This window comes from Pseudoduganella plicata (assembly GCF_004421005.1).
Classification (GTDB): Bacteria; Pseudomonadota; Gammaproteobacteria; order Burkholderiales; family Burkholderiaceae_D; genus Rugamonas; species Rugamonas plicata.
On record NZ_CP038026.1, the window covers coordinates 807,403 to 865,073 of the forward strand.

The following is a 57,671-nucleotide window of genomic DNA, read 5'->3' on the forward strand; positions in this document are numbered from 1 at the left end:
TACCCGTTCTTATGCGTGCTTATACGCGTTCTCGTACCGGTGTCGCGAGCCCGCCTGCCGGCCGCTTGAGCCATTTTTCTGCTGAGGGAGTTTAATGGCCGTACCGCCCAGTCGCCTGATATCGCACAAGCGCGTTCCAGCTTTAATTTCGTCAATTTCTGCCCGGTACTTTAAGTGGTTCAGTTGCAACTCTGCTGTGTGACGGGCCGGAACGCAAAGTTGGCGAGGTTGCCCGATCCTTGTAATCCCTCTCTTACAACGCAACGGGATGCGTGCTGCTACTCATCCTCGCCGCGCCCCACCATACTCGTTGCATGGATGACAACGCCATCACGCGGTGTCCCGTCATTGACAGCCCAACAAAGAGAAACGCCTGAGAGACACCGATGCAAACGACCGCCTACGCCCAGTGCACCGCCCCCGCCGCCCAAGCAGCCGAGATCGGCACCGACAAAGCCAAGCCCGTCTACAACCGGCTCGCGATGATGGAAGACCCGGCCCTCGCAGCCGGCTACCTGGAGGCGCGCCTGGTCGAGGCGGCCACGCTGCCCGCCGACCTGCCGGAATCGCTGGACGAGATGGCGGGCTGGATTGCCCGCCATACCGATGCAGTCGGCACTGCCTACCGCGACTACCTGGCAGGCCGCAAGGCCGGTGCGCCGCGCCGCTACTTCCACACGAAATCGCAGGCGCTGTATTTCCTCAAGGCAGTCGCCCCCACCAAACTGGTGGACGGCGCGTGGCTGTACGGTGTTCTGCAGCGCTGGGACGACGAGGATTTCCGCCCGCTGATCCGGATCTATCTGGAAGAGCTGGGCAATGGCGTGCCGGACAAGAATCACGTGCTCATCTATCGCAAGCTGCTGGCCCAGCACGGCTGCGAACAGTGGCAGGACCTGCCCGACACGCACTTCCTGCAGGGCGCGATTCAGCTGGCGCTGGCGCAGGGCGCCGAGAGCTTCCTGCCGGAGCTGATCGGCTACAACCTGGGCTACGAACAGCTGCCCCTGCACCTGCTGATCACCTCGTACGAGCTGAACGAACTGGGCATCGACCCGTATTACTTCACCCTGCACGTCACGGTCGACAACGCCGCCACCGGCCACGCCCATACGGCCCTGGAAGGGCTGAAGCAGATCATGCCGCGCGTCGGCGACGCCAGCGACTTCCTGCGCCGCGTGGCAGCCGGCTTCCGCCTCAATGACCTGGGCGTCGGGACGGTCGATGCAATCGCCTCGTTCGACCTGGAGGCCGAAACGGTCGCCATGCTGGCCGCCAAGAGCACGGTCGGCAAGAACATGCACTCCGATTACTGCCGCGTTGCGGGCCGCACCGTCAACGACTGGCTGTCGGACGCCACGCAGATTCCCCTGTTCCTGGAAAAGCTGGAAGCGCAGGGCTGGATTCGCCGCGGCGAGCCAGCCGAGAACAGCCGTTTCTGGAAACTGATCCAGGGCGAACGCGCCGAAATGTTCGGCGTCTTCAGCCCCTACGAGCAGCAGTTGCTGCAGGACTGGATCGCCACGCCGCGCGCCGGCACCGACCAGGCCGCGACGGACAGCCCCACGGAGGCACCGCGCGTGCTGAGCCACCGCGCCATGCTGCGCAGCATGGAGACACTCAATTCCGGCACCAGCCCTCGCAGCAGCGCGCCGCGTGGCCTGATCCGCCACCGTTTCCCTGACGACGAGCACGCATGGGAATCCATCGGCTGCGAATTGCGGCTGCTGGAGGCACGCCTGGCCGCCACCTCCAGCAAGGAGGAAGCGATGGACCTGCTGGTGGGCCTGATGTCGCCGGAGCGCCACCACACGTCTTCCGGCCTGATGGCGACCCGGGTCTTCAGCCGGCTGTACGGCTGAACCGGGGCGGCGGCGCCCCCTTGGCCGCGTTGTTTCCCGCATCGTTCCATTTGCCGCGCACGGCGCGGCTCCCGCCGGCAGTCGCCGGCTTTTTCAATCGAGGCCACCCATGATGAATGTCACCACCAGCACCGCCGACGCCGCCGTGCCGCACGCCCCATCCACCAGACCGGAGGATGGCGCGCCCGCGCGCCCGGATGCTGCCACGGCGGCGCTGCTGGAGCTGGGCCGCGCGCTGCAGGCGGCCGGCTACCGCTTCACGACCGTGACCCCCGCCACGCACAACCGCGTGCGCGCTCGCGCCGAGCATGTCTGGGCCCGCGACCTGTGCGACGTGTTCGGCTGGAGCCGGCCGTTTCACAGCGACGCCGTGCCGCCCGACATCCTGCGCCTGATGCAGGCCGCCGGCATCGCCCAGCCGCATCGGGACGGCTGGCGCTGCACGTTGCGCGTCTCGGAGCTGGGCGGCCAGCTGTACTTTCACTCGGCCTACCCACCGCCGACGCCGACGCGGTGTTCTTCGGACCCGATACCTACCGCTTCGGCCGCGCCCTGCAGCGTGAGCTGGCCGACATGAAGGCGCTCGGCCGCACCGTGCAACGCGCCGCCGACGTGGGCGCGGGCGGCGGTCCCGGCGCGGCCACCGTCGCGCTGGCTTGCCCGGACGCGCAGGTCTATGCGTTGGACATCAACGACAAGGCCCTGCGCCTGTGCGGCGTCAACATGCAACTCGCGGGCGCAACGAACGTCGACGTGCGCCGCAGCGACCTGCTCAACGACATCGATGGCGAACTGGACCTGATCGTCTCGAACCCGCCCTACCTGCTCGATCCGTCGGAACGGGCTTACCGCCACGGCGGCGGCGAACTGGGCGCGGGTTTGTCGCTGTCCCTCGTCGGGCAGGCCGTCACGCGCCTGGCACCCGGCGGCACGCTGCTGCTCTACACCGGCGTCGCCATGCGCCACAACAGCGACCCGTTCCTGGCAGCAGTCACGCCGTTGCTGGACGGGCTCACCTGGACGTACGAGGAGATCGACCCGGACGTGTTCGGCGAAGAGCTCGACACGCCAGCCTACCAGGACACCGACCGTATCGCCGCCGTCTGGCTCAAGGCCACCCGGCCGCGCCACTGATCAAACCATTCAAGAGACATCATGCAATCCAAGCAAACTTTCGAGCCGATGGTGCTCACCCATGGCGGCGCGGGCGGCAGCCGCGACCAGGACGACGGCTGCCAGCTGGCCGCCCGTAGCGCCATCGACCGCCTGCATGGTGGCGGCTCCGCGCTCGACGCGGCCGTCGCCGCCGTCGTCGCGCTGGAAAACGATGGCCGCTACAATGCCGGCAGCGGCTCCGTGCTGTGCCTGGACGGCCACACCATCGAGATGGACGCTTCCGTCATGGATTCGACGGGCGCGCTGGGCGCGGTCGCCTGCATCCGGCGCGTAAGAAACCCGGTGCTGGTGGCGCAGTCCGTGACGCGCACGCCGCACTGGCTGCTGGCCGGCGAAGGCGCCGAGCGCTTTGCCCGCGTTGCCGGCTTCGACAGCTGGCACGAGATCAGCGAACGCCAGCGCGCGAAACACGAGAAGTTGCTGCGCACGCTGGCCGGCGCCGAACAGGCCACGCCCGGCGTGCCGAACCGCGCGTTTGCCGAGCACTGGAACTACGACACGCCACCGGCCTTCCAGCCCTGCGACACCGTCGGCGCCGTCGTGCGCGATGCGAACGGCCGCTTTGCCGTGGCCTGCTCGACGGGTGGCTCGGCGCCGTCGCTGCTGGGCCGAGTGGGCGACACGCCCGTCATCGGCAGCGGCTTCTATGCCGCCGATGACGGAGCCGTTGCCGTCACCGGTATTGGCGAGCATATCGTCAGGAAGCTGCTGGCCTACACCGTCTACGGCTGGATCGCCGGCGGCATGCCGGCGCAGGAGGCAGCCGATAAAGGCGTGGCCCTGTTCCCGGACGACATCGACGTCGGCGTCATCGCCCTCGGCCGGGAGGACGCCGGCATGGCCAGCAACCGCGAAATGCCCTGCGCGCAGGTGGCCGCATGACGGACGAGGACATGAACGCAGCCGTCGACCGCAGCCAGCACGGCCACCTGGTCATCGTCGGCGGCCATGAGGACCGCGAGAACAGCAAGGAAATCCTCAGCCGCTTCGTCGAACTGTCCGGTGGCGGCAAGGCCACCATTGCCGTCATCACGGCGGCCAGCAAGGTGCCCGACGAGATGTGGAAACGCTACAACGCAGTCTTCACGGAACTGGGCGCGCGCCAGGTGATCCGCATCGACCTGCCCGACCGCGCCGCCGCCAACGATCCGGCGCTGGCCGGGCGTGTGCGCAATGCCGACGGCATCTTCATGACGGGTGGCGACCAGAAGCGCCTGCTGGCCATGATCGGCGGCACCCTGATGGACGAGGCGATGCACGGCGCGCTGAAACAGCGGGGCGCCTGCATCGGCGGCACCAGCGCGGGCGCTTCCGCCATGTGCGGCCATATGCTGGCCGACGGCAAGGCCGACCTGCTGCCCGAGAAGGGTTCCGTCAGCCTGGGCGCCGGACTCGGGTTCGTCCAGCGCGTCGTCATCGACCAGCACTTTTCCGAACGCCACCGGCTGGCGCGCCTGCTGACCATCGTGGCGCAGAACCCGTACCTGCTGGGCGTCGGCATCGACGAGGACACGGCGCTTGTCGTGGAACGCGGGGTCGGCATCGAGGTGATCGGCGCCGGCAGCGTCACCGTCGTCGACGGCCGGGCCATGATCTCGAATGTGGCCGACATCCCGTCCGGCGGCACGCCGCAGCTGATCGACGTGCGCCTGCACCTCCTGCCGGCCGGTAGCAGCTTCGCCCTGCCGGAAGAGGTGGGGCATCCCAACCAGCTGCGGCCGGACACCACGCGCCGCACGCCCGACCCCCTGACCGACTTCGTGCGCAACGTTACAAAAAGGAATCCCGTATCATGAAAATCGTCGAACAGCGGCTGTTGCGCGGCCCGAACCTGTATGCCGCCAGGCCATGCCTGCTGACGGTGATCGACCTGGAAGACCTGTACCAGGTGTCGTCGCGCGATATCGAAGGCTTCACCGCGCGGCTGCTGACCGCCATCCCCAGCCTGATGTCGCACCGCTGCTCGCCCGGTCACTTCGGCGGCTTCGTCGAACGGCTCAAGGACGGCACGTACATGGGCCACATCATCGAACACGTGACGCTGGAGCTGCAGTGCCTCGTCGGCACGCCGTCCGGCTTCGGGCGCACCCGCCGCGTGCGCGGCGAGCCGGGACGGTTCCGCGTCGTCTGCGCATTCAAAGACGAACACGTGGTGACGGAGGCCTTCGACCTTGCCCTCGAACTGGTGGAGGCACTCGCCCATGGCCGCGACTACGACCTGGCGGAGCCGCTGGCCGCGCTGCGCCGCACGGCGGAACGCCATGCCGTGGGCACCAGCACCGCGGCCGTGCTGAAGGCGGCGCGGCGGCGCCGCATTCCGTACTTCCGCGTGACGGAGACGGGTAACCTGTTCCAGCTGGGCTGGGGCAGCCGGCAAAAGCGGCTGCAGGCCACGATGACGGGCGACGCCAGCAACATCGCCTGCCGCATCGCCAGCGACAAGGGGCTGACCAAGGCACTGCTGAAGGAAGCGGGCGTGCTCGTTCCGGACGGGACGGTCGTCACCACGGTCGAGGAAGCGCAGCGCGCGGCACGCCGGCTGCGCGGCCCGGCGACGGTCAAACCGCTGGACGCCAACCAGGGCAAGGGCGTGACGACGCGCTGCACGACGCCGGAGGAAGTGGCGGAGGCGTTCGAGGGCGCCCGCCGCCACAGCCGCAACATCATCGTCGAACGTTTCATCGAAGGTCAGGACTACCGCGTGCTGGTGGCCGGCAACAAGGTAGCGGCGGCATCGCTGCGCCGCCCGCCGACTGTGATCGGCGACGGCCACCGTACCGTACGCGAACTGGTCAACGTGGAAAACCAGAACCCGGCGCGGGGCAAGGGACACGCCAACATCATGACGCAGATCGCGCTGGACGAGCACGCCGCAACGCAGCTGCGCAAGCAGGGCTACACGTTCGACAGCGTGCCATCGGTCGGCGTGCCGGTCACCTTGCGCAGCAACGCCAACCTGTCCACGGGCGGCACGGCCGAAGACGTGACGGACCTGCTGCCGGAGGAAACGCGCGACACCTGCGTGCGCGCGGCGCGCAAGATCGGCCTGGACGTCGCGGGCATCGACCTGGTCTGCCGTGACATTTCGCAGCCGCTGGAAAACCAGATGGGCGCCATCATCGAAGTCAACGCCGCGCCGGGCATCCGCATGCACCAGTATCCGGCCAGCGGCATGCCGCGCGACGCCGGCGACGCCATCGTCGACGCGATGTACGGCGACCGCGACGGCCGCATCCCCGTCATCGCCATCACGGGCACGAACGGCAAGACGACCACGGCGCTGATGACGGGCCACTGCGTGCGCCTGGCCGGCTTCCGCACGGGCGTCACGACCACGGAAGGCATCTACCTGGACGGCAAGCGCATCGTCAAGGGCGACTGCAGCGGCTACTGGTCGGCGCGCACCGTGCTGACGTCGCCGGACGTCGATTTCGCCGTGCTGGAAACGGCGCGCGGCGGCATCCTCAAGCGCGGCCTGGCGTTCGACCGCTGCGACGTGGCCGTGATGCTCAATATCAGCGCGGATCACCTGGGGATGGAAGGCGTCAACACGGTGGAAGACCTGGCGCGCGTGAAAGGCGTGGTGGCCCGCTCGGCCGCCCGCTGCGTCGTGCTGAACGCGGAGGACCGCCACTGCGTGCGCATGGCCGGCCGGCTGCGCGAAAACGTCGAAGTGCTGTACTTCGCCCTGGATCCGGACAACCCGGTGCTGCTGCGCCATCTGGACAACGGCGGCCGCGCCGCCTATCTGCAGGACGGCATGCTGGTGCTGGCCGACGGCAACCGCCACTTCGCGCTGCTGCCGGCTGCAGGCATGCCCTCCACGCTCGGCGGGCACGCCCGCTACAACATCGCCAACGGCCTGGCCGCGGCGGCCGCGCTGATGGCGTCCGGCTTTACCAGCGACGAAATCGCCGCCGGCCTGTCCACGTTCGTCTCGGACGGCCGCAGCAATCCGCTGCGCACCAACGTGTTCGACGTACAGGGCGTAACGGTCGTGGTGGACTATGCCCACAACCCGGCGGCCTACGCGGCGCTGGGTCAGATGGCGCGCGGCATCAGCGCTGGCCGCGTCATCGGCGTCATCACGACGCCCGGCGACCGCCGCGACGTGGACTTGCAGGCGGTGGGCCACACCTGCGCGCTCGGCTTCGACGAGATCGTTGTCTATGAGTCGCAGAACCGCGGCCGGCTGGAAGGCGCCGCCGCCCAGCTGATGCTCGATGGCGCAATTGCCAGCGGCGCCCAGCGCGATCTGGTGCACGTGCGGCTGAACGGACGCGAGGCACTGCGCCACGGCCTGACCTTGTGCGCACCCGGTGACGTGCTGATCTTCGCCTGCGGCTCCTCGCTCAACGAAGTGGTGGAAGCGCTGCGCGAGTCGGACCCCGTCAGCGCCCAGCGCATCGCCGAGCAGGTGGCGTTGCAGGCGGCGTGAGGCGCTGGTAACGCCGGCCTCTCCCGGAGGCGGGCGTTACCGCCGGCTATGCATTGACGGGCAACCGCACCGTCACGGTAGTCCCCAACCCTTCGCCCGGGCTGTCGATGGCGATGCTGCCGCCGTGCAGGTCGACCAGCCGCCGCACCAGGGTCAAGCCGATACCCAGCCCGCCGCGGGCACGCTGCAATGTCTGCTCGCCCTGCACGAATACATTGAACACCTGCGGCAGCAGGGCCGGGGCGATGCCCTCGCCTTCGTCGCTGACGATCAGTTGCACGGCGCCGTCGCGCAGGCCGACGGCGATGCGCACCACGCCGCCATTGGGACTGTACTTGATGGCGTTGTCGAGGATATTGTCGACAATCTGCGCCAGCCGGGTGGCGTCGCCCAGCACAGGCGCGGGCGCCAGCGCGGTGACAAGCCGGCAGTTGCCGGTCGCGCCGGCAGTGCGCAGCGTTTCCGCGCAGGCAGCGACGACGACGGCCAGGTCGACCGGGTCGTGCCGCAGCGACAGCTTGCCCATCAGGGCCCGGTTTACTTCCAGCAGGTCGTCGACGAGGGCACGCAGGTGCGCGCTCTGGCGCCGCAGTACGTCGCGGGCCCGCTCCGCGTGGGCGGGGGCGGCATCCAGCACGGCAATGGCACTGCTCATCGCGGACAGCGGATTGCGCAGCTCGTGCCCAAGCATGGCCAGGAATTCGTCCTTGGCCGCATTCTGCCGCTCCGCCTCGGCGCGGGCGGTGCGCTCCAGTGCCAGTGCCGCGTTGCGCTCCTCCTCGGCCAGCGCACGCGAGCGCATTTCCTGCTCCAGCCGCTCGCCGGCCTCGCGCAGCGCCACGTTGAGTTCCTCCATCTCGCGGATCGCCGACGGGCGCAGCGGCGCGGCGCGCCCCTCGCCCAGCGCCCGTGCGGCAACCGAGGCGCGGGCGACAAAGCGCAGCAGCCGGCGGCCGGACAGGATGGCCAGCGCCAGCGCCGCCACGATGGCCAGCGACAGGCCCACCAGCGTCACCCGGACGCTCTGCCAGACAGTCGCCTCGACCTCATCGACAGGAGCGCTGACGACCACCGTCCAGCCGGACAGCGGCGAGCGCACGAAGTAGTCGTAGGCGTCGAAACCATCCGCCGTGACGTGGCGGAACGCGCCGCTGACGCCGGAGCGGCGCGCCGCTTCGACGACGGGGTTGGCGCTGCGCCCGGCGAATTCGTCGGCGCGGTGGCTGCGGGCGATGATCTTGCCGTCCGCATCGATGACGCTGCTGCGCCAGCTGGAGGGAATGGCGCGCCCGGCAATGGCGCGGGCGAAGTACGAGGGCGAAAACACCTGCGCCAGCACGCGTTGCGAGCCGTCCGGCAGCGTGAACGGGTGATCGACCATGACCACCGTCATGTCCAGCGAACGCACCGAGCGGATGCCCGAGATGCGGTCGGCGCCGTCGCGCAGGACGGCTCGCAGCACGTCCATGTCCGGCCGCGCCGCCCCCGCCTGGCCATAGGGCAGCCGGGTGTTGAACAGCTGCCGCCCGCTGGCGTCGTAGAGGATCATCCAGGCGCCCGGCCCCGCGTTGGCGGCGGCCGCCTCGGCGTGGAAGCGGCGCAAATCGCCCGCCGCCAGCGCGTGCGACTTTCCCAGCACCTGCATCACGGAGCGGGCGCGGTCGATGTCGGCGTCGATGACGACGCTGCTGGTGCGTGCCGCTTCCTCGATGCCGCGCCGCGCCGTCTCGCGCTGGGCGGACAGCAGCATGTCGAACGCAAACGCCGAGAACAGCGCGATGGGCGCGACGATCGACAACGCCAGCAGCAGGTAATGAGTGCGAAGTTTCAGGGTGACGGCAGGAACAGGTGGCAAGAGGCGATCAAGTCAAGCGCGCCGGGGCGCGATGACGGCTGGCTATTGTACAGCAGCGCCGGCAACATCCATTTCCATGCGCAACAGTGTCGGGGTCTGGCCTGTCCAGCGCTTGAACGAACGCCGGAAGTTGGCGCCGTCATGAAACCCGAGATATTGGGCGACGGCGTCGTTGCCGGCCCGGCGGGTGTGGAACAGCCACAGGGCGACGTGGGTGCGCACCTGGTCCAGCTCCGCCTGGAAGTGGGTGCCATGGCGCTGGAGCTGGCGTTTCAGCGTGGCGGGACTGACGCCGAAGTCGGCTGCCGTCCGTTCCAGCGTCGGTCCCGCGCGCACCCGCTCCAGCAGATAATCGTACAGGACCGCCAGCAGGCCGGCCGGTTGCGCCGCTTCTTCCGCCACCTGCCGCAACGCGAGCGCGGCGGCCAGTGAGCTGCCGCGTGGCCAGGGCACATCGAGCCAGCGGCCGTCGATCAGCATCGCATCCACGTGGCAGCCGAAACGCAGCGCGCCGCCCAGGTGAACCTCGTGCTGTTCGACGTGGCGCGGTGCGCCGCGGTTGAACGTGAACCGCCACGGCAGCCGCGTGCCGCCCAGCCAGCGGCACAGCGCCACCACCGCCGTCATGTGCATCTCGACCAGCGCGGGCCGCAGGCTGTGCGCGCCGAAACTGTCCGTCCACACCAGCCCCGCGCCCTCATCCCACAGGTGCAGGCGCGGTTGCAGCAGGGGCGTCAGGCGCGCGTGGCCGGCGCAGATTGTCGTGAGCGCGTGGCGCAGGCTGGGCGCCTGCAACAGCGCGTGGCTGAGGGCGCCGTCGTGGCCCGGCAGCAGTTGCTGGCCAAGCATGAAGCTTGTGTCGGGGCTGTCCAGCGCGCGCAGCGCATTGGTCAGCAGGCGCAGGTACTGTTCCGCCGTCAGCAGGGATGCGGCAGGCAATCCGTTCGCGGCCGGCGCGGCGATGCCGGTGCCGCGCAGCAGCGCGCCGTCGTCGGCATCGCGGCTGCGTGCATAGTCGAGAACCTGGGCCGGCTGCAAGTGCGCCGGGATAGAGGCATCGGTGGCAAGCCGGCAGGCGATCACGCCGGCGCCATGTCGACGCGCCGCGCCAGTTGCGCCAGCACGGCATCGACCGGATCGTCGGCCGCCACTGCGTCACTGGTGTCTGCGCAGGCATGGCGCAACGTCAGTGCGACGCGTTCGGCGCCGGCATGATGGCGCATGCGTTCCACCATCGCGCACAGGTGCAACGCCACCGCGCCAGCCGCGGCGCCGTCCAGCCCCGGCATCAGAACGGCAAAACGGTCGCCCGCATAGCGGCACAGCAGGTCCTCGTTGCGCAGGTTGAGCAGCAGCATATGGCTGACGGCCTGCAGCACGCGGTCCCCTTCCGCACGGCCGTGGTCGCGATTGATGCGGTGGAAGCCATCGATATCGAGCAGCACCAGCGCGCAATGACCGCCTGGGCGCAGCGCCTGTTCGCGGCGCAGCTGTTCGCGCAGGTAGGCCGCGTCGGCCAGCTGCGTCAGGCGGTCGAAGGCGCGGTGCTCGCGGAACAGCCGTTCGCGCTTTTGCAGGTGTTCCGTGAGGCGCACCTGTTCCTGGCGCCAGTAGTACAGCCCCGCCGTCAGAACCGCCATCCCCGCCGGCACCAGCGCTTCGAGGCAGTTGTCCCACACGGCCGCCTTGTCGACGCGGTAGAACTCGTCCAGGCAGTCGGCCCAGGAGCCCAGCATGATGGCGGCCAGCCCACCGGCCAGCAATCGGGTGACGCGCCCGCCCGGGCGGCTGGTCAGCACGATGCCGAACCACACCAGCGCCATCAGCGCCGTGCCGCCTTCGCTGACGATGTCCATCGGCCGCCAGGTTGCCAGCGGCTTCGGCATGCCGACGGCGGCGTACAGCGCGACGCAGGTGGCCAGGGCAGTGGTGGTGGCAAGAATGGCGTTGCGGTGGGACATGGCAGCCGGCGTGGTGAAATCGGCAAGCGTAGCGGTTCTCGATGACAGGCCGATGACATGGGGCGCAGTGCAAACGGCTCACGAGGTCACGCGAATGCGCCCCGCCGCCGCGCGCTTTCACGACGCCTCGCCCGGCCAAGGCCGGGTCATTTCAGCTCAAATCGATTCGCAGCCACGCCGGGTACGGGCCACGGCCGGTTTCGTGTCATCGATCCGTCATCTGGCGTCCCTAGAATCCGCCCCACTTCAACCACCAGCGAACATCATGCGACACATCGCCACCCACGTTCCGACCCTGCGCCTGACCGCCCTCGCCGCCGCCGTGCTGGCCGCCACGGCCGCGCACGCCGCGCCGGACGTCCCGGCCGCGAACCCCGAAGCCGCGCCCCTGGCGGCGGCCGTCGTCATTTCCGGCCAGCGCGCGAGCCTGGCGCGCGCCATCGCGGCGCAGGAGAAGGCGGACAATATCGTGAGCGTCGTCAGCAGCGACGATATCGGCGGCCTGCCGGACAAGAACGCCGCCGAGGCGCTGGCCCGGCTGCCCGGTGTGGCCGTGCAGCGCGACCAGGGCGAAGGCCGCTACGTTACCGTGCGCGGCCTGGGACCGGACCTGAATGCCGTCACGATCAATGGCGCGCTGGTGCCGTCGCCCGAGGCGGGCCGCCGCGCCGTGGCGCTGGACGTGCTGCCGGCGGGCCTGATCCGCACGCTGGAGGTGTCGAAGACGCTGACGCCGGACCAGGATGCCAGCTCCCTGGGCGGCACCGTGGAAGTGAAGACACTGTCCGCGTTCGATCTGCCCGGCCCGCTGCTGTCGGTCAGCGCGGGCGCCAGCGTTGATACCAATACCGACCAGACCAGCCCTTCGGCCAGCCTGCTGTGGGCGCAGCGCTTCGCCGACAGCAAGGTCGGGGTGGCGGGCGGCCTGTCCGGCGAAAAGCGCAAGTTCGGCTCGGACAACGTGGAAACGGGCGGCGCCTGGAGCGACGCCGGCCTGGGCGGATTCGAGCTGCGCGACTACCTGCCCAACCGGGAGCGCTATGCCGCCGCGCTGAACCTGGACTACCGCCCTGCGGCCGGGAGCAGCTTCGCGCTGCGCGGCTTCGCCAGCCGCTTCTCGGACGACGAGGTGCGCGACCGGCTCACCGTCAGCAATCCCAAGCGCGGGGCACTGCAGGAGGGGGTCACCGACACCGCACGCCTGGAGCGCCGGCTGCGCCAGCGCAAATACACGCAGGAGATCCGCTCGCTGGTCGCCAGCACGGACCAGCAGTGGGACACGTGGACCATGCACGCCGAGGCAGCCGCCAGCCGCGCCAACGAGGACACGCCGGAATCGATCAACGACGCCCGCTTCCGCGGCACGGCCAGCTTCGCCGGCGTGGGCTACGCGAACGGCTCCGTGCCGTCGCTGATCGCGCCCGCTGCCGCCTTCGATCCGGCCAGCTATGGCCTGAACGGCATCACGCTGCAGCAGCGCTACTCCGTCGACAGGGAGAAGCATGCGCGCCTCGACGTCACCCGAAAGTTCGAGGCGGCCGGCTGGCAGGCAGCGTTCAAGACCGGCGTCAAGAGCAGCCGGCGCGACAAGGACAACGACACCAACCAGTGGGGCTACAACAGCAGCAAGGCATCCAGCGGCAATTACTGGGGTGCCGGTTCCACCAATATGACGGCATTCACGGCGGGCCACGCGCTGGACTACCAGCTTGGCAACATCGGCATGGCGCTCGATCCGGCCGCCGTCCGGGCCCGGATCGCCGCCCTGCCGCGCGCCGGTGCGCAACTGGCCGCCGAATCCGCACTGGACGACTATGCGATGCACGAGGACATCGACGCGCTGTACGGCCAGCTGTCGCTGGCGCGCGGCCCCTGGTCCGTGCTGGCCGGCGTGCGTGCCGAGCGCACCCGCTTCAGCGCGCACGGCCGCCAGGTCGAAGACGACGACATCACGGCACGCCGCGGCAGCCGCTCGTACACCAACTGGCTGCCCACCCTGCAGGGCCGCTACGAACTCGATGACAAGACCAGCGTGCGCGCAGCGTGGAGCAACAGCGTCGTGCGCGCCAACTTCAGCCAGCTGGCACCCGGCGTGAGCCTGGACAGCGCAACGGAAGCCACCATCGGCAACCCCGACCTGGCGCCGCTGCGCTCGCACAACCTGGATCTGGGCATCGAGCGTATCCTCGGCACCGACGGCACGGTGTCCGCCTACGTGTTCCACAAGGCGATCCGTGACTTCACCTACGGGACCAACCTGGCCGGTTCCGGCGCCTGGGCGGGCTATACGACTGCCACGTCGTATGCCAACGGCGACAAGGCGTCCGTGCGCGGCATCGAACTGGCCTACCAGCAGCCGCTGCGCATGCTGCCGGCGCCGTTCAACGGCCTGCTGGTCGGCGTCAACGGGTCCGTCACCGATGCGAAAGCCGATATCGACAGTTACGCCGACGGCGTGCGCCGCGGCCGCGAGATCCGGATGCCGGGCCAGTCGGACCGCGTGCTGAATCTGGTGGTCGGCTACGAGAAAGGCCCGCTGTCCACGCGCCTGGCACTGAACTACAAGTCGCCATACTTGCTGGAGCTGGGCGAGGACGTGCTGGATGCCTCGCAGGACCGCATGGTCGACACGCAGAAGCAGCTGGACTTCTCGCTGGCGTGGCAGCTGAACAAACGGGTGCAGCTGTCGTTCGAGGCGGCCAACCTGAATAACGAAAAATACTACGTCTACCAGGGCGTCAAAGGACACAACGTGCAGTATGAACAATATGGCCGCACCTTCAAAATCGGCCTGAAAGCGGGCCTGTTCTGATGAAGGCACTCGTTACCCTGCTGGCACTGGCCGGCATCGCGGCCCATGCTGGCCCAGCGGCTGCCGCTACGCCGCCCGCCACCGCACACGACCTGGCGGCACTGCCGGATGGCGGCTGGCTGGCCCTGGAGCGCCAGTCCCTCAAGCTGATCGACGGCGCGGGCCGCGAGCGCGCCAGCCTGCCGGTACGCGGTCGTCAGCTCGACACGCGCGTGGACGACAGCGGCATGCTCGCCGTCGTGGTGGACGCCAACCTGGAAAGAGTCCAGCCCCTGCTGGTGCGGGACGGCCGCCTGACCCAGCTGCCGCCCGTGCCCGCACCGGCCTTCGGCATCGAAGCGGCCTGCCTGTACCGCGACGCACAGCGGCTCGATTACGTCTTCCTGGTCGGGAAGGACGGCCAGGCCGAGCAGTGGCTGCTGCAGGCGGACGGCCATCGCCAGGTGCGCCGGCTGGCATTGCCCCCGCACGTCGGGCACTGCCGCGTGGACGACGCCAGCGCCACGCTTTTCGTGGCCGAGGAGGACTTCGGGCTGTGGGCCTATAACGCCGATGCCGAAGGCCCGGGCGCGCGCCAGGCGCTGGCGTTGACGGCGCCGCTCGGGACGATGAAGACCAGTCCCGGCGCGCTGGCACTCGTGCCGGGCGGCGTCGCCGTTCTCGACGGCGAGGCGATCCTGACGTGGCACCGCGACGGCAAACGCTGGAAGATGGCGCCACGACAGGCCGCCGGCAAAGCCGTCAAGGCGCTGGCGACGGACGGCCGCACGCTGCTCGCGCACACCAAAGCCGGCTGGCGCGCGGTCGGACTGGTACCACGGGCAGCCGCCGCCGAACCTGTGCTTCCGATCGTACTGCCACGCGCCCAGACGGAGCCCGTGGCCCGCGCCGGCGATGCGGCCGACGATCCCGCCATCTGGCGCAATCCGCGCGATCCGGCCGGCGCCCGCATCCTCGGCACGAACAAGAAACAGGGCCTGCTGGTCTACGATATCGCTGGCCGCCAGCTGCAACTGCTGGAATCGGGGCGCCTGAACAACGTCGATGTGCGCCAGGACGTGACGTTCGGGGCCGACCGGTTCGATATCGCCGTGGCCACGCAGCGCGACGAGAACAGCATCGTGCTGTTCTCGATAGACGCCACGGGCAAGGTCAGCGAGGCGGCGCGGCTGCCGACGACGCTGGACGAGATCTACGGTGCCTGCCTGTACCAGCCGCGAAGCGGCGGGCTGCAGGCGTTCGTCAACGACAAGGACGGGCGCTACCTGCACTATCGGCTGGAGCGCGCCGGCGGAAAATTCGCGGCCACCTTGCTGCGCACCTTCCGCACCGCCTCGCAACCGGAAGGCTGCGTTGCCGACGATGCCGCCGGCACGTTGTTCGTCGGCGAGGAAAAGCGCGGCGTGTGGGTGACGCCGGCCGACGCGCAGCGCGCCGCGCCGCTCACGATGGCGCTGCCCGTGGGTGCCCTGCTGACGGCGGACGTCGAGGGCATGGGCCTGTATCGCGGCCCGAATGCGAGTTATCTGGTCGTCTCCAGCCAGGGCAGCAACAGCTACGTCGTACTCGATGCGCAGGCGCCGTACACGGTACGCGGCGCGTTCCGCATCGGCATCAATGTGGCCGGCGGCATCGATGGCGCTTCCGAGACCGACGGGCTGGAAGTGACGTCCGCCGACCTGGGCGGGCCATATGGCAAGGGCATGCTGGTGGTGCAGGACGGCTACAAGCGCCTCCCGGACGGAGCGCAGAACTTCAAGTACGTGGCGTGGGCCGATATCGCGGCGGCATTGAAGCTACCCTGACCCTGTCCCGGTTTGGCCTCGCCATGCGTCCTCGGCCGTTATGCGGGCCGGATGGTATCCTCCCGCTTTTGAACCACAGGGAGGCGTATCGTGTCGATCGCGGAAAAATTATTCAGGCTGAAGGAAGCCGGCACGGACGTGCGCACGGAGGTCATTGCGGGCGTTACGACGTTCCTGACGATGGCCTATATCATCTTCGTCAACCCCACCATCCTCGCGGACGCGGGCATGCCGAAAGACGCCGTGTTCGTCGCCACCTGCCTGGCCGCCGCGCTGGGCACCGCGATCATGGGCCTGTATGCGAACTACCCGATCGGCATGGCCCCCGGCATGGGCCTGAATGCGTATTTTGCCTACGCCGTCGTGGGCGGCATGGGCGTGCCATGGCCCGTGGCCCTGGGCGCCGTCTTTATTTCCGGCTGCCTGTTCGTGCTGGTCAGCGTGTTCGGGCTGCGCGAAATGATCGTCAACGGCATTCCCCGCTCGTTGCGCACGGCGATCACCGTGGGCCTGGGCCTCTTTCTGGCGCTGATCGCGCTCAAAAGCGCCGGCATCGTCGCGGCCAATCCCTCCACCATGGTCGCCGTCGGCGACCTGCACCAGCCGGGCGCCATCCTGGCCATCGTCGGCTTCCTGCTGGTGGTGACGCTGGACAGGATGAAGGTACGCGGCGCGATCCTGATCGGCATCGTGGCCGTCACGGTCCTGAGCTTCTTCTTCGGCGGTAACACGTTCCAGGGCATTGTGTCGATGCCGCCGTCGCTGGCGCCCACGCTCGGCAAGCTGGAGATCGGCAGCGCCATGGCCACCGGCATCGTCAATATCGTGCTGGTGTTCTTCCTGGTCGAACTGTTCGACGCCACCGGCACCCTCATGGGCGTGGCCGGTCGCGCCGGCCTGCTCGTCGAAGGCAAGATGGAGCGGCTCAACCGTGCGCTGCTGGCCGACAGCACGGCCATCGTGGCCGGCGCGGCGCTGGGCACGTCCAGCACGACGGCCTATGTGGAAAGCGCCGCCGGCGTGCAGGCGGGCGGACGCACAGGGCTGACGGCGCTTGTCGTCGCGCTGCTGTTTCTCGCCTGCCTGTTCATCGCGCCGCTGGCCGGCGTCGTTCCCGCGTACGCCACGGCGCCCGCACTCCTGTTCGTCGCCTGCCTGATGCTGCGCGATCTGGCCGACGTGGAGTGGAATGAAACGACGGAAAGTGTCCCGGCCGCCGTGACCGCGCTGATGATACCGTTCACGTATTCGATCGCCCACGGCGTCGCCTTCGGCTTCATCACCTATGCCGCACTGAAGCTCCTGACAGGCCGCGCGCGCGAAGCGAAACCGATCGTCTGGCTCATCGCCGGCATCTTCCTTTTCAAATACATCTACCTGGGCGTCTGAATCGGGCCTTGCAGGGTTAAGAAAAGAGCAAGTTTCTGTCAGTGAGTCGCTTTCCACTTCGTAGTAATAGTCCTACATAAAGGTAACTGCAGGTTATGCGCCCCCAATGGGGGCCCTGCTACGCCCGGGATGGCAACCGGAAGTTACGAACTGATGAGCCGAAAACGCGTGTTGTTGCCGCGCGGAATTGACAAAGCCTCGGTCGATTCATTGATAGGATTTCTACTCGCGACACTCTAGAGCGATTGGAATTCGTCACATGCATATCCTGGTACCCGTCAACCGCAGCACTACGCAGCCTTTCCGGAACGCACTTCCGGCCGGGCCGCAGGCGGCGACGGGTTCCACGCACGACGCGCAGGCCATCGCCACGATGGAGGTGCAATGATGGCCGTTCTCTCTCCGGACGAATTCTTCCGCGGCCCGCCCGAGGTCCACGTGGGGGCACCGGGCCGGGTCAACCTGCTGGGCGAGCATACCGACTATAACGACGGCTTCATGCTGCCCGTGGCGACACCGCAGCGCACCGACGTGATGGCCGCGCGCAGCGACGATGGCAGCTTCCACCTGTATTCGGCCACGCTGGACGAGGCCGTCGACTTCGCCCCGCACGACAGCACGCCGCACGGCTTCGGGCGGTACATGGAGGGCTGCATCCGCCTGCTGCAGGCGCGCGGCGTCGATGTGCCGCCGTTGCGCATGTACGTGCGCTCCGACCTGGCGCTGGGCACGGGCCTGTCGTCCAGCGCCGCGCTGGAAGTGGCGACCTTGCGTGCCATTCGCGCGCTGCTGCAGACGGAACTCGATGGCGTCACGCTGGCGCAGATCGCGCAGCAGGCGGAAATCCGCTATGCCGGTGTCAACTGCGGCATCATGGATCAGATGGCATCGAGCCTGGCCGACGAGGAACACATGCTGTTCCTCGATGCGCGCACGCTGGATCACCGCGTGCTGCCGCTGCCGGCCGGGGCGGAACTGATCGTGATCAATTCCGGCGTGCCGCGCCAGCTGGCCGAAAGCAAGTACAACGAACGCCGCGGCGAGTGCGAGGCCGCGTCGAAGCTGCTGGGCGTGCAGGCGCTGCGCGATGTGCGTGACGTGGCCGACGTCGAATCCCTGCCATCGCCGCTGAAGGAGCGCGCGCGTCACGTCGTCAGCGAAAACCTGCGCGTGCTGGAGGCATGCGAGGCCGACGCCTCGCGCTTCGGGCAGCTGATGAACCTGTCCCATTACAGCCTGCGCGACGACTACGCCGTCTCGATCGGCGCTCTGGACGAGCTCACGCAGGCGCTGCGCACCGATCCCGACGTGTACGGCGCGCGGCTGACCGGTGCCGGTTTCGGCGGTGCGTGCGTCGCGCTGTGCCGCGCCGGGGCGGCGCAGGCGGCCGGCGAACGCGTCGTGCACGCCATGCGTGCGGCCGGCGGGGCCGCCGCGGGCGCCACGCTGCTGATCCCCGCGCCGACCGAATGACATTTTTACAGAGCCTCCCAAAAAAACGACACCCATGAGGACACAATGAGCGATTTTGAATATCCAAGACCACAGCTCGTACGCGACAACTGGCAGAACCTGAACGGCAAGTGGCAGTTCGCCTTTGACGACGCGCGCGAGTATTGCCGGCCCGACGAAGGCATCGAATGGACGCACGAGATCAACGTGCCGTACGCGCCCGAGACGAAGCTGTCCGGCATCCACGATACCGGCTTCCACAACGTGGTCTGGTACAGGCTGGCATTCGACCTGGAACGCCGCCCGGGGCGCACGATCCTGCACTTCGGCGCCGTCGACTATCACGCCAAGGTATGGGTCAACGACCGCTTGGTGACAACGCACGAAGGCGGGCACACGTCGTTCTGGGCCGATATCACGGACGCGCTGGTGGACGGCGCGCGCCAGGTCATCGTGCTGCGCGCGGAAGACGATCCGCACGACCTGCAGAAGCCGCGCGGCAAGCAGGACTGGCAGCTCGAACCGCACTCGATCTGGTATCCGCGCACGACGGGCATCTGGCAGACCGTGTGGGTCGAACAGGTACCGGACACCTACATCAAGGGAGTGCGCTGGACGCCGCACTACGACGGCTTTGAAATCGGCTGCGAAATCCTGGCCGCCGGCGCGCGCCGCGAAGGGCTGTCGGTGGAAGTCAAGCTGTGGCATGGCGAAGTCCTGCTGGCCGACGACGACTACAAGCTGATGGGCCAGGAGGCCAACCGCAAGATCGCTATTTCCGACCCCGGCATCGACGATTCGCGCAACGATCTGCTGTGGAGCCCGGAGCGACCGACGCTGCTCGATGTGGAACTGACCCTGCGGTGCGACGGAAAAGTTCTGGAAACGGTACGATCTTACACAGCGCTGCGTTCAGTGGCCATCAACCGGGACCGCTTCATGCTGAATGGCCGTCCCTATCCGCTGAAGCTGGTGCTGGATCAGGGTTACTGGCCGGACAGCGGCATCACGGCGCCAAACGACGCCGCGCTGAAGCGCGATGTGGAGCTGGCGAAGGCAATGGGGTTCAACGGCGTGCGCAAGCACCAGAAGATCGAAGACCCGCGCTACCTGTACTGGGCCGACAAGCTGGGCCTGATGGTCTGGGAGGAAATGCCGTCCGCCTATTCGTTCAGCCCGCGTTCGATGACGCGCCTGATCAAGGAGTGGCAGGAAGCGATCGAACGGGATTACAGCCATCCGTGCGTGATCGTCTGGGTCCCGTTCAACGAGTCGTGGGGCGTGCCGAATCTGACGTCCATGCAGGCGCACCGCAACGCCGTCGAAGCGCTGTATCACATGACGCGGATGATGGACTCGACCCGGCCGGTGATCGGTAACGATGGCTGGGAAGCGTCGGCGACCGACATCCTGGGCATTCACGACTACGACAGCGATCCGCAGAAGATCAAGGCGCGCTACGAAGTGACCGATCCGGCCCGCACCTTGTTCGATCAGCGCCGCCCGGGCGGCCGGATCCTGACGCTGGACGGCTTCCCGCACCGCGGCCAGCCGATCGTGCTGACGGAGTTCGGCGGCATCGCCTTCGACACGTCGCTGGCGGAAGACGACGGCAGCACGTGGGGCTACTCGCGCGCCAATACGGCGGAAAGCTTCCACCAGCATTACACGGAGCTGTTGAAAGTCGTCAACGAGACGCAAATGTTTTCCGGCTTCTGCTACACGCAGTTCGCCGATACGTATCAGGAAGCGAACGGCCTGCTCAATGCCGACCGGACGCCGAAGATTCCGCTGGAGCAGATCAGCGCGGCCACGCGTAACGTGCGATTGGTCGTACCGGACCCTCCGGAACCTGCTTGAGCGCCGCAAGGCCCCCGGGCAACCGGGGCGCGCCGCGACGGCGCGGACTTTTGAATTACCACAACTAACGACCCGTTTTGGGGCAAGGGAGAAATTATGTCGACCATTATCGTGTTCTGTCACCTCCGCTGGGACTTCGTCTTTCAGCGTCCCCAGCACCTGCTGACACGCCTGGCTAAACATTACAAGATCGTGCTTGTGGAAGAGCCCATTTATCATGACGGCGAAAGTTTCATGCACAACCGCGAAGTCGCGCCGAACGTGACCGTGTGCCAGCCGCATACCTCCGTACAACAGCCCGGCTTCCATGACGACCAGATTCCGCTGCTGCAGCCGATGGTCGACAAGCTCGTGCCGGAAGGCGAGGATCCGATCGTCTGGTTCTACACGCCGATGGCCCTGCCGCTGCTGCCGCAGCTGCACGCATCCGTCGTCGTCTACGACTGCATGGATGAACTGTCCGCCTTCAAGAACCCGCCGCGCCAGTTGCTGCAGCGCGAGACCGCACTGCTCAATATTGCCGACCTGGTGTTCACCGGCGGCCCCAGCCTGTACGAAGCCAAGCGCACCCGGCATGCGAACGCGCACTGCTTCTCGTCGAGCGTCGATGCGCAACACTTCGCACAGGCGCTGGACCGCGCCGCCAGCCACCCGGACCAGGCAGCGATCCCGCATCCGCGCCTCGGCTTCTACGGCGTCATCGACGAGCGCCTGGATACGGACCTGGTGGCGGCCGTGGCCGACGCCAACCCGGACTGGCAGGTCGTGCTGGTCGGCCCGGTCGTCAAGATCGACCCGGCCAACCTGCCGCAGCGCCCCAACCTGCACTACCTGGGCCAACGCAGCTACGACGAGCTGCCGAAGTTCCTGGCCGGCTGGGATGTCTGCCTGATGCCGTTCGCGCTGAACGATGCCACCAAGTTCATCAGCCCGACCAAGGTGCTGGAATACATGGCCGCCGAACTGCCGATCGTCTCGACGGCGATCCGCGACGTGGAGCAACCGTACAGCCATGTCGTCGCCATCGGCCACTCGCCCGAGGAATTCGTCGCCCACTGCAAGGCCGCCCTGGAGCAGAGCGCCGAGCAGAAAGCGCAGCAGGTCGAGAAAATGCGCCAGGTCGTCGCCAAGACGTCGTGGGAAAATACGGCCAGCCGCATGCGCGAACTGATCGACGGCACGACGCCGGCGCGCAAGTTCACGCGGCTGACGGCGTCCGAGTCGGCCGCCGAGGCGCAGGTCACCAAGCCCGCCACCGGCGCGGCCAACGTCAATCCGCTGCGGACCCCTTCGTATGCACCGAAGGGCGGCGGCGCGATGACCGCGAGCGCGGCCGCGAAGGCTGTCAAGATCGAGTTGTAAGGCAGTCTGCAGCTTGGAAAAAACGGCAGCCGCGGCTGCCGTTTTTTGTGCTCTTTCGAGTCGCGACGGAGATGCGTCGGATTCTGTAAGCAGCGGCGTTGTCGGCTCAGGCCTTCTGGCGGAACTGCCACGGCAGCGCGTTGTGAATGGCCGTCGCGGCAATGGCCGCCTGGCCGATCGCGACGCTGATCTGGTTCAGTCCCACCACCACGTCGCCAACGGCAAACAAACCCGGCACGGACGTGCGCTGATGATCGTCGACGATCAGCTTCTCGCAGTCGCCGCACGCGGCGCCGATATTCATGGCCAGCCCGGAGCGGGCCTTCTCGCCCAGCATGGGATAGAACACATCGAAGCGGTAGTCCTCGCCGTCGTCCGTGTGCAGCACGGGCGCCATATCGTCCGTCAACGTCACGCCCTTCAATGGCGACGGGATGTAACGCACGCCGGCGTCCTGCAGCTGCGCCGCCTCCTCCGGCGACAGCGGCGCCTGCGGCTCCCGTTCGAACAGCGTCACGTCGCACGAGAACGTGCGCATGAACAGCGCGTGCCCCGTGCGGTTGTGCGGTTGCGAGACGACGGCCACTTTCTTGTCGAGGATATCGAAGCCGTCGCAGACGGGGCACAGCCGCACCGCTCCGGCGGCGACGGCTTCGTGCCAGTCTTCCACCGGCAGGCCGGCATCGGCGACGCCCGTGGCCAGCAGCACGACGGGCGTGTGAATCTCGCCGTCCGCATGGGTGGCGACAAAGATGTCGCCATCCTTGCGCAGGTCCCTGATCTCCAGATCGTCCACAGCGCCGCCATAGCACGTCAGCTGCTCGTGCAGGCGCCCCAGCAGCTCGCTGCCCCGCACCCCACCCGGGAAGCCGGGATAGTTGTGGCTGACCGGGATCAATGACAGGCGGCTGTTGCCCTTGTCCGCGACAACGACGTCACGGCGGAAGCGGCGCAGGTAGATCGCGGCGGTCAGGCCGCCCGGGCCGCCGCCGACGATCAGCACCTCACAGCGACGAACCGCGGTCACCGGCCGGTCGGCGCTCCGGACGCCGCCCCCGTTGCCGTGCCGCCGGCCGACACGCCGGGCGTGCCGGCGGCGGTGCCGCTGGCCGCTGGCGACAGCGTGTTGTTGGGGCCCGTGCCGCCCCAGGTGCCATTGTTCAGGGGTGCCGACGAACCCGTCGCAGTCGACAGCGAGCTGCCGCTGGCGTTCGTCACGCTGGTCGTGCCGAGACCGATGGCCGGTGCGCGATTATCGATCGTGCCCAGCGGCGCGGTGACGCCTGGCGTGCCGATCTCGGCGCCGGTGCGGCCCAGGGCGCCCGGCTGGGTCGCGGCCAGCGGCGCCGGCGTGCGGGCCGTGCCGACGCCATTCACGGTCGTGCTGCCCGGCAATGCGCCGCTGACACCCGTATTTACCCCGGTGGTGACGCCGGCGCCGACGCCGGTATTCACCTGGCTGCCGAGTTGCGAGTTCACCTGCGTATTCACCTGCGAGTTAAGCTGGCCGTTTTGCGGCTGGCTCAGCTGGGCCTGTGCCGACGTTGCCGCCAGCGCGGCAGCCAGCGTAATGGCGATCTGTATTCTCATGACAATCTCCTTGCAAATTGAACGTGCCTCGATTCTGTCATGCCCGCGCCGCCACGGCCGTAGGAGCATACCCCACGTTGCAGTCGGAACGCGTCGCACCGGCATGCCCGCCGGGTCCGTGCCCGGGTTCCTGGCGCACGTCCGATGTCAATTCGCGGATCTTCACGATGCCGATGACATTGCACAGCCGAACGCGGCACAGCTGCAGCGGCTCAGGCTCGCCTGCCTGCACGCGCAGGTGCACGTCGACACCGTGCCGGCCGGGCGCCATCGTCAGGCTGTGCAGGCCAAGCCCGCCACGGCGCACCACCGCCAGCACATTTTCCAGGGTGGCCGTGGCCGCGTCCCGCTCCACCCGCAGGCGGAAAGTTTTCGTATGCAGTTCCATCGCAAAATGATAGCCCGGCCGGCGTGGAATAGGCGCCCTCATTTCGTGTCCTGAACGTCCTTTAGGAGAACCTTCTACCTGCCTTGCTATACTTTCCGGTACGATCATCTCCAAAGGAAGCAAACCGTGGAACAACTGGACGACACAGACCGCCGCATCCTGCGCGCGCTGCGCCGCGACGGGCGCCTGTCGAATACCAAGCTGGCGCAAGCCGTCGGGCTTTCGACCACGCCCTGCTGGAATCGGGTGCGCGCGCTGGAGGACGGCGGCGTCATCGAAGGCTACACCGCGCTGCTGAACCAGCAGGCGCTGGGCCTGCCGGACACCGTCATCATTGAAGTAACCCTGGACCGCCACGACGACGATATGCTGGAGAAGTTCGGCCACGCACTTGCCGAGCTGCCGGAAGTGATGGAAGCCTACCTGCTGACGGGCGAATACGACTACCTGATCAAGGTGGCCGTGGCCGGCACGGCGGGCTATGAAGAATTCCTGCGCCGTAAGCTGTACAAGCTGCCGGGCATCCGCCACAGCCGCTCCACGTTCGTGCTGCGCTGCCTGAAGCGGGCCCATTCCGTCGAGCCGTAGGCGCCATCGTGCATTCCCGCACAGACCTGCGGCGAGAGAAAGCAGATGATGGCGCCGTTGCAATATTGCGAGGAATTTATGATCACGACTATCCGGAGCGCCGTCATGGCGGCGCTGTTCGTCGCCACGTCCGCCTCGGCACTGGACAGCAAGGAACCGCCCAAGGCCGAACCGCGCATGCAGAAAGTGCTGGAGGCGTACGCCGCGCTGGACGCGAAGCCGGTGCAGACGCTCGCGCCGCCTGAGGCACGCAGGCAGCCTGGAACGGGCGAGGCCGTCGCGAAGGTGCTGAAAGATGATGGCAAGGCGGCGCCGTCCCCTGCCGCGCTGACGGTGCGCCATCTCAGCGCGCGCGGTCCGGGCGGGGACGTGCCGCTGCACGTCTACACGCCTTCCGGGAAAGGGCCCTTCCCCGTCATCGTCTACTTTCACGGTGGCGGCTTCGTGCTGGGCGACACGAAGGCGTATGAACCGTCGATCCGCGCGCTGGCGCAGGGAGCCAATGCCGTCGTCGTGTCGGTCGACTACCGGCTGGCACCGGAACATCGGTTCCCCGCCGCGCCGGAGGATGCGTTCGCGGCATGGCAGTGGGCGTTGGCGCACACGCAGGAACTGAACGGCGATCCGGCGCGCGTGGCGGTCGCAGGCGAGAGTGCCGGCGGTACGCTGGCGGCCGTGGTGGCGCTGATGGCGCGCGACCGGCAGGTGACGGCGCCGTCGCGGCAGGTGCTGATCTACCCCGTCCTGAACGACGACATGAGCACGCCGTCGTACCAGCGCAATGCCAGCGCGCAGCCGCTCGACAAGCCGGCGATGCAGTGGTTCCTGCACCAGTATGCGCCACGACCGGAAGACCGCGCCAGCCCGATCGCGCTGCCGATGAAGGCGAACACGCTGAAGGGTCTGGCGCCGGCCACGATCGTCGCGGCGGAAATCGACCCGCTGGCCAGCGAGGCGCGCGCGTATGCCGACCGGCTCAAGGCGGACGGCGTGGCCGTGCAGTACCGCGAGTTCGACGGTGTCACGCACGGGTTTTTCGGCATGCATGCGGCACTGCCGAAGGCCGAGGATGCGCAGAAGTTCGTGGCCGAGGATCTGAAAAAGGCGTTCGGCGGCAAGCCGTAACGCTTGCCGGCGTGGCAACCGGATCGTGGCGCGGCGAGGCCGGACCCGGTGCCGCGGCAGGCAATGCGTGCAGCGCCGGCGGCGTGAAGCGGTTCGGATCCTCCGGCCGAGCGCCGTTCAAGCAACGATCATGCCGAGGCGGTCGCGGCACGCCGCGCCTTGCCGCCGCTCTTCGCTGCGCCGTCCTTTGCCCGCCGCGCCGTCGTGCGCGCGGGCTTCGGCGCAGCTTTGCCCTTGGCGGCAATCAGTTGCTCTTCCCGTTCCAGCCGCTGCTGCAGCAGCGCCATCACGGCCGCCTCTTCCGGCTGCAGGGCATGCAGGTCCTCGGACAGTTCCTGTTCCGCGCGCGTGCGCAGCGCGGCCACTTCGGTGCCGTCCATGTACGCTTCCAGCACGGCCGGGTGCACATAGCACTTGCGGCAGACGGACGGCGTATTGCCCAGCTTTTTCGCCACCGATTCGATGGCGCGCACGACGTTTTTCTTGGCCTGCGTCTCGGAGTCGAACTTCTCGAATTCCTGCAGTGCCAGCGCGGCCAGCACGGTGCCGGACCAGGTGCGGAAGTCCTTGGCCGTATAGTCCTCGCCCGTGATCGTGCGCAGGTAGTCGTTGACGTCGGCCGAGTCGATCGCATGGGTGTTGCCGTCGTCGTCGATGTACTGGAACAGCTCCTGGCCGGGCAGGTCGCGGGCGCGGGCGATGATGCGGGCCAGCCGGCGGTCCGCCACCTTGACGTCGTGCCAGACGCCGCTCTTGCCGCGGAAACGGAACTCGACTTCCTTGCCGTCGATGCGCACGTGGCGGTTGCGCAATGTCGTCAGGCCGAACGACTTGTTCTCCTTCGCGTATTCCTCGTTCCCGATCCTCATCATCGTCGCTTCCAGCAGGTAGACGATGGTTGCCAGCACCTTCTCGCGCGGCAGGCCGGGCAGGCCCAGTGCCGCGTCCACGGTGCGGCGAATGCCCGGCAGCGCGCGCCCGAACGCGATCATCCGTTCGTACTTGACCTCGTCGCGCACGCTGCGCCAGCGGGGATGGTAGCGGTACTGCTTGCGCCCGCGCGCATCGCGCCCCGTCGCCTGCAGGTGGCCGTTGGCCTGGGCGCAGATCCACACGTCGCGCCATGCCGGCGGGATGGCCAGCGACCGGATTCGTCCCAGCGTCGCCTCGTCCTCTACCTGCTCGCCGTGCGCATCGACGTAGCGGAAGCCGCCCCCATCGAGTGCAATGCGGGACAGGCCGGGACGGGTATCGACAACGTAGCGCAGTCCCGCGGCACGGGCGGCGGCCGGCGCGTCGGCGGCCCGATTTGCGGTGCTTTCTTCTGGTTTCATGATGTGTCCTCCGGGCAGTGGCGCCAGTGTGCCACCGCTGCGTGGCACGCTCCGTACGCCAGCCCACACGCGCGCCACAGACGTATGCAACCCCGGCACACGACCAAAAGACAAGCATGGGGACGCGCAAACTTACCTGGGGTACAATGCTGCCTTCTCCCGCTTCACCCGAATGTGCCCGCGCGCCCTGCCCCGCAGTTGCGTGCAGCCGTAGAACATGCCCATGACGACACGCTTCGCAAGCATCCTGACCGCGCCCCTCGTGCTCCTGGCCGTGCACGGCGTCACCCACGCCGCCGACAACATCGAAGAACGCACCTGGCACACCTCCGCCGAGCTGGGTGCCATCTCCACCAGCGGCAACACCAGCGGCACCTCCGTGACCGGCAAGATCGACGCGCGCCAGGAACTGGAAGACTGGAGCAACCAGTACATCCTGACCGGTTTCTTCAAGGAGGACCGCAACGAGGACGACTATGGGAATCGCCAGTCGGTCCGTTCGGCCGAGCGCTTCATGCTGTCGGCCAAGGCGGCGTACAAGCTGCTGGACGATGGCGAGCGCATGTACGTGCTGGGCTCCCACGTGGACGACAGATTCGGCGCCTATACGCGCTATTCGTCCGTGTCCGTCGGCCGCGGCAAGCGCCTGTACAAGTCCACCGACAAGATCCTCGAAGTGGAACTGGGTCCGGGCTACTTCAACGGCGTGCGCGCCACGGGCGAAGAGGAAAGCGGCTTCACTGTGCGGGGCGCGGCCAACGTGCGCTGGCAGATCAGCCCATCGGCACTGTTTACGCAGACGATCGCCGTCGAGCGGGGCACGTCGAACGTGCACTCGATCGCGGAAACGGCGCTGTCCACCAAGATCAACAACACGATGCAGATGAAGGCGGCGTTCAGTGCCCGCAACGATACCAATGTCCCCATCGACAAGAAGAACACGGATACGCAGACATCCGTGACCCTGGTCTATTCGTTCTGAAAACCGGTGACAGGCACCGGGTTCCAAACCGGTGCCTGTCACCGGTTTTTTACTGTCCCGCTATACCACGGGTCGCAGGGTCAGCTGGTCAGCTGCTTCTGCGTCTGATACAGCCGCGCATACAGCCCGCCCTGCGCAAGCAGCGCTTCGTGCGTACCAGCTTCGGCGATGGCGCCACTGTTCATGACAACGATGCGGTCGGCGTTTTCGATGGTCGACAGGCGGTGCGCGATGACGACCGTCGTGCGGCCCTTCATCAGGCGCTCCAGCGCCGCCTGCACCTGGCGCTCCGATTCCGTATCGAGCGCGCTGGTGGCTTCGTCCAGGATCAGGATCGGGGCATCCTTGTACAGCGCGCGGGCAATCGCCAGGCGCTGGCGCTGGCCGCCTGACAAACGCAAACCGTTCTCCCCTACCTCCGTCGCATATCCCTGCGGCTGGCGCTCGATGAATTCGTGCGCATACGCGGCGCGCGCGGCCGCCTCGACGCGGGCCTGGTCCGGTGCCGGGTCGCCATAGGCGATATTGGCGGCCAGCGTGTCGTTGAACAGCACCACGTCCTGGCTGACCAGCGCGATCTGGTGGCGCAGATCGGCCAGCAGGTAGTCGCGCACGTCCACGCCGTCGAGCAGGATGCGGCCGGACGTGACGTCGTAGAAGCGCGGCAGCAGGCTGGCCAGCGTCGTCTTGCCGCTGCCGGAGCCGCCGACGAGCGCCACCGTTTCGCCGGCCGCGATGTCGAGCGACAGGCCGCGCAGTGCTGGCGCGGCGTCGGTGTCGGCCGCGTTGTAGCGGAAGCCCACTTCGCGCAGTTCGATGCGGCCGGCGGCGCGCGTGAGCGGCTGCGTGCCCGTATCCTGTTCCACCGGCGCGTCGATCAGGCCGAACACGGACTTGGCAGCGGCCAGCCCGCGCTGCAGCGGCTCGTTGATCTTGGTGAGGTTCTTGATGGGCGACTGCATGGCCATCAGCGAGCCCATGAAGGCGACAAAGGCGCCTGGCGACAGCGCGCCGGCCTGCGCGCGCAGCAGCGCAAAATAGATCACGGCGGACAAGGTCGCGCCCACCAGCATCATGATGATCCCGGAGTTCATTGCCGCCGTGGCGGCATGCTTCACGGCCAGCTGGCGATTGAGCTTCACGACCGCATCGAAGCGGCGCTGCTCGTATTGCTGGCCGCCGAAGATCTTGACGACGCGCTGGCCGGAGATGCTTTCGTCCAGCACGCGCGTCAGCTCGCCCATCGCATGCTGGGCGCTTTCCGACAGCCGGCGCATGCGCCGGCCCGCGAAGATGACGACGATCGCCACCAGCGGCAGCAGGCCGAGGCAGAACACGGCCAGCTGCCAGTCGATGGTAAACAGCGATACCAGGTACCCGGCCGTCGCCACCGAATCGCGCACCGCGACGTTGACGACGTTCAGGCCTGCCTGCGACACCTGGTTGGCGTCGAACGTGACGCGCGACAGCGTGGTACCGGTGGAAGAACCGTCGAAGTAGCCGTTCGGCAGCCGAAGGATACGGTAAAACATCTTTTCACGCAGGTCCGCCTGCACGCGGTTGCTGAGCCACGCCGAGCCGTAGTCGCCGGCAAAGCTGCTGACCATGCGCAGGAACGCCAGCACCATGATGATGACGGGAATGGTCCACAGCGCCGCCTGCGCCGCGTCCACCGGCAGGAAGCGGTCGATAAAAGCGCCGACGGCCGTCAGCACGCCGCCCCCACTTCCGCGCCATGGCTGATGCCCTGCGGACGCAAGGCGTCGACCACGTTCTGCAGCTGGCGGATCAGCAGCACGTCGGTCAGCGATGCGATCGCGACAGCGAACAGTGTGGCGGCCAGCGCGCCGCTGTAGGGTGTGAATTGCTGCAGCAGGCGAAGATACAGGGGCGGCTTTGCACAGGTGGGCCAGGAAGGAAAGAAAGGCAGCATTGTAACGCCTTCGATGCGCGGGCGGAATCGCGTGGCGGCTGCCACGGCGCAGCCCTGGCGAGCCCGGCCGCTAGTAACATTTCTTACATTTTGTTACGCGAAATCGCCGCGGCGTTTGTCAAGAGACATGTGCCGAGGATGGCTTCCAAAACGCCCTTCCGTGCGCAAACCCGCATGGAGCCTGGGTTTCCTGGAACACACCCGGCTAGCGCGTTGCAATTTGGATACGAATTAAAAGATCAATGACGAAGTGTAAAAAATCAGTGGCAAGGATACATTTCTTCATCCTATACTGATCTTGCAATTTGAAAAACATTGCTCTCTCCTCTATCGTAAAACGAAAGTGAACTAATGAAAACTTTCCTCACTGTTATTGCTGCGGCAGCGCTGACACTATCGGCGTCAGCACAGGCGGCGGCGCCCGTTTCCCTTACCGAGGGCTTCGACAATGTTCAGGCCCTGGACGGCTGGGTCATCAACAACGTCAATGCCGGCGCCACTTCGTGGTTCCAGGGTAATACCGGGATCTTCGACGCGCAGGCCGGTGCCGCGAATTCGTACGCGGCGGCGAATTTCAATGCCGGCGCACCACTGGACGGCACGGTCGACAACTGGCTGATCACGCCGGAAATCACGCTGACGGGTGCCACGCGCATCACGTTCTACACGCGCAATGCGGCCGAGGAAGGCACCAACGACACGCTGGGTCTGCTGTTCAGCGCCGGCGCCGGCACCGGCATCACCGGCTTCAAGACCAGCCTGCTGTCGATCGACAGCGCCGCCTATCCTGGCGACTGGACCCGCTACACGGCCGATTTCACCGGCACGGGCACGGGCCGTTTCGCCTTCCACTACACGGGCAGCTACGAGGACAGCGGCTATATCGGCATCGACAGCGTCAGCATCGCCGCCGTGCCGGAACCTTCGGCGTGGCTGATGATGGGCCTGGGCCTGGCCGGTGTCGGCTTCATGGCACGCCGCACCCGCCGCGCCGCCGCCGGCGCCGGCCTGGCGCTGGCCGCGCTGGGCATGTCCGGCGGTGCGATGGCCGCCGATGAAAAAGGCATGGTCGTCGTCCGGGACGCGGAAACGGGCCAGCTGCGCGCGCCCACCGCCGCCGAATACAAGGCCCTGGTGCCGCAGACGGTCCGTTCGTCCAGCCTGGCCGCCGGCAACACCAAGACGGCCCAGGTGGTGACGCGTGCCGACGGTACGCGCGTGGCCAGCGTTGCAAACAAGGTCATGTACTCGGTCGTGACGAAAAACGCCGACGGCACGCTGAGCGAAGCCTGCGCCGCGGACGAACACGCCGCCCACGCCCATGCCGCGTCACAAGCTCACGTCGCATCGAACAACCCGCGCGCCGCGCAAGCCAAGGAGCGCAACTATGAAGCGCAATAACAATATGAAGACCGTCATTGCCGCTCTGGCGCTGGCCTTTGGTGCGCTTGGCACCGCCCAGGCCGCCGCACCGATCGTCATCGTCAACGCCAACGAGCCGGGCGTCGGCTTCAACGACCCGACGCCGGCCGAGCCGGTCGGCGGCAATACGGGCACCACCCTGGGCGAACAGCGCCTGATCGCGTTCACCTACGCCGCCAATATCTGGGGCTCCAAGCTCGACAGCACCGTGCCGATCCGCATCCAGGCCAGCTTCGAGCCGCTGCGCTGCACGGCAACATCGGCGACGCTGGGTTCGGCAGGTACGCTGGAAGTGTTCTCCGACTTCCCCGGCGCGCCACGTGCCAACACGTGGTATCCGAGCGCGCTGGCCAATAAACTGTCCGGCACCGACCAGAGCCCGCAGATCGCCGACATCCGCGCGCGCTTCAACTCGCGCCTGGGCCTGGCCGAGGACTGCCTGCCTGGCTCGCCGTTCTACCTGGGCCTGGATGGCGACGACACCGGCGGCACCGACTTCGTGGCCGTGCTGCTGCACGAAATGGGCCACGGCCTGGGCTTCCAGAGCTTCTCCGACGAGGAAACGGGCCAGTATTACCTGGACACGCCGTCGATCTGGGATCACTACATGACCGACAACCGGACCAACAAGACCTGGACGCAAATGACGCCGGCCGAGCGCGTGGCCAACGCCGTCAGCGGCGACGGCATGTCCTGGGGCGGTCCGGAAGTGACGGCCGCCGTGCCTGACGTGCTGGGCAAGCTGGGCGTCGTCAATGTCAGCGGCCCGGCCGCCGGCGCGACGGCGGGCACCCCCCGGTTCGGCGAAGCCAGCTTCGGCCCGGCCATCGGCAGCAGCGTCGTCAGCGGCCAGCTGATGCCTGTCGTCGAACAGGCCAACGGCACGGGCACCGCCTGCGAACCGCTCAGCCCTGCCAACGCGAAGGCCGTGCGCGGCAACTTCGCGATGGTCGACCGTGGCACCTGCACGTTCGTCATCAAGGCCGCCAACGTCCAGGCAGCCGGCGCAATCGGCATGGTCGTCGCGGACAACGCCCCGGGCGACCCGGCCGGCATGAGCGGCAGCGATCCAAGCATCACGATCCCGTCCGTGCGCATCAGCCAGGCCGACGGCAATGCGCTGCGCGCCGCGCTGGCCTACCGTTCGCGTACCAAGTCGGGCATCGTCGTGACGTTCAAGTCGGACGAAACGCGCCTGGCCGGTACCGACAACCAGAAGCGCATCCTGATGTACACGCCAACGACGTTCGAACCGGGCTCCTCGGTGTCGCACTACACGACGTCGGCACGTCCGAACCAGCTGATGGAACCGTCGATCAACTCGGACCTGACGCATGAAGTGGAACCGCCGAAGGACCTGACCCTGCCGCTGCTGCACGATATCGGCTGGTAATCGGCCGCTGCAGCACGCAGAAAAAGATGCCGGGCCTTGCGCCCGGCGTTTTTTTGCGCGCCTTTGCCCCACACGATGGCCAGGGACAGCGCCTTTTCGGGCGCTGTCCCAGAGTCTAGCGAACCCGCGTAGCGACAACAAACCCCGCCAACGACAACAGCGACACCACCATGAACGCCCCCAGCAAGGCCGCCGGCGGCACGCCAGCGCCCAGCATGAATGCCGTCAGCAGCGGCCCGGCCGCGCGCCCCAGCAGCGCCGGCCCCGCCATGGCGCCGAAGATGGCGCCGTAGTGGCGACGGCCGAACAATACCTGCGGCACCGTGCCGCGCACGATCGTCAGCACGCCGTTGCTGGCCCCCAGCAGCACGCAGAACAGGCCGGCGGCCCACTGCTGGCGCGCCAGCAGCAGCATCGCCAGCAGGCCGGCGGGCAGCGCGGCGAAGGCGAGACGGCCGATGCGCTGCGGCGGCGCGTCCTGGAACCACACGCGCTCGACGATACGCCCTGCCACCTGTGCCGGCCCAATCAGCGCGGCCAAGCCGACCGCCAGTGCGGATTCATAGCCGAACTGGCGCAACAGCGGAATCAGGTGCACGGCCAGTGCCGAAAAGATCAGCATGTTAACGGCCAGCGCGATCGTCAGCGTCCAGAAGGACGGGTGCCGGACCGCCTCGCGCAACGTCATGTCCGCCCTGCCCGCCTCGGCGGCCGGCGGCGGCGCAGCGGCGGGCGTCGCGCGGGCGCCGTTCAGGCTGGCGTGCAGCGGCAGGCACAGCACTAGGTGCATGACGGCATACGCCATGCACGTGCCGCGCCAGCCCAACGCACCCTCCAGATGCATCGTCAGCGGCCAGAACAGCGTGCTGGCAAAGCCGCCGAACAACGTCAGCGTTGAAATCATCCGGCGCGAATCGATGCCGAAGTCGCGGTTCAGTGTTGCAAAGGCCGCTTCGTACAGGGTCAGCGCCATCGCCAGCCCCAGCACGGTCCACGCCAGCACGTACTGCCACAGCGTGCCCGTGGTGGCGAGCAGCAGCATGCCCGCCGCGGCAGCCAGCGAGCCCGCGCCCATCACGGCGCGGCCGCCGCGACGGTCCAGCAACGCGCCGGCCGGCGTGGCCGCCAGGCCCGAGACGATCAGGCTCCATGAATAGGCGCCGTAGATCACCGTCGGGTTCCAGTGCAGCTCGCTGCCCAGCGCGGGACCCAGGATCGCGATGCTGTAATACAGCGACCCCCACGACGCGATTTGCGTGCATGCCAGGATCGCCAGCGTCGCGCGCGGGCCCCTCGTTGCCGCTACCGCCCCAGTACCGCCGCCACGTCAGATGGTGTCGGCGGTGCCGCCGTCCACGCGCAGTGCGGCGCCGGTCGTGGCGGAGGCCTGCGGCGAGCAGACGTAGACGACCATGTTGGCGACCTCCTCCGGCAGCGCGACGCGCTGCAGGATCGAACTGGCACGGTGCTCGCGCACGAAGGCATTGGCCCGCTCCAGTGCCACCTCGGCGCTTTCGCCCGGAGCCACCATTTCCTGCACGCCTTCCGACAGGGTCGGCCCGGGCAGTACGCTGTTGACGGTGATGCCCGTGCCCGCCAGGCTTTTCGCCAGCCCGCGCGCGACGGCGAGGTTGGCCGTTTTCGTGAAGCCGTAATGGATCATGTCGGCCGGAATATTGATGGCGGACTCGGACGAGATGAAGACGATGCGGCCCCAGTTGCGCGCCTGCATCCCCGGCAGCCAAGCGCGGCTGGCACGCACGCCCGACATCACGTTGACTTCGAAGAAGCGGGTCCATTCGGCATCCGGGATCTCGGCAAACGGCTGCGGGCCGAAGATGCCGACGTTGTTGACGAGGATGTCGCAGTCCGGCTCCAGCGCCTTGAGGCGATCGAAGCCGGGTCCATCCCCCAGGTCCACCGCATGGCCGCGCACGGCGGCGCCCGGCACCTCGGCCGCCAGCCGGGCCAGTGCGCCGTCGACGTCGGCCTGCTTGCGTCCGGTGACGACGACGGCCGCGCCGGCACGTGCCAACCCCAGCGCGATGGCGAAGCCGATGCCCCGGGTGGAACCGGTGACAATGGCGGTTTTACCTGTCAGATCGATGCGCATGGTGTCTCCTTAGAAAGTGGCAAGAACGACACTTTAACGCGGCGGTGGCAAAGTTGCACGCAGTCGCCCGCGGCGGCCGCCCGGAGGGAATCCGCGGCAGCAACGGTCGCGCCAGCCGTGCGGTGGCGGCGCATCGCACGGCGGCGCGCCGTATCGGGTCCGGGCGCGCCGGCACGGCCTGCGGTGCCGCGCTGGTGGAAGTGCGGGGGACGATGCACTGCAAACGTGACGCAGGCCCGTGTGGCTGGCGACCGGCACCGCACCAGTGGCCCCCGCCACGTTCAGGAAAGTGGCGGCAGCAGGTTGGCGCAGATCCCGCCGCGGCGGAAGCAGTCCAGGTTGTCGAACGTGATGCTGGCGATCTCGCGCAGCGCCTCGATGGTGAAGAAGCCCTGGTGGCCCGTGATCAGTACGTTGGGGAACGTGACGAGCCGGCCGAAGACATCGTCGTCAATGATGTCGCCGGAGTGGTCGTGGAAGAACAGCGCGCTTTCCTGCTCGTAGACGTCGATGGCCAGTGCGCCCAGCTGGCGCGATTTCAGCGCCGCAATGACGGCGGGCGTGTCGATCAGGCCGCCGCGCGACGTGTTGACCAGCATCGCACCGCGTTTCATCGTTGCCAGCGTCGTCGCGTCGATCAGGTGGCGGGTGTCGTCCGTCAGCGGGCAATGCAGCGAGACGATGTCCGCCTCGGCCAGCAGCCGGTCCAGCGGCACCATCGTGCCCAGCGGCGCGAACGCGGGCGACGGGTACGGGTCGTAGCCGAGAACGCGGCAGCCGAACCCCTTCAGGATGCGCGCCGTCGCCAGGCCGATCTTGCCGGTGCCGACGATGCCGGCGGTCTTGCCGTGCAGGGTCATGCCCAGCAGCCCCTCCAGCGCGAAGTTACCTTCACGGACGCGCGCCCAGGCGCGGTGCGTATGCCGGTTCAGGGTCTGGATCATCGCCAGCGCGTGCTCGGCCACCGCTTCGGGCGAATACGCCGGCACCCGCGCGGCAAACATGCCGTAGCCGGCGGCCGCCTGCAGGTCGACATTGTTGAAGCCGGCGCAGCGCAGCAGCAGCGCGCGCACGCCCAGGCCGTGCAGTACCTCCAGCGTGGCCGCGTCCAGCACATCGTTGACGAACACGCAGACGGCCGTGCAGCCCTGCGCCAGGATCGCCGTCCCGGCATTGAGGGCCGTGGCGTGGTAGTGGAGCTCGACGTCGTCGTTGCGCGCGGCGCGCGCCTCGTCGAAGAAGCGCCGGTCGTAGGGCTGGCTCGAAAACATGGCCAGCTTCATCGGGCGCCCTCCGGCGCCGCGCCGGCGTTCCGCCCGAGCCAGTCGATGAACGCGGCCGGCGGCAGCGGCCGTGCATACAGATATCCCTGCGCCTCGTCGCAACCCACTGCGCGCACCACTGCCAGGGCCGCTTCCGTCTCGACGCCTTCGGCCACGACCCGGTGTCCCAGGTCGTGCGACAGCGTCACCATGGCCGCCACGAGTGCGCGGCGCCGCTCGTCGCGCTCGACGCCCCGGATGAAGCTCTGGTCGATTTTCACCACGTGGGCGGGAATCGTCTGCAGGTACGACAGGCTGCTGTAGCCGGTGCCGAAATCGTCGATGGCGATGCGCACCCCGCTGTCGTGCACGGCCTGCAGCATGCCGTGCACGGCGCTCAGGTTTTCCATCGCGGCCGTCTCCGTCACTTCCAGCTCCAGGCGGTCGGGCGGTACGCCGTGCCGCGCCAGGCGCAATGCGATGCCTTCCGCGAAGTCCGGTTCCAGCAGGTTCGGTGCGCAGACATTGACGGACAAGGTCAGGGCAGTGCCCGCTTCCTGCCACTGGCGCAGCTGGCGCAGCGCGGCGTCGAGCACCCACGCCGTGGCGGGCCGCGCCATCGACGTCTGTTCGACGATCGGCATGAATTCGCCGGGCGAAATTTCGCCCAGTTGCGGATGAGTCCAGCGCAGCAGCGCCTCGGCGCCCACGCAGCGCCCTGTCGCCAGATCCACGCGCGGATGGTAGACGAGGCGCAGCTGGGCCGGGTCCTCCAGCGCCCGCCCGAACTCATTGAGCAAGGTGAAGCGGCGGCGGTAGGCATCGTCCTGCTCGGGCGAATAGATGCCGATGTGTTCACCCGTGGAAAAGGCATCCTCGACGGCATTCTGGGCAATGCGCAGCACGTCCAGGCAGGCCATCTTGCCCAGCACGAACGGGGCGATGCCGACGGCGGGCGTCGTGACGAAGCGCGACGTCGACCACTGGTCGTAACCGTTCAGCCAGCGCCGCAGAAGCACGACGCATTCCTCTTCGCTCGTGCCGGGCGGTGCGATCATGACGAACTGCGTGGCGCCCAGCTGGTACATCTTTTCGCCGCGCGCGACGGCCGTGCGCAGCGAGCGCACCGATTCGGTCACGAGACTGTCCAGGTACGAGGACCCCATCACACGGGCGGCATTGGCCAGCTGCGCCGCACTGGCCAGGTTGATCAGCACGGCCAGTCGCCGCTCGCCCGCCGGCCGGTCCTTCTGCAGGTCGTCGAAATCGTCGATGAACTGGTTGCGGTTGGGCAGCCCGCTCATCGGATCGATGCGGCCCAGCGCATGCTGCAGTTCGATCTGCGCCATGACCATGGCCGCCAGGTCCGTCAGCGCGGCCTGTTCGGCAGGCGTCACCTGGCGTGGCTCCGTGCCCAGCACGCACATGGCCCCCAGGCAAAAGCCGTCGCGGGTCGTCAGCGGCGCGCCGGCGTAGAACCGCACCCCGCTGTGCGCGAGCGGACTGTCCTGGTAATACTCGTCCGCCAGCAGGTCCGGTACGATCAGCGTCGCGCTGTGATCGGCCACGCTGGCGCAAGGCGCGCGCATGCGTGGAATCGCCGTATGGTCGACGCCCACGCGCGACTTGAACCACTGCCGGTCGCTGTCCGTCAGCGAGACGGCCGCGATGGGCAGGTTGAACAGCTGTGCCGCCATGCGCGTGATCCGGTCGAACGCTTCGCTGGGCGGCGTGTCCAGCAGGTCGAGCCGGCGCAGCGCGTCCAGCCGTGCCGCTTCATTCATATATGCCATGGTTCTGTTCTCTTGACGGGCGAAGCACGAAATGCCACTGCCGGCCCATTTTACGCGGCCAGGCGGCGCCGCGCACAGGCCGGCGGCTAGCTGTGCGCTAGTTACCACACATAAACACACATTTCTACGTGACCATTCAATAACGCTACAACACCAGCCTCAGCACTACGACATCGTCCGCGCGCGCGGCCGTGAAGCCGAGCTCCCGTGCCAGCCGCAACATGCGCACATTATCGGGCAGCACGGTGCCGCCCAGCTCCGCCAGTCCCTGCGCGCGGCAATAGTCGATCAGGCACGTCATCAGCATGCGGCCGAGGCCGTGCCGTTTCAGGTCGCTGCGCACGGTGACGGCAAATTCGCCGCGAATATTGTCCGGGTCGGCGACGACCCGGGCCACGCCCAGCGTCTCGGCCGTGCCCGATGCCATGGTGCGCGACGCGATGATTGCCATTTCGCGAGCGTAATCGATTTGCGTGAAGCGGGCCAGCTGCGCCGGCGACAGTTCGCGCAGCGCGGCGAACAGGCGGAAATGCACGTCCTCGGCCGACAGTGCGGCAAAAAACGCCACGTGCGCGGGGCCGTCCTCGGGTCGCACCGGGCGGATCACTACGTCCTCGCCCTCCCACGGCACGCGGCGCTCCAGATGGTCGGGGTATGGCAGGATGGCCAGCCGCGCCAGCGGATCGGCGCCGGCGGCGACGGGCGCCAGCCGGACACGGGCGTCCAGCGCAATGACGCCGCCGCTGTCGGCCAGCAGCGGATTGATGTCCAGCTCAGCCAGCTCGGGCAGGTCGGCGGCCATCTGGCCAATGCGCACGAGGGCGTCGCACAGCGCCTCCATGTGGACCGGCGGACGGTCGCGGTAGCCCGCCAGCAGCCGCGCCACCCGGGTACGGCTGACCAGGTCCGCCGCCAGCACGCGGTTCAGTGGCGGCAATGCGATGGCCTGGTCGGCTGTCACCTCGACCGCCAGGCCGCCCTGGCCGAACAGGACCACGGGGCCGAACACGGGATCGGTCGAGATACCGACGATCAGCTCCACCGCGCCGGGACGCCGCACCATCGTCTGCACCGTATAGCCGTCGATGCGCGCACCCGGCTGGCGCTCGGCCAGCCGTTCGGGGATATCGGACAGCGCCTGGCGCAGCGCATCCGAATTGTCGATGTCGAGCACGACGCCGCCAACGTCGGATTTATGCACGACATCCGGCGACAGCAGCTTGACGGCGACCGGATAGCCGATCCGTGCAGCCGCGTCGAGGGCATCGTCCGCCGTCGCCGCCACCACCGTTTGCGCCACCGGGATGCCGTAGGCGGCCAGCAGGGTCTTGCTGTCGGCCTCGCCCACCCGCGTGGCGCCGCGCGCCAGCAGCTTGGCCACCTGGACGCGCGCGCCGGCACGGTCGACGACACCGCCCGGCAGCGCCGGCGGCACCTGCATCAGCAGTTCCTGGTTGCGACGGTACTGCAGCAACTGCAGGAAACCCTGCACCGCGCCTTCCGGCGTGTCGAACACGGGCAGGCCGGCGTCGTGGCACAGGCGGCGCGCCGTCGCCACGCTGTCCCCGCCCAGCCAGCAGGTCAGCACGGGTCGCGTGGCCGTGCGCAGCAGCGGCAGCAGCAGTTCGGCGATGGCGGCGCTGGGGACGATGGCGGTCGGCGCGTGCAGCAGCAGCACGGCGTCGACTTCCGGCGCGCCCTGCAGCACGGCCAGTGCGTCGCGGTAGCGCTCCGGCGGCGCGTCGCCGATGATGTCGACGGGATTGCCGTTGGACCACGTGGTCGGCAGCACGGCGGCCAGTGCCTCGCGCGTGGCGGGCGTCAAGGTTGCCAGCGTGCCGCCGCCGGCGATCAGCGCATCGGTCGCCATCACGCCGGCGCCGCCGCCATTCGTGACGATGGCCAGGCGCGGACCGCGCAGCGCGCGCGGCCGCGCCAGCACGGCGACCGCGTCGAACAGTGCTTCCGTTGTCAGCACGCGCAGCATGCCGGTGCGGCGCAGTGCGGCGTCGTACACCAGATCGGCGCCGGCCAGCGCGCCCGTGTGGCTGAACGCGGCGTGGGCGGCTTCAAGCGAGCGGCCAGCCTTGACGATCAACGTTGGCTTGCCGCGCGCCGCGCTGCGGGCCGCGGACATGAACTTGCGCGCGTGCCTGATGCTTTCGACGTACAGCAGGATGGCATCGGTGCCGGGGTCGCCGGCCAGGTAGTCCAGCAGGTCGCCAACGTCGACGTCGCTGCCATCGCCCAGCGAGACAAAGCTGGAAAAGCCGATGCCGCGCGTGCGTGCCCAGTCCAGCACTGTCGTCACCAGCGCGCCGGACTGCGAGACGAACGCCAGCCGTCCCGGCAGCGCGCCGGTCGGCGCGAAACTGGCGTTCAGGCCGATGCCCGGCACCAGCATGCCCAGGCAGTTCGGGCCTAGGATGCGCAGCAGGTGCGGCTTGGCGGCGTCCAGGGCGGCCTGGCGCAGCGCGCCATCCAGCCCGGCGCTGAGCACGATCACGGCGCGCGTGCCGAGGGCGCCGAGCTGGCCGACCAGGTCGGGCACGGTCGCGGCAGGCGTGCAGATGACGGCCAGGTCGGGCGCAGCCGGCAAGGCGGGCACGTTTGGGTAGACGGGCCGGCCCGCCAGTGTGGTGTGTCTGGGATTGACGGCGTAGATGGCACCATGGAAGCCGCCGTCGAGGAGATTGCGGTAGACGGTCGCGCCGACGCTGTGCGCGCGGTTTGACGCGCCGATGACGGCAACGGAACCGGGCTGGAACAGGTATTGCAAGTTACGGATCGTCATCCGTGTCTCCTTGATGGGTCATTGACCGATATCAAAGAGTAGCCAGAAAGGCAGCGCGCACGATTGATGCAAATCAAAATTGGCAGTTTCGCACCCCGCGATTTCAGCGACTACCTCACCGACTATTTCACTGACTGCCTCACCGACTACTTCACCCGCTGCTTCTCCAGCTTGCGCGCCAGGGTGCGCCGGTGCATGCCGAGGCGCCGGGCCGCTTCCGAGATATTGAATTCCGTTTCCGCCAGCACGGCGTGGATGTGCTCCCACTCCAGCGTCTTGACGGACGTGGCGCGACCTGTCAGTTCCACCTCGGAACTGCCGGCCACGTGCTCGAACGCCGCCTCGATATCGTCCGTGTTGGACGGTTTCGCCAGATACTGGCAGGCGCCCAGCTTGACGGCCTCGACGGCTGTATTGATGCTGGCATAGCCCGTCAGCACGACGATCAGCATCGTCGGGTCGTGCTGATGCAGCATCTGCACGCAGGCCAGGCCGGACGAATTGCCTTTGAGCTTCAGGTCGACGACGGCATGGCCCGGCTCGCCCGGCGCCAGCCCGGGCAGCAGCGCGGCGGCCTCGTCGACGTTTGCCGCGTGCAGCACGCGGTAGCCGCGCCGCTCGAACGAGCGGCCAAGGGTGCGCGCAAACGCTTCGTCGTCCTCGACGATCATCAGGGTGCGCTGGGCATCCGCTTCAGTCATGCAAACTTTCCTTGTCCAGTGCCAGCGACGGCAGCGGCAGCCGGATCGTCACTTCCGCTCCGCCCTGCGCCAGGTTGCGTGCCGCCACCGTACCACCCAGTGTGCGCGCCACGTTCACCACGAGGAACAGTCCCAGGCCGCTGCCGGGCCGCCCCTTGGTGGAATTATACGGTTTGCCGATCTGTGCCAGCACCCCGCTGTCGAAGCCCGGGCCGCGGTCCGTTACGCGCAGAATCAGGTGGCCGTCCTCGCGTGACGCTTCCAGCGCCACCCATGCGGGCGACGCTTCGCGTGCGTTGTCGAGCACATTGCAGACCATCTGTTTGAGCGTTTCGTCGAACACGACGGGCAAGTCCGCGCCAAAGCGGTTGTCGTACTGGAAGGCGGCCACGGGCCGGCTGGCCTGCCATTCGCGCGCCAGCTCGTCGAGGAACGTGCACAAGGTCGTGCGGGCCGACGACTCGCCGCGGGTCTCGCCGGCCGACAGCAGGATGCCGCTGACAATCGCCTTGCAGCGTTTGAGCTGCGCCTGCATCTCGCCGATCTCTTCGAGCAGTTCCGGATTGCGGGCAAATTCGGGCATGCGTTTCCAGTCGCCCAGGATGACGGACAAGGTCGCCAGTGGCGTGCCTAGTTCGTGCGCAGCGCCCGAAGCGAGCAGGCCCATGCGCACCACGTGCTCCTCTTCGATGGCGCGCTGGCGCAGATGGGCCAGCTGGGCATCGCCCGCGCGCAGGTTGGCGGTGATGCGGGTGATGAAGAACACCAGCAGCCCGGCAATGAGCATGAAGCAGATCAGGAGGCCCTGCACGTACAGCGACTCGATGCCACGCTCATGGTCGAGCGCGAGGGGCAGCGGCAGATAGTAGCGCGACAGTCCCGCCAGGCAGACCACGGTGACCAGCACGAACGTCCACGCGTACGTGGGCCGCAGCAGCACGGCCGACAGGATGACCTGCAGCAGATAGAGGAAGGCAAACGGGTTGGTGGCGCCGCCGGACAGGTACAGCAGGGAGGTCAGGATGGCGACGTCCACCAGCAGCGCCATGAACAGCTCGGTGTTGCGGACGTAGCGCACTTCATGCCAGCGCAGGTGGCTGGCCAGGTTGAAGGCGATCAGGCAGGCCAGCACCTGCAGCATGGGCACCAGCGGCAGGCGGATGCCGTAGACCAGGTTGGCCCCGGCAATCGTGGCCACCTGGCCGATCACGGCCAGCCAGCGCAGCTGGATCAGCTGCATCATGTTCTTGTGGCCGGCCATGAATTCAACGCCGGCCGCGGCGATGCCTTCGCGCCCGTAGCGCCGTCGTTCCGTTACCTCGGTGCTGTCCGACATCTGTGTTCCCTCGTCTTGCGGCGTTCGTAACGCAGGACGAGATAATAGCCGCCCGCGACCATTGCCGCCAGAGCGAACCAGGTCAGCGCATACACGAGGTGGTTATTGGGAAAGTCGATGACGGTCAGGCCGCCGACGGGCTGTTCGCCGGCGTCGCGCGGATATTCCTGGCCGGCTGGCGCGTCGATGAAGTACGGCGCCGCATTCGCCAAGCCGCGCGCGGCCGCGATGACGGGCACGTCGCGCACGTACCAGCGGTCGTGTTGCGGGTCGTTTTCGCGCAGGATGCGGCCCTTCGGTTCGGGCATGCGCAGCAGTCCGGTGACGTCGGCGCGGGGGCCGGACGCACCTGCGCACGGCTCGGGACCGGCCTTCGGCGGCGCCGGGCGATTGAGGTCGCCCGCCTGCATCGGCACGAAGCCGCGGTTGATGAAGACAATATGACCCTCGTCCGTGCAAAGGGGCGTCATCAGCCAGAAGCCGATGCCCTTCGCGGTGGTGGTCTGGACGCGGGTGGTGAGATCGTAGAGGAACTTGCCGGCGACCCGCACGCGGCGGTATTCATCCGACTCCGCACTCACGCGGGCCCACTGCTGCGGGCCCGGCGGTGCGACAGGTGCTGCATGCACGCGCCCGTCGACGCGCTCGATCAGGTCAAGCTTCCATTGCAGTCGCTTGACCTGCCATGTGCCCAGTGCGGCGAACAGGCAGAACGCCAGTACCGCGCAGACAGCCAGGACAATCTTTCCTCCGGAGTTGCTGCGCGGTGCCGTCATTACATGTCGTGCATTTGTTGCGGGGTATGCATTTCCATGACCGGCATCATGTTGGCGTTCATGTGGTACATGACCCAGATCGAACCTGCCAGCGTGATGACGACGATGATGATCGTGAAGATCAGGGCCAGCATGTTCCAGCCGCCCTCGGACTTCGAGTTCATGTGCAGGAAATAGACCATGTGCACGACCATCTGCACGGCCGCGAAGCCGAGAATGACGTACGCGGTCGTGGCCGGGCTTTCGATCACGTGGTTCATGACCAGCCAGAACGGGATCGCCGTCAGGATCACCGACAGCACGAAGCCGATCACGTAATCCTTCATCGAGCCGTGCACGGCGGAACCGTCGGCGTGGTCGTGGCCATGGTCGTCGTGACCGTCGTGCCCGTGACCGTGGTGGTGATTGTGGTCGCTCATGGCAGCACTCCCATCAGGTAGACAAAGGTAAACACGCCGATCCAGATCACGTCCAGGAAGTGCCAGAACAGCGACAGGCAGTTCAGGCGGCGCATATTGGCCGCGTGCAGGCCATGCTTCGAGATCTGCACCATCAGCGTCACGAGCCAGATGGCGCCGAACGTGACGTGCAGGCCGTGGGTGCCGACCAGCGCGAAGAACGACGTCAGGAAGGCCGAACGCTGCGGACCTGCACCTTCGTGAATCAGGTGCATGAACTCATAGATCTCGACGCCAAGGAACGCCAGGCCGAACAGGCCCGTGACGCCCAGCCACAGCAACGTGCCGGACTTGTTCTTCACTTTGGCCTGCAGCATCGCGAAGCCGTACGTGATCGACGAGAACAGCAGGAACGCGGTATTGAGCGCGATCAGCTTCAGGTCGAACAGTTCGGCGCCCGACGGGCCGCCGGCATAGTTGCGACCGAGCACGGCATAGGTCGCAAACAGGCAGGCGAAGATGAGGCAATCGCTCATCAGGTAAATCCAGAAACCCAGGATCGTGCCGTGTTCCGGATGGTGCTCGCGCACGATATAGCGCGAGCTCGGGTCGGCGCTCACCGCGCCGGCGGAGGTTACGTTAATGTCAGACATGGCTTCCCAGCAAAGCGGTGTGGCGTTCTTCGGTACGGGTGACTTCTTCCGCCGAGATATAGAAATCGCGCTTGTAGTTGAACGTGTGGACGATGATCGCGACCATCATGGCGATGAACGCCAGGCCGGCCAGTGCCCACATGTGCCAGATCGTTGCGAAGCCCACCACCATCGACAGTGCCGCGATGATGAAGCCCGCACCGGTGTTGGCCGGCATGTGGATCGCCACGAAGTCCTTCAGTGGACGCGCATAGCCGTTCTTCTTCATGTCGGCCCAGCTGTCGTTGTCGTGCACGACCGGGGTAAACGCGAAGTTGTAGTCCGGCGGTGGCGACGACGTCGACCATTCCAGCGTACGGCCGCCCCATGGGTCGCCCGTCACGTCGCGCAGCTGCTTGCGGCGCATGAACGACACGGCGAACTGGATCAGCATCGCGCCAATACCGATGGCGATCATCGCCACGCCGACGGCGGCGATCTGGAAGTACGGCGCCAGCGAAGGATCTTCGATGTGGTTCAGACGACGGGTGACACCCATGAAGCCCAGTGCGTACACCGGCATCCAGGCGATATAGAAGCCAATGACCCAGAACCAGAACGAGACCTTGCCCCAGAATACGTCGAGCTTGAAGCCGAACGCTTTCGGGAACCAGTAGTTGATACCGGCGAACAGACCGAACAGCACGCCGCCAATGATGACGTTGTGGAAGTGCGCGATCAGGAACAGCGAATTGTGCAGCACGAAGTCGGCCGGCGGAATCGCCAGCATGACACCCGTCATGCCGCCGATCGTGAACGTGACCATGAAGGCGACGGTCCACATCATCGGCAGTTCGAAGCGGATGCGGCCGCGGTACATCGTGAACAGCCAGTTGAACAGCTTGGCGCCCGTCGGGATCGAGATGATCATTGTCGTGATGCCGAAGAACGAGTTCACCGAGGCGCCGGAGCCCATCGTGAAGAAGTGGTGCAGCCAGACCAGGTACGACAGGATCATGATGACGCAGGTTGCGTACACCATCGACGTGTAGCCGAACAGGCGCTTGGAGCAGTACGTCGACACGACTTCCGAGAAGATGCCGAAGCACGGCAGGATCAGGATGTACACCTCCGGGTGGCCCCAGATCCAGATCAGGTTCACGTACATCATGGCGTTGCCGCCCAGCTCGTTCGTGAAGAAGTGCGTACCCAGCAGGCGGTCCATCGACAGCATGCCCAGCACGGCCGTCAGCACGGGGAACGCGGCGACGATCAGGATGTTGGTGCACAGTGCGGTCCACGTGAACACCGGCATCTTCATCATGTCCATGCCGGGGGCACGCATCTTGACGATCGTGACGAGCAGGTTCACGCCGGACAACAGTGTCCCTACCCCGGCAATCTGCAATGACCAGATGTAGTAGTCCACCCCCACGTCGGGCGACGCCAGGATGCCGGACAGCGGCGGGAAGGCCAGCCAGCCGGTACGGGCGAATTCGCCGACGAACAGCGAGGCCATGACCAGCACGGCGCCCATCGTCGTCATCCAGAACGAGAAGTTGTTCAGGAACGGGAACGCCACGTCGCGCGCGCCGATCTGCAGCGGCACGACGTAGTTCATCAGGCCGGTAATGAGCGGCATCGCCACGAAGAAGATCATGATCACGCCGTGGGCGGTGAAGACCTGGTCGTAGTGGTGCGGCGGCAGGAAGCCGGCATTGTCGCCAAAGGCGATGGCTTGCTGGGCACGCATCATCATCGCGTCGGCAAAGCCGCGCAGCAGCATGATCAGGCCCAGGATCATGTACATGATGCCGATTTTCTTGTGGTCGATACTGGTGATCCAGTTCTTCCACAGATGACCCCAGACGCGGAAGTACGTCAGGGCGGCAACCAGGGCGATACCGCCCAGGGCAACTCCGGCGAAGGTGGCGAGCAGGATCGGTTCATGGAACGGAATCGCTTCCCAGCTCAGCCTGCCGAAGATCGGATCGGTTTCAGTTGGATACGCTTGCATTGTCGGTCTTCATGGAAATGGTGGGCTTGTCGGCAGGCGTCGTGCATACCTCGGCACCCAGTTGTGCCACCCGTGCGACTTCGCCCGGATTGGCTTTCTTGCCTGCTTCGTGTTGCGCTTTTTTCAGCGCCGCGGCGGCGGCGTTGCGGCGCTGGTCTTCATGCATCGTCTCGGCCATGCACTTCGTGCCTGGCTCGACGCAAAGGTTGACGATTGCGCTGTACAGCGTCGGGTCCACGGCGCCGTAGCGGCGCACGGGGTCCTTCTCGCTCGGCTTGGCCAGCTGGACGTAGTCCGTGCGGGTCAGTTCGCCGCCGCCGGCCTTGGTCTTTGCCACCCACGCGTCGAAGTCGCCCTGCGGCATCGCATGGTACTTGAAGCGCATGTGCGAGAAGCCGGCACCGCTGTAGTTCGACGAGAAGCCGTCGTACGTGCCCGATTTGTTCATGACGGCGTTCAGCTGCGTTTCCATCGCCGGCATTGCATAGATCATGCCTGCCATTGCGGGAATATAGAACGCGTTCATGACCGACGATGCGGTGATCTTGAACTTGATGGGACGGTCCACCGGCGTGACCAGTTCATTGACCGTCGCGACACCCTGCTCCGGATAGATGAACAGCCATTTCCAGTCCAGCGCGACGACTTCCACCGTCATCGGCGTGACGCCGGCGGGGATCGGACGCTTCTCGTCCAGGCGCTGCAGCGGACGGTACGGATCGAGCAGGTGGGTGCTGATCCAGGTGATCAGGCCCAGCACGATGATCAGCAGCAGCGGCACACCCCAGATGACCAGTTCCAGTTTGGTGGAGTGGTCCCAGTCGGGCGCATAGGTAGCCTTGGTATTGCTTTGGCGATAACGCCAGGCAAAATACAGCGTGAGGAAAATAACGGGAACGACGATCAGCAGCATCAGGTAAACAGACACCATTACCAGATGAGCCTGCTGCGCCGCGATATCACCGGACGGATTCAACACCACCGTATTGCAGCCGGTGAGCCACAACAGGGGGAGAAGCATCAGTCCGCTGCGAACTTTTGATGTTTTCATTAAGTTATGTGCGCTACAGAGGATTGGGAACATGTTACTGTACCGTCACAGGCATGCGGAATGGAATTGGACACTTTGTCCCACCCCCGGTGTCAAATCCGGCGATGTCGACCTGGTGTCCGGCTGTTGTAGTCCGTAGTGGCGGCGCATTTTGCTAAGCTCATCTGCAAAGACTGTGAACACATGACATGAAAGACAAATATGGCAACGACAACTTTTGACGGCAACATCCCAGGCCAACCATCGGTCCCCCGGATTATCAGCCAAGTCCCACGAGTGACGGCGCACGCAACATTAATGCAAGGGACGGCGAAATCCACCCCGGCGAAATCGCCGTCGGCGTGGTCATCGGCCGCGCCTCCGAATATTTCGACTTCTTTGTCTACGCCATCGCTTCGGTGCTGGTCTTCCCGTCGCTGTTCTTCCCGTTCGACGACCGGCTCGACGCCGTCCTGTACTCCTTTGTCATCTTCTCCTTTGCCTTTATCGCCCGCCCGTTCGGCACCGTGCTGTTCATGTGGCTGCAGCGGCGCTACTCGCGCGAAGGCAAGCTGACGGCCGCCCTGTTCCTGCTGGGGATTTCCACGGTCGGTATCGCCTTCCTGCCGTCGTACGCCGATGCCGGCAACACGGGCATCGTCCTGCTGGCCCTGTTCCGTATCGGCCAGGGCGTGGCACAGGGCGGTTCATGGGATGGCCTGCCGTCGCTGCTGGCACTGAATGCGCCGCACAACAAGCGCGGCTGGTACGCCATGCTGGGCCAGCTGGGCGCGCCGGTCGGCTTCATCATCGCCGCAGGCATCTTCGCCTACATGATCGCCAACTTGTCCGGCCTGGACTTCCTGGCGTGGGGCTGGCGTTTCCCGTTCTTCGTGGCGTTCGCCATTAACGTTGTCGCGTTGTTCGCCCGCCTGCGCCTGGTCTCGACGCCGGAATATGCGCGCCTGCTGGACGAACGCGAACTGGAGCCTGTCGGCCTGTCCGAGCTGTCCCACACGCAGGGCCGCAATATCATCATCGGCGCGTTGGCCGCGCTGGCCAGCTACGCCCTGTTCCACCTGGTGACCGTGTTCCCGCTGTCGTGGGTGCAGCTGTACTCGAACCGCGCGCTGGACGACTTCCTCGTGCTGCAAATGTGGGGCGCGGCGCTGGCGATCGTCGGCACCGTCGCTTCCGGCCTGATCGCGGACCGCTTCGGCCGCCGCACCACGCTCGGCACGCTGGCGGCGCTGATCGCCGTATTCTCGGGCTTCGTGCCGACACTGATGCAGGGCGGCGAGACGGGCCAGAACATCTTCATCCTGGTCGGCTTCGCACTGCTGGGTCTGTCGTATGGCCAGGCTGCCGGCGCCGTGACGGCGAACTTCGCGCCCCGCCACCGCTACACTGGCGCTGCGCTCACGTCGGACCTGTCGTGGCTCGTCGGCGCCGCATTCGCTCCGCTGGTCGCGCTGGGGCTGTCGGCGAACTTCGGCCTGGGCTATGTCAGCCTGTACCTGCTGTCCGGCGCCGTGGGCTCGCTGGCGGCACTGTCGCTGAACCGGGCACTGGAAATCCGCGACTGATGTGCCAAAGCCAGGCCGCGCCGCGGCCTGGCTCCCGACTTTGACAGCCGGGCAGGAGCACTCCTGCCCGCTGCGCGCTCTACCGGCAGTCTCGGGAAGCTTTCACCGCTGGAACATCGAGATCGTTCCCGTGCCGTTGGCTTGCGTCTGCGCTCCCCCTCCCTGCAGGCCGCATGTCCGAACGCCTGGACTGCCACGGACCGCTTTGCCACCGCGTAAGGCAGAGCGCGCGGATGACGTTGCCCCTGGTCCGCTCCGTTCAATGTTCCGGCCTGGCGCCTCCGCCCCGCGCCTCCATCGCCGTTGCACGCACCTGCCCCCAAGTGGGCAACGGCGCGTACGCGTCAGGGAGCGAAGGGGCCGATCCGACGTGCGAACCGATGTTCATTTGCCCGCGCCACCATTTACTGCGCGCAGGCGTTGCGCCGTAGCGACAATTGCGCCGACCGTCCGAACCCTTGGACCCGCGTCGCGCCCGCCGTCCAACTTCTTGGACCAATCGTTTTGCGTGCGATGCAAAAACCTCATCCAAACAACCACTTAGCATCCTGACAAGCTCAGGCACGGCGCTTGCTATATGGGATCCACCTCCGCGGTGGCTCACCGCGGTTTCGATAATACGGAGACTGCAATGCAGAAGAAGCGCCCTCTTACCCTGTACATCCTGCTGGCGATGCTGCTCGGCATCGCGGTTGGCTATGCGTGCCATACCGCTTATCCGGACAAGGCCGCCAGCGCGACGATTTCCGGCCATATCTCGCTGGTGACGGACATCTTCCTGCGCCTGATCAAGATGATCATCGCGCTCCTGGTATTTTCGACGCTGACGACCGGCATCGCCAATCTGGCCGACGGCAAGGCCGCCGGGCGCATCGGCGCGAAGGCCTTTGCCTGGTTCGTGCTCGCTTCGCTTGTCTCGTTGGCCCTGGGCATGGCGCTGTCGAACCTGTTGCAGCTGGGTGCCCGGCTGGACTTGCCGCTGCCGCCCGTGGATGCCAGCACGGGCCTGAAGACCGCCGCCTTCACGCTGAAGGACTTCATCACGCACGTGGTGCCGAAGTCGCCTATCGAGGCGATGGCCAATAACGAAATCCTGCAGGTGCTGGTGTTTTCCATTTTCTTCGGCTCCGCCCTTGGCGCATTGGGCGAGTCGGGCAAGCGCCTGGTCGCGGTGGTGGACGAGCTGGCCCAGGTGATGTTGCGCATGACCGGCAGCATCATGACCATGGCCCCGCTGGCCGTGTTTGCGGCCATGGCATCGGTCGTTACCACCAACGGTCTTGGCATCCTGCTGACCTTTGCCAAGTTCATGGGCGGCTTCTACCTGGGCCTTTTCTGCCTGTGGCTGCTGCTGATCGGCGCCGGCTTCCTCGTGCTGGGCTCGCGCGTGTTCCGCCTGGTCGGGCTGATCCGCGAGCCGTTCCTGCTGGCGTTCTCCACGGCCAGTTCCGAAGCGGCCTATCCCAAGCTGCTGGTGGCGCTCGACAAATTCGGCGTTCAGCGCCGCATCTCCAGCTTTGTGCTGCCGATGGGCTACTCGTTCAACCTGGACGGCTCGATGATGTACTGCACGTTCGCCGTGCTCTTTATCGCCCAGGCCTATGGCATCGACCTGTCGCTGGGCACGCAGATCAGCATGCTGCTGCTCCTGATGCTGACGTCGAAGGGGATGGCCGGCGTGCCGCGTGCCTCCCTGGTGGTGATCGCCGCCACCCTGACCCAATTTCATATCCCCGAGGCTGGCCTGTTGCTGCTGATGGGGGTCGACCAGTTCCTCGACATGGGCCGCTCGGCCACCAATGCCGTCGGCAATGCCGTGGCGACCGCCGTGGTCGCCAAGTGGGAAGGCGCGCTGGAGGATCCCGCCAGCGCCCAAACCAGGCAACACGACGCCCAAGCTGCGTAAGCAATAACGATACACCTAGGAGACCCGATGAAATACGTAATCACCGCGGCACTGGCCATGACCGCCGCGGCCGCTCAAGCACAATCCCAAGTCCACATCTACGGCGTCGCGGATGCGGGCCTCGTGGCCGAATACGGCACCCCGGCGGGCAGCAGCCCCGCGATCGGCAGCGGCCTCGCTTCCGGCTCGCGGCTGGGCTTCAAGGGAACCGAAGACCTGGGCAATGGCTTGTCCGCCGTCTTTGTACTGGAAGGCGGCTACAACATCGATACCGGCGCGACCGGCCAGGGCGGCCTGCGCTTCGGCCGCCAGGCGTTCGTCGGCCTGCGCGGCGCGTTCGGCAGCATCACCGTCGGCCGCCAGTATTCGCCTTACTATCGCGCCATCCGCGACGTGGCCGATCCCTTCGAGGACGGCCTGGCGGGCCAGGCGACGAACGTCATGGCCGGCAATCACCGCATGGACAATGCCGTCCTCTACACCACCCCCGAACGCGCCGGCTGGTCGGCCGAGGTGGCCTACGGCGCGGGCGAGGTTCCCGAGCTGGACGTGGGCAAGCACCGCAAGCGTGTCTTCAGCGGCGTGTTGAGCTACGCGCCGGGACCGCTGGTCGTCATGCTGGGCCATCACCGCCGCGAAGACGCGCTTGCGCCGGATCATGCCCGCAACACGATCCTGGCGGCCCGCTACACGCTGGGCGCCGTGAGCGCGCATGCCGCCTTCGTCCGCAGCCGTGACCTGGCCGGCGCGCGCAGCCGCGATGCGCTGCTCGGCCTGACGTGGAAGCATGGGCCGCACCGCGTGCTGCTGTCGGCGGTGCAGCGGGACGACCGCTCGGCCGCCCGGCGCGACGCCCGCCAGTACGGCGCCGGCTACCTGTACGGCCTGGCGCCACGTACCGATCTGTATGCCGCTTACGGCCATATCGACAACGACAACGGCGCCGTGTTCACGGTCGGCAACGCCACCGACAGCGGCAGCGGCAACGCCGCCCTCAACCTCGGTATCCGGCACTGCTTCTGAGGCGAACGCGCGATTTGTTATAGTGGCGCCGATGTCGATCCCGCCTGAACCCCCCATCGGCCAGCCCAACGAGGCGCCGGCCGCCCTGCCGCATGCGCGGGCCCGCCGCCTCGCCCATCTGGCCTGGATTGCCGTCCTGGCCGGGGCGATCGCGCTGGGGTGGACCGCTTACTGGTGGACCGAGCGGATCAGCATCGACCGGCTTCGCGCGGCCGGTGCCCAGCGGCTGGAACTGTATGCGGCCAGCCTGCAGAACCTGCTGGACAAGTACGATTTCCTTCCTCACATGCTGGAGCTGGACAAGAACGTGCTGGCCCTGCTCGAACACCCCGGCGACATGGCGCGGCGCCTCGACGTCAACACCTACCTCGAGCGTCTGTCGGGCCAGGCCGGCTCCCGCATCATCTACATCGTCGACCTGCAAGGCCGCACCCTGGCAGCAAGCAACTGGCGCCAGAAGGACAGCTTCGTGGGCGACGACATCCGCTTCCGGCCCTACCTGCAGAATGCGCTGAGCGGGCACCCGAGCGGCTTCTACGGCGTCGGCACGACCAGCGGCGAGCCCGGCTACTTCTACGCGCGCGGCGTCTACCGCGACGGGCGCATGCTCGGTGTCGCGGTCGTCAAGGTCAACATCGAGGAGCAGGAGCGCGGCTGGGTGCAGGGCGCGGACAAGGTCATGCTGGCCGACGCCAACGGCGTGCTGTTCCTGTCCTCCGCGCCCGCCTGGAAGTATCATACGCTGCGCCCGCTCTCCGACAGCGTGCGCGCCGGCCTGGCGCAAACCCGCCAGTACCACGGCCTGGCGCTACCCCCGCTGCCGATCCGCGACGAACGGGCATACGTCGACGGCACGCGCGTGATCACGATCGGCGCCGCCAACGGCAGCGAGGCCAGGGGCACGATCACGCCGCCTCTGCTGGTGCAGGCGCGGTCTCTGGCGCCGCGGCAGTGGACGTTCCTGTACGTGTCCGATCTGAGCCAGGCGCGCGCCAACGCCCGCGCGGCCGTGCTGTTTGCCTGGGTGGCGTATGGCTTCCTGACGCTGCTGTTCCTGTATCTGCGCCAGCGCCTGCAGGCCAAGGAGCAGCTGCAGGCGGCTTACAACCAGCTGGAGCTGAAGGTGGCCGAGCGTACCGCGCGGCTGGCGCGGACCACGCAGTGGCTGACCGACGAGGCGGAGGTACGGCGCCGGGCCGAACAGCAGCTGCACCGCACGCAGAACGAGCTGTACCAGGCGGGCAAGATGGCGGCGCTGGGCCAGATGTCGGCCAGCATTACCCATGAGCTGAACCAGCCGCTGACGGCGCTGCGCACGATGTCCGACAATGCCATGCTGCTGTTCGAGCGGGGCCGCGTCGACGAAGCCCGGCAAAACCTGGCAAGGATCTCGCAGGTGGTGGCGCGCATGGGCACCATCACCGGCAAGCTGAAAAGTTTCGCGCGCAAGTCCAATGCAGAGCTCGGGCCCGTCTCCGTCCACACGGCGATCGCCAACACGCTGGTGCTGGTGGAACGGCGCCTGCAACTGGACAAGGTAGCGTTCACGCTGGACATCAGCCAGGGCGACGTCTATGCGCTGTGCGACAGCAACCGGCTGGAACAGGTGCTGCTCAACCTGATGAGCAATGCGCTGGATGCCCTGGGCACACTGGCGCGCGACGTGCCGCGCGAGCTGACGGTCCGCGTGACCGATGCGGGAGAGGTCGTCTCGATCCGCGTCGCCGACAACGGGCCCGGCCTCACGGACGAGGCGCGCGAACGGCTGTTCCAGCCCTTCTTCACGACCAAGCCGCAGGGCGAAGGCCTGGGCCTTGGCCTGGCCATCTCCGAACAGATCGTGCGCGACTTCGGGGGCAGCCTGCGCAGCGAGGATACCGATACCGGCGCCTGCTTCGTCATCGCGCTGCAGGCTGCGGCGGTCGACAAACCGGATGGATCAAACGGATGAATAAAGCGGATGGATGAGATTGAGATTATATTGGTCGAGGACGACCCGGCCGTGCGCGAGGGCAGCGCCCAGGCGCTCGATCTTGCCGGTTTCAACGTGCGCAGTTTCGACAGTGCGGAGCCGGCACACGAGCTGCTGTGTCCCCACCGCCCCTGCGTGCTGGTCAGCGACGTGCGCCTGCCCGGCATGGGCGGCCTGGAGTTACTGCAGGCGGCGCGCGCCGTCGATCCCGACCTGCCCGTGATTCTCGTGACGGGCCACGGCGACATCGCAATGGCGGTACAGGCCATGCGCGACGGCGCCTACGATTTTCTCGAGAAGCCCTATTCTTCCGACCAGCTGGCGGACGTGGTGCGGCGCGCGGTCGACAAGCGGCGGCTGCAGCTGGAAGTGCAGGCGTTGCGCCAGCGCCTGGCACACAGCCAGGGCATCGACGCCGCACTCCTGGGCAATACGGCCGCCATGCGCGACCTGCGCCGCCTGATCCTGGAGGTGGCCAGCCAGCCGGCGGACGTGCTGGTCTACGGCGAAACGGGGACCGGCAAGGAGCTGGTGGCGCGTTGCCTGCACCGGTTCAGCGAGCGCGCACGGCACCACTATGTCGCCGTCAATTGCGGCGCCATTCCGGAGACGATCTTCGAAAGCGAATTGTTCGGCCACGAAGCGGGTGCGTTCACGGGCGCCGCCAGGCGCCAGGTCGGCAAGATCGAGCATGCGTCCGACGGCACGCTGTTCCTGGACGAGATCGAGAGCCTGCCGCCGCCGTTGCAGGTCAAGCTGCTGCGGGTGCTGCAGGAGCGCTATATCGAGCGCCTGGGCTCCGTGCAGCCGGTACCGGTGGACGTGCGCGTCGTCGCCGCGGCCAAGGTCGACCTGCGCGAGCTGGTGGACCAGGGGCAATTCCGGGCCGACCTGTACTACCGCCTGAACCTGATCGTGCTGCGCATCCCGCCGCTGCGCGAGCGGCGCGACGACATCCCCCTGCTGTTCGAACACTTCATGCTTGACGCGGCCAGCCGCTACCGCCGCGACGTGCCGGCGCTGCCGCCGGCCCACCGGCAGGTTCTGCTGCGGCACGACTGGCCCGGCAACGTGCGCGAGCTGCGCAATGCGGCCGACCGCTACGTGCTCGGCCTGCCCGGCGCCCTGCCAGGCGAGGCGGGCGTCAGCGCTGCGCCGGCCACGCCAGCCTCGCTGTCGGACCAGGTCAGCGCGTTCGAACGCGCCCTGATCGACACCGCGCTGCGCGAGGCGGGCGGCAATGTCAGCGCGGCCTGCGCGTCGCTGGCGGTACCGAAGCAGACCCTGTACCACAAGATGCAGAAGTACGGACTGGCGGCCGAACACTACCGCTGATTCGGCTACCCGCGACGCGCCGGCCTGGTGTCCCGGCCGGGACCGCGCCAGGTGCCCCCCCGTGGGGCACTCCGCGCCAGTACGGTCGGGTGAGCATTCTATTGACCGAGCAGCACCGCCGCTTCTCGCTCCGGCACAGGCCGGCTGCAGAGAAAGCCCTGGATCTCGTCGCAACCCTCCTCCTTCAGGTAGGCCAGCTGGTCCTCCGTTTCGACCCCTTCGGCGATGATCCGGAACGACAGGCTGTGTCCCAGGGCGATGATGGAGCGGACGATGGCGGCGCCGGGTGGGTCCGACAGCATGTCGCGCACGAAACTCTGGTCGATCTTCAGATAGTCGATGGGGAAGCGGCGCAGGTAGTTCAGGCTGGAATAACCCGTACCGAAATCGTCGATCGACAGGCAGATGCCCATCGCCTTGAGCTGGCTCATGGCGGCGATGACGACATCGACGTTGTGCATCATGACGCTTTCCGTCAGCTCCAGCTCCAGCCAGCGCGGTTCCAGGCCGCTGGCGTCCAGCGCATTCTGCACTTCCTGCACGAAGGCGGCATGGCGGAACTGGCGCGCCGACACATTCACGGCCACCGGCACGGGCGCCAGCCCGGCCTGCTGCCATGCCACCGCCTGCAGGCAGGCCGTCTTCAGCACCCATTCGCCGATTTCCACGATCCGGCCCGTCTCCTCGGCCACACTGATGAAGCGCACGGGCGAGACCAGACCCAGTTCCGGATGCTGCCAGCGCAGCAGCGCCTCCAGCCCGACGACGCGGCCGCTGACACAGTCCACGCGCGGCTGGAAATACAGCAGGAACTCGTTGCGCACCAGCGCATGGCGCAGGTGGCCTTCGATCAGCGTGCGCTCCGTGACGCGGTCGTTCATCTCGGCCGTGTAGAACTGCAGCTGGTTGCGCCCGCCGTCCTTGGCGCGGTACAGCGCGATATCGGCATGCTTGAACAGGCCCGATCCCGTCTCGCCGTCGCGCGGGTAGACGGCCACGCCCATGCTGCATGTCAGGGCCAGGTCGTGCGCGCCCAGGCGCATCGGTGCGCTGACCGCTTCGAGAATCGCCTGCACGGTGCGCGGCGACAGGCCGGCGCCGGGCTGGTCCGGCAGCAGCAGGATGAATTCGTCGCCGCCCAGGCGCGCCACCGTGTCGGAGTCGCGCAGCGCCGCGCGCAGCCGTTCGCCCACCGTCTGCAGCAGGCTGTCGCCCACGGCATGGCCCAGCGTGTCGTTGATCAGCTTGAAGTTGTCAAGGTCGAGCACGACCACCCACAGCTGGTTGCGGTAGCGCGCCGCGTAGCTGATCGCCTGGTCGAGCCGGTCGCGGAACAGGTTGCGGTTCGGCAGTCCGGTGAGCGCATCGTGGGTGGACTGGTGTTCCAGGTCCTTCTGGTAGCGCATCGTTTCGGTGATGTCGTTGATGACCCCGACCCAATGGGTGACGCGGCCGCCGCTGTCCTGCACCGGCGCGATATGCAGCTGGTTCCAGAACTGCGAGCCGTTCTTGCGGTAGTTGCGCAGCACGACGGTCGCCTCGCGGCTCGTCTGCAGCGCCTCGCGCAGCATGAACAAGCCCTCCTGCTCGCGGTCGTCGCCCTGCAGGAAGCGGCAGTCCTGGTTCATCACTTCTGCCAGGTCGTAGCCCGAGATGCGGGCAAACGCGGGATTGGCGTAGACGATGATATTCTGCCGGTTGACCTGGCGCGTGATGACGATGGCGTTGACGCTGGCATCCAGCGCCCTGCTCTGCAGCCGCAGTGTCTCCTCGGCCTTGCGGCGCGCCGTGATGTCCTCCAGCGTGCCCAGCATGCCGATGATCGTCCCCTCCTGTCCGTACAGTGGCAGCTTGTTGACCAGGTAGCGGCGCTGCTTGCCGTCCGGTCCGGTCAGCGTGTCCTCGCGGTCGAGCAGTGGGTGGCCCGTCGTGACCACCATGCGGTCCTCGGCGGCCAGCCGCTGCGCCTGGCGCCGCCAGACCAGGTGCTCGTCGCTCTTGCCGACCACTTCCTGCGGGTCGTCCAGCCCGGCCGCCTCGGCAAATACACGATTGCAACCGAGGTAGTTCAGTGCCAGGTCCTTCCAGTAGACCTGGTGCGGCATCGTGTCCACCAGACTGCGGTACAGCTGTTCGGAGCGGTGCAGCGCCCGTTTCGTGGCCTGCTGGGCCGTAACGTCGTGGGCAAACACCAGCCGGGCCCGGTGGCCCTGATAATTGACGGCATGCGACGAGATGCGCACGGCGATGGGCGTGCCGTCGCGTTTCAG

45 protein-coding genes (1 of these 45 running past the window's edge) are annotated in these 57,671 nt (G+C 67.1%); 23 read left to right on the forward strand and 22 right to left on the reverse strand.

Annotation, left to right across the window (positions count from 1 at the left end; all coding sequences use genetic code 11):
- Positions 1-386 precede the first annotated feature (386 nt).
- From E1742_RS03410 to cphA, 6 genes are all read left to right on the forward strand, one after another.
- Positions 387-1,862, forward strand: a complete 1,476-nt coding sequence (locus E1742_RS03410) for an iron-containing redox enzyme family protein (protein ID WP_134383557.1) — start codon at positions 387-389, stop codon at positions 1,860-1,862.
- 109 nt (positions 1,863-1,971) lie between these two features.
- The gene (locus E1742_RS26580; RefSeq protein WP_229466476.1) at positions 1,972-2,439 is read left to right on the forward strand and encodes a hypothetical protein; all 468 of its coding nucleotides are present in this window, start codon (positions 1,972-1,974) and stop codon (positions 2,437-2,439) included.
- Positions 2,376-2,996 (forward strand): methyltransferase, encoded by a 621-nt coding sequence (locus E1742_RS26585; protein ID WP_229466478.1) that lies wholly within the window; start codon positions 2,376-2,378, stop codon positions 2,994-2,996. The genes E1742_RS26580 and E1742_RS26585 overlap by 64 nt, the downstream gene beginning before the upstream one ends.
- 21 nt (positions 2,997-3,017) lie before the next feature.
- Positions 3,018-3,920, forward strand: coding sequence for an isoaspartyl peptidase/L-asparaginase (locus E1742_RS03420; protein WP_134383558.1), 903 nt, complete (start codon positions 3,018-3,020; stop codon positions 3,918-3,920).
- A complete protein-coding gene (locus E1742_RS03425) occupies positions 3,917-4,834 on the forward strand; it encodes a cyanophycinase (protein WP_229466480.1) in 918 nt (305 codons plus the stop codon). The genes E1742_RS03420 and E1742_RS03425 overlap by 4 nt, the downstream gene beginning before the upstream one ends.
- Positions 4,831-7,476: a cyanophycin synthetase gene (gene cphA, locus E1742_RS03430; protein WP_134383559.1), complete on the forward strand. Its 2,646-nt coding sequence runs from the start codon at positions 4,831-4,833 to the stop codon at positions 7,474-7,476. Before E1742_RS03425 ends, cphA begins: the two co-directional genes overlap by 4 nt.
- Before the next feature lie 46 nt (positions 7,477-7,522).
- On the opposite strand, the gene E1742_RS03435 is transcribed toward cphA, so the two are convergent.
- Genes E1742_RS03435 through E1742_RS03445 form a run of 3 tightly spaced genes read right to left on the reverse strand, consistent with a single transcriptional unit; the run spans position 7,523 to position 11,292 of the window.
- Positions 7,523-9,331, reverse strand: a complete 1,809-nt coding sequence (locus E1742_RS03435) for a sensor histidine kinase (protein WP_134383560.1) — start codon at positions 9,329-9,331, stop codon at positions 7,523-7,525.
- Positions 9,332-9,373: 42 nt separating this feature from the next.
- The gene (locus tag E1742_RS03440; RefSeq protein WP_134383561.1) at positions 9,374-10,414 is read right to left on the reverse strand and encodes an AraC family transcriptional regulator; all 1,041 of its coding nucleotides are present in this window, start codon (positions 10,412-10,414) and stop codon (positions 9,374-9,376) included.
- On the reverse strand, positions 10,411-11,292 hold the full coding sequence (locus tag E1742_RS03445; protein ID WP_134383562.1) for a GGDEF domain-containing protein: 882 nt from the start codon (positions 11,290-11,292) through the stop codon (positions 10,411-10,413). Before E1742_RS03445 ends, E1742_RS03440 begins: the two co-directional genes overlap by 4 nt.
- 265 nt (positions 11,293-11,557) lie before the next feature.
- On the opposite strand from E1742_RS03445, the gene E1742_RS03450 reads away from it, so the two are divergent.
- The 7 genes from E1742_RS03450 (at position 11,558) to E1742_RS03475 (ending at position 21,972) form a co-directional block, all read left to right on the forward strand.
- Positions 11,558-14,104 (forward strand): TonB-dependent receptor, encoded by a 2,547-nt coding sequence (locus E1742_RS03450; RefSeq protein ID WP_134383563.1) that lies wholly within the window; start codon positions 11,558-11,560, stop codon positions 14,102-14,104.
- Complete coding sequence (locus tag E1742_RS03455; protein WP_134383564.1) at positions 14,104-15,909, forward strand: phytase; 1,806 nt, start codon at positions 14,104-14,106, stop codon at positions 15,907-15,909. The genes E1742_RS03450 and E1742_RS03455 overlap by 1 nt, the downstream gene beginning before the upstream one ends.
- A gap of 96 nt (positions 15,910-16,005) precedes the next feature.
- Entirely contained in the window at positions 16,006-17,298 is a 1,293-nt protein-coding gene (locus E1742_RS03460) for an NCS2 family permease (RefSeq protein ID WP_371860225.1), read from the forward strand.
- Between the two features lie 259 nt (positions 17,299-17,557).
- The gene (locus E1742_RS27035; RefSeq protein ID WP_259772426.1) at positions 17,558-17,686 is read left to right on the forward strand and encodes a hypothetical protein; all 129 of its coding nucleotides are present in this window, start codon (positions 17,558-17,560) and stop codon (positions 17,684-17,686) included.
- Positions 17,683-18,771: a galactokinase gene (galK, locus tag E1742_RS03465; protein ID WP_229466487.1), complete on the forward strand. Its 1,089-nt coding sequence runs from the start codon at positions 17,683-17,685 to the stop codon at positions 18,769-18,771. The genes E1742_RS27035 and galK overlap by 4 nt, the downstream gene beginning before the upstream one ends.
- 45 nt (positions 18,772-18,816) lie before the next feature.
- A complete protein-coding gene (locus E1742_RS03470; protein WP_134383566.1) occupies positions 18,817-20,610 on the forward strand; it encodes a glycoside hydrolase family 2 protein in 1,794 nt (597 codons plus the stop codon).
- A 96-nt stretch (positions 20,611-20,706) separates the two neighbouring features.
- Positions 20,707-21,972 (forward strand): glycosyltransferase, encoded by a 1,266-nt coding sequence (locus E1742_RS03475; RefSeq protein WP_134383567.1) that lies wholly within the window; start codon positions 20,707-20,709, stop codon positions 21,970-21,972.
- A 106-nt stretch (positions 21,973-22,078) separates the two neighbouring features.
- On the opposite strand, the gene E1742_RS03480 is transcribed toward E1742_RS03475, so the two are convergent.
- The 3 genes from E1742_RS03480 to E1742_RS26330 are packed head-to-tail and all read right to left on the reverse strand — an operon-like array spanning position 22,079 to position 23,992.
- Complete coding sequence (locus tag E1742_RS03480; RefSeq protein ID WP_134383568.1) at positions 22,079-22,999, reverse strand: NAD(P)/FAD-dependent oxidoreductase; 921 nt, start codon at positions 22,997-22,999, stop codon at positions 22,079-22,081.
- Positions 22,996-23,562, reverse strand: a complete 567-nt coding sequence (locus tag E1742_RS03485; protein WP_134383569.1) for a hypothetical protein — start codon at positions 23,560-23,562, stop codon at positions 22,996-22,998. The genes E1742_RS03480 and E1742_RS03485 overlap by 4 nt, the downstream gene beginning before the upstream one ends.
- Positions 23,563-23,599: 37 nt before the next feature.
- Entirely contained in the window at positions 23,600-23,992 is a 393-nt protein-coding gene (locus E1742_RS26330) for a hypothetical protein (protein ID WP_189569124.1), read from the reverse strand.
- Between the two features lie 84 nt (positions 23,993-24,076).
- Between E1742_RS26330 and E1742_RS03495 the strand changes: the two genes are divergently transcribed.
- Together E1742_RS03495 and E1742_RS03500 are read left to right on the forward strand one after the other, a co-directional pair.
- On the forward strand, positions 24,077-24,538 hold the full coding sequence (locus E1742_RS03495) for an Lrp/AsnC family transcriptional regulator (protein WP_134383570.1): 462 nt from the start codon (positions 24,077-24,079) through the stop codon (positions 24,536-24,538).
- 78 nt (positions 24,539-24,616) lie between these two features.
- Positions 24,617-25,663, forward strand: a complete 1,047-nt coding sequence (locus E1742_RS03500) for an alpha/beta hydrolase (RefSeq protein ID WP_229466488.1) — start codon at positions 24,617-24,619, stop codon at positions 25,661-25,663.
- A 128-nt stretch (positions 25,664-25,791) separates the two neighbouring features.
- On the opposite strand, the gene E1742_RS03505 is transcribed toward E1742_RS03500, so the two are convergent.
- Positions 25,792-26,997, reverse strand: coding sequence for a DNA topoisomerase IB (locus E1742_RS03505; protein ID WP_134383571.1), 1,206 nt, complete (start codon positions 26,995-26,997; stop codon positions 25,792-25,794).
- Between the two features lie 223 nt (positions 26,998-27,220).
- Here E1742_RS03505 and E1742_RS03510 point away from each other — a divergent pair, with 223 nt between their 5' ends.
- The gene (locus E1742_RS03510) at positions 27,221-27,979 is read left to right on the forward strand and encodes a DUF481 domain-containing protein (RefSeq protein WP_134383572.1); all 759 of its coding nucleotides are present in this window, start codon (positions 27,221-27,223) and stop codon (positions 27,977-27,979) included.
- A gap of 80 nt (positions 27,980-28,059) precedes the next feature.
- Here the strand turns inward: E1742_RS03510 and msbA are convergent, their stop codons facing one another.
- Positions 28,060-29,694, reverse strand: coding sequence for a lipid A export permease/ATP-binding protein MsbA (msbA, locus tag E1742_RS03515; protein WP_229466489.1), 1,635 nt, complete (start codon positions 29,692-29,694; stop codon positions 28,060-28,062).
- Positions 29,688-29,912, reverse strand: coding sequence for a hypothetical protein (locus E1742_RS26590; RefSeq protein WP_229466490.1), 225 nt, complete (start codon positions 29,910-29,912; stop codon positions 29,688-29,690). Before E1742_RS26590 ends, msbA begins: the two co-directional genes overlap by 7 nt.
- A 351-nt stretch (positions 29,913-30,263) precedes the next feature.
- Here E1742_RS26590 and E1742_RS03520 point away from each other — a divergent pair, with 351 nt between their 5' ends.
- Positions 30,264-31,313, forward strand: a complete 1,050-nt coding sequence (locus E1742_RS03520) for a choice-of-anchor J family PEP-CTERM protein (protein ID WP_134383573.1) — start codon at positions 30,264-30,266, stop codon at positions 31,311-31,313.
- Positions 31,300-32,727 carry a PA domain-containing protein gene (locus E1742_RS03525; RefSeq protein WP_134383574.1) on the forward strand — a complete coding sequence of 476 codons (1,428 nt, stop codon included), beginning with the start codon at positions 31,300-31,302 and terminating at the stop codon, positions 32,725-32,727. Before E1742_RS03520 ends, E1742_RS03525 begins: the two co-directional genes overlap by 14 nt.
- Positions 32,728-32,842: 115 nt before the next feature.
- On the opposite strand, the gene E1742_RS03530 is transcribed toward E1742_RS03525, so the two are convergent.
- The 12 genes from E1742_RS03530 to cyoA form a co-directional block, all read right to left on the reverse strand.
- Positions 32,843-34,003 carry an MFS transporter gene (locus tag E1742_RS03530; protein WP_134383575.1) on the reverse strand — a complete coding sequence of 387 codons (1,161 nt, stop codon included), beginning with the start codon at positions 34,001-34,003 and terminating at the stop codon, positions 32,843-32,845.
- Between the two features lie 51 nt (positions 34,004-34,054).
- Entirely contained in the window at positions 34,055-34,840 is a 786-nt protein-coding gene (locus tag E1742_RS03535; protein ID WP_134383576.1) for an SDR family NAD(P)-dependent oxidoreductase, read from the reverse strand.
- 281 nt (positions 34,841-35,121) lie between these two features.
- Entirely contained in the window at positions 35,122-36,123 is a 1,002-nt protein-coding gene (locus E1742_RS03540) for a 2-hydroxyacid dehydrogenase (RefSeq protein WP_134383577.1), read from the reverse strand.
- Entirely contained in the window at positions 36,120-37,895 is a 1,776-nt protein-coding gene (locus E1742_RS03545; protein WP_134383578.1) for a putative bifunctional diguanylate cyclase/phosphodiesterase, read from the reverse strand. Before E1742_RS03545 ends, E1742_RS03540 begins: the two co-directional genes overlap by 4 nt.
- A 145-nt stretch (positions 37,896-38,040) precedes the next feature.
- A complete protein-coding gene (locus tag E1742_RS03550) occupies positions 38,041-40,689 on the reverse strand; it encodes a bifunctional acetate--CoA ligase family protein/GNAT family N-acetyltransferase (RefSeq protein WP_134383579.1) in 2,649 nt (882 codons plus the stop codon).
- A gap of 146 nt (positions 40,690-40,835) precedes the next feature.
- Positions 40,836-41,390: a response regulator transcription factor gene (locus E1742_RS03555; protein ID WP_134383580.1), complete on the reverse strand. Its 555-nt coding sequence runs from the start codon at positions 41,388-41,390 to the stop codon at positions 40,836-40,838.
- Positions 41,383-42,726: an ATP-binding protein gene (locus E1742_RS03560; RefSeq protein WP_134383581.1), complete on the reverse strand. Its 1,344-nt coding sequence runs from the start codon at positions 42,724-42,726 to the stop codon at positions 41,383-41,385. Before E1742_RS03560 ends, E1742_RS03555 begins: the two co-directional genes overlap by 8 nt.
- Positions 42,705-43,502: an SURF1 family protein gene (locus tag E1742_RS03565; RefSeq protein WP_134383582.1), complete on the reverse strand. Its 798-nt coding sequence runs from the start codon at positions 43,500-43,502 to the stop codon at positions 42,705-42,707. Before E1742_RS03565 ends, E1742_RS03560 begins: the two co-directional genes overlap by 22 nt.
- A complete protein-coding gene (gene cyoD / locus E1742_RS03570; protein ID WP_134383583.1) occupies positions 43,502-43,921 on the reverse strand; it encodes a cytochrome o ubiquinol oxidase subunit IV in 420 nt (139 codons plus the stop codon). Before cyoD ends, E1742_RS03565 begins: the two co-directional genes overlap by 1 nt.
- Positions 43,918-44,553, reverse strand: coding sequence for a cytochrome o ubiquinol oxidase subunit III (gene cyoC / locus E1742_RS03575; protein ID WP_134383584.1), 636 nt, complete (start codon positions 44,551-44,553; stop codon positions 43,918-43,920). Before cyoC ends, cyoD begins: the two co-directional genes overlap by 4 nt.
- Complete coding sequence (gene cyoB / locus E1742_RS03580) at positions 44,546-46,549, reverse strand: cytochrome o ubiquinol oxidase subunit I (RefSeq protein WP_134383585.1); 2,004 nt, start codon at positions 46,547-46,549, stop codon at positions 44,546-44,548. The genes cyoC and cyoB overlap by 8 nt, the downstream gene beginning before the upstream one ends.
- Complete coding sequence (cyoA, locus tag E1742_RS03585) at positions 46,530-47,600, reverse strand: ubiquinol oxidase subunit II (protein WP_134383586.1); 1,071 nt, start codon at positions 47,598-47,600, stop codon at positions 46,530-46,532. The genes cyoB and cyoA overlap by 20 nt, the downstream gene beginning before the upstream one ends.
- Before the next feature lie 242 nt (positions 47,601-47,842).
- Between cyoA and E1742_RS03590 the strand changes: the two genes are divergently transcribed.
- The 5 genes from E1742_RS03590 to E1742_RS03610 all read left to right on the forward strand — a co-directional run bounded on the left by E1742_RS03590 (position 47,843) and on the right by E1742_RS03610 (position 55,401).
- The gene (locus tag E1742_RS03590; protein ID WP_134383587.1) at positions 47,843-49,165 is read left to right on the forward strand and encodes an MFS transporter; all 1,323 of its coding nucleotides are present in this window, start codon (positions 47,843-47,845) and stop codon (positions 49,163-49,165) included.
- A 631-nt stretch (positions 49,166-49,796) separates the two neighbouring features.
- The gene (locus E1742_RS03595) at positions 49,797-51,071 is read left to right on the forward strand and encodes a dicarboxylate/amino acid:cation symporter (RefSeq protein ID WP_134383588.1); all 1,275 of its coding nucleotides are present in this window, start codon (positions 49,797-49,799) and stop codon (positions 51,069-51,071) included.
- Positions 51,072-51,098: 27 nt separating this feature from the next.
- The gene (locus E1742_RS03600) at positions 51,099-52,094 is read left to right on the forward strand and encodes a porin (protein WP_134383589.1); all 996 of its coding nucleotides are present in this window, start codon (positions 51,099-51,101) and stop codon (positions 52,092-52,094) included.
- Positions 52,095-52,125: 31 nt separating this feature from the next.
- Complete coding sequence (locus E1742_RS03605) at positions 52,126-54,045, forward strand: sensor histidine kinase (RefSeq protein WP_134383590.1); 1,920 nt, start codon at positions 52,126-52,128, stop codon at positions 54,043-54,045.
- A gap of 9 nt (positions 54,046-54,054) precedes the next feature.
- The gene (locus E1742_RS03610) at positions 54,055-55,401 is read left to right on the forward strand and encodes a sigma-54-dependent transcriptional regulator (protein WP_134383591.1); all 1,347 of its coding nucleotides are present in this window, start codon (positions 54,055-54,057) and stop codon (positions 55,399-55,401) included.
- A 98-nt stretch (positions 55,402-55,499) separates the two neighbouring features.
- Here E1742_RS03610 and E1742_RS03615 read toward each other — a convergent pair whose 3' ends face one another.
- A protein-coding gene (locus E1742_RS03615) for a sensor domain-containing protein (protein WP_134383592.1) crosses the window boundary here: on the reverse strand, positions 55,500-57,671 show its 3' portion. 327 nt of this gene lie beyond the right edge of the window; the window shows 2,172 of its 2,499 coding nt (coding positions 328-2,499); the start codon falls outside the window, past its right edge; it ends in the stop codon at positions 55,500-55,502.

What these genes read in the sequence shown, in the direction of transcription:
- E1742_RS03600 (WP_134383589.1), top strand. Translation starts at nt 51,099, where the DNA reads ATGAAATACGTAATCACCGCGGCACTGGCCATGACCGCCGCGGCCGCT.
- E1742_RS26590 (WP_229466490.1), bottom strand. Translation starts at nt 29,912, where the DNA reads ATGCTGCCTTTCTTTCCTTCCTGGCCCACCTGTGCAAAGCCGCCCCTG.
- cyoD (WP_134383583.1), bottom strand. Translation starts at nt 43,921, where the DNA reads ATGAGCGACCACAATCACCACCACGGTCACGGGCACGACGGTCACGAC.
- E1742_RS03455 (WP_134383564.1), top strand. Translation starts at nt 14,104, where the DNA reads ATGAAGGCACTCGTTACCCTGCTGGCACTGGCCGGCATCGCGGCCCAT.
- E1742_RS03525 (WP_134383574.1), top strand. Translation starts at nt 31,300, where the DNA reads ATGAAGCGCAATAACAATATGAAGACCGTCATTGCCGCTCTGGCGCTG.
- E1742_RS03560 (WP_134383581.1), bottom strand. Translation starts at nt 42,726, where the DNA reads ATGTCGGACAGCACCGAGGTAACGGAACGACGGCGCTACGGGCGCGAA.
- E1742_RS03425 (WP_229466480.1), top strand. Translation starts at nt 3,917, where the DNA reads ATGACGGACGAGGACATGAACGCAGCCGTCGACCGCAGCCAGCACGGC.
- E1742_RS03520 (WP_134383573.1), top strand. Translation starts at nt 30,264, where the DNA reads ATGAAAACTTTCCTCACTGTTATTGCTGCGGCAGCGCTGACACTATCG.
- E1742_RS03605 (WP_134383590.1), top strand. Translation starts at nt 52,126, where the DNA reads ATGTCGATCCCGCCTGAACCCCCCATCGGCCAGCCCAACGAGGCGCCG.
- E1742_RS03610 (WP_134383591.1), top strand. Translation starts at nt 54,055, where the DNA reads ATGGATGAGATTGAGATTATATTGGTCGAGGACGACCCGGCCGTGCGC.
- galK (WP_229466487.1), top strand. Translation starts at nt 17,683, where the DNA reads ATGATGGCCGTTCTCTCTCCGGACGAATTCTTCCGCGGCCCGCCCGAG.
- E1742_RS03595 (WP_134383588.1), top strand. Translation starts at nt 49,797, where the DNA reads ATGCAGAAGAAGCGCCCTCTTACCCTGTACATCCTGCTGGCGATGCTG.
- E1742_RS03410 (WP_134383557.1), top strand. Translation starts at nt 387, where the DNA reads ATGCAAACGACCGCCTACGCCCAGTGCACCGCCCCCGCCGCCCAAGCA.
- cyoB (WP_134383585.1), bottom strand. Translation starts at nt 46,549, where the DNA reads ATGCAAGCGTATCCAACTGAAACCGATCCGATCTTCGGCAGGCTGAGC.
- E1742_RS27035 (WP_259772426.1), top strand. Translation starts at nt 17,558, where the DNA reads ATGCATATCCTGGTACCCGTCAACCGCAGCACTACGCAGCCTTTCCGG.
- E1742_RS03470 (WP_134383566.1), top strand. Translation starts at nt 18,817, where the DNA reads ATGAGCGATTTTGAATATCCAAGACCACAGCTCGTACGCGACAACTGG.
- E1742_RS03545 (WP_134383578.1), bottom strand. Translation starts at nt 37,895, where the DNA reads ATGGCATATATGAATGAAGCGGCACGGCTGGACGCGCTGCGCCGGCTC.
- E1742_RS03510 (WP_134383572.1), top strand. Translation starts at nt 27,221, where the DNA reads ATGACGACACGCTTCGCAAGCATCCTGACCGCGCCCCTCGTGCTCCTG.
- E1742_RS03550 (WP_134383579.1), bottom strand. Translation starts at nt 40,689, where the DNA reads ATGACGATCCGTAACTTGCAATACCTGTTCCAGCCCGGTTCCGTTGCC.
- cyoA (WP_134383586.1), bottom strand. Translation starts at nt 47,600, where the DNA reads ATGAAAACATCAAAAGTTCGCAGCGGACTGATGCTTCTCCCCCTGTTG.
- E1742_RS03535 (WP_134383576.1), bottom strand. Translation starts at nt 34,840, where the DNA reads ATGCGCATCGATCTGACAGGTAAAACCGCCATTGTCACCGGTTCCACC.
- E1742_RS03450 (WP_134383563.1), top strand. Translation starts at nt 11,558, where the DNA reads ATGCGACACATCGCCACCCACGTTCCGACCCTGCGCCTGACCGCCCTC.
- E1742_RS03505 (WP_134383571.1), bottom strand. Translation starts at nt 26,997, where the DNA reads ATGAAACCAGAAGAAAGCACCGCAAATCGGGCCGCCGACGCGCCGGCC.
- E1742_RS03540 (WP_134383577.1), bottom strand. Translation starts at nt 36,123, where the DNA reads ATGAAGCTGGCCATGTTTTCGAGCCAGCCCTACGACCGGCGCTTCTTC.
- E1742_RS03500 (WP_229466488.1), top strand. Translation starts at nt 24,617, where the DNA reads ATGATCACGACTATCCGGAGCGCCGTCATGGCGGCGCTGTTCGTCGCC.
- E1742_RS03565 (WP_134383582.1), bottom strand. Translation starts at nt 43,502, where the DNA reads ATGACGGCACCGCGCAGCAACTCCGGAGGAAAGATTGTCCTGGCTGTC.
- E1742_RS26330 (WP_189569124.1), bottom strand. Translation starts at nt 23,992, where the DNA reads ATGAGGGCGCCTATTCCACGCCGGCCGGGCTATCATTTTGCGATGGAA.
- E1742_RS03420 (WP_134383558.1), top strand. Translation starts at nt 3,018, where the DNA reads ATGCAATCCAAGCAAACTTTCGAGCCGATGGTGCTCACCCATGGCGGC.
- cyoC (WP_134383584.1), bottom strand. Translation starts at nt 44,553, where the DNA reads ATGTCTGACATTAACGTAACCTCCGCCGGCGCGGTGAGCGCCGACCCG.
- cphA (WP_134383559.1), top strand. Translation starts at nt 4,831, where the DNA reads ATGAAAATCGTCGAACAGCGGCTGTTGCGCGGCCCGAACCTGTATGCC.
- E1742_RS03555 (WP_134383580.1), bottom strand. Translation starts at nt 41,390, where the DNA reads ATGACTGAAGCGGATGCCCAGCGCACCCTGATGATCGTCGAGGACGAC.
- E1742_RS26580 (WP_229466476.1), top strand. Translation starts at nt 1,972, where the DNA reads ATGATGAATGTCACCACCAGCACCGCCGACGCCGCCGTGCCGCACGCC.
- E1742_RS03475 (WP_134383567.1), top strand. Translation starts at nt 20,707, where the DNA reads ATGTCGACCATTATCGTGTTCTGTCACCTCCGCTGGGACTTCGTCTTT.
- E1742_RS03445 (WP_134383562.1), bottom strand. Translation starts at nt 11,292, where the DNA reads ATGTCCCACCGCAACGCCATTCTTGCCACCACCACTGCCCTGGCCACC.
- E1742_RS03485 (WP_134383569.1), bottom strand. Translation starts at nt 23,562, where the DNA reads ATGAGAATACAGATCGCCATTACGCTGGCTGCCGCGCTGGCGGCAACG.